This is a genomic window from Bradyrhizobium quebecense (assembly GCF_013373795.3).
GTDB classification, from domain to species: Bacteria; Pseudomonadota; Alphaproteobacteria; order Rhizobiales; family Xanthobacteraceae; genus Bradyrhizobium; species Bradyrhizobium quebecense.
The window spans coordinates 789,124-846,794 of record NZ_CP088022.1 but is presented as its reverse complement, the minus strand read 5'-3'; the positions used below and the strand labels follow the sequence as shown (position 1 = coordinate 846,794).

The following is a 57,671-nucleotide window of genomic DNA, read 5'->3' as shown; positions in this document are numbered from 1 at the left end:
TGGTCTTGCGACGTAGTCCGGATGCGACACGGTGGCACTTTCTTCATCCTCCCCTGGAGGGGGAGGATCGGTTCGCATGAAATGCGAACCGGGGTGGGGTGAACAGTCTCTCCATACAGATTCTGCCCGTGTGGAGAGATCACCCCACCCCGGCTCGCATCTCGCTTCGCTCGCTGCGATCCGACCCTCCCCCTCCAGGGCAGGGTAAGGTCACCGCAGCCTGCCGAGCAGCGCCATCAGGGTCTCGCGCTCCTTGGCGTCGAGCGGCGCCAGCGTCTCCCTGGAGATCACGAGCGCATTCGGCGCGGCCTTGTCGGCCATCTGCTGACCGGCGCGCGTCAGGCTCACCATCAGCCGGCGGCCGTCGTCGGGATCGGGCGAGGTCTCGGTCAGGCCGCGCGCAGTCAGGCGATCGATCACACCCTTGATGGTCGCAACGTCCATCGAGGTCAACCGCCCGAGCTGGTTCTGCGAGCAGGGGCCAACCTCCGACAGCTTCGACAGCGCGGCCCACTGCGTCGGCGTCAGGTTGATGCCGATCTCGCGGGCGAAGATCACCGCGTGGCGCTGCGACACCTGACGCAGGATGAAGCCGATCTGCTCGTCCAGCACGTAACCCGGCTTGGCGGCCTTGACGCTTCGCTTCTGTGCAGCACTCCTCGCCATCGTTTCACCCCACCCCTTACAGCGACAGATGCGCGTCGCGGACATCCGGACGCGCATCGAGCTCCGCCATGGTGCCGCCAAAACAGATTCGGCCGCGTTCGATGATGTAGGCGCGATCCGAGATCAGCCGGGCGAAATGCAGGTTCTGCTCGGAGACGACGATGCTGACGCCCTCTTTCTTCATCGCCAGGATCGCATCGACCATCTGCTCGACAATCTTGGGCGACAGGCCTTCCGAGGGCTCGTCGAGCAGCACGAGCGACGGATTGCCCATCAGCGTGCGCGCGATCGTCAGCATCTGCTGCTCACCGCCGCTCATGCGGCCGCCGGGCCGGCCGCGCATCTCGCCGAGGTTGGGAAACAGCTTGAACAGTTTGTCGCGGTCCCATTGCGGCGCGCCCGCCCGCTTGGGCTGGCGGCCGACCTCGAGATTCTCCTCGACCGTGAGATCAGTGAAGATCCGCCGTTCCTCGGGCACATAGCCGAGCCCGCCGCGCACGATCGCATGCGTCGGCAGCTCCGAGACGTCCCTGCCCTCGAACATGACGCGGCCGGAGCGGTTCTCGACCAGACCGACGATAGAGCGGAACGTGGTCGACTTGCCGGCGCCGTTGCGGCCGAGCAATGCGACCACTTCGCCCTCGCCGACCTCGAGCGCGATGTCGAACAGGATATGCGCCGGACCGTAGAAGCTGTTGAGATCCTTCACCGTGAGCTTCATGCCGATGCTCCCTCGCGGTGCCCGGCGTCATAGAGGAGGCCTTCGCCGAGATAGATCGCCCGCACCTGAGCATTGCCGCGCACTTCCTCGGGCGAACCTTCGGCGATCAGGCTGCCGCGGTTGAGCACCAGGATGCGGTCGGCGTGCTCGAACACCACGTCCATGTCGTGCTCGGTGAACAGCACGCCGATCGACTGCTCGCGCGCGATCCGCGCCGTCAGCCGCATCAGCTCGACGCGCTCGCGCGGCGCCATGCCGGCGGTCGGCTCATCCATCAGCAGCAACTTCGGCTGATTGGCGAGTGCGATCGCAAGTTCCAGCCGCTTGACGTCGCCATAGGCGAGCTCGCCGCAGGGCCGCTCCGCATAGGCGCCCATGCCGACCAGATCGAGCAGCCGCCCGGCCTCGTCACGCGCCTGACGCGCGGTCGAAGCCCACAGGTTGAACAATTGCCCGCCATGCGAAACCAGCGCGACCTGCACGTTCTCGCGCACCGTCATCGTCGGAAATGTCGCCGCGATCTGGAAAGTGCGGCCGACGCCCATGCGCCAGATCACGCGCGGCTTCTTGCCGGTGGTCTCCGCGCCGAGCACGCGGATGCGGCCCGAATCCGGAATGTTCTGGCCGTTGAGCATGTCGAAACAGGTGCTCTTACCCGCGCCGTTCGGTCCGATCAGCGCCAGGATCTCACCGGCGCGCAGTTCGAACGAGACGCCGCGCACGGCATGCACGCCGCCATAGGATTTGGTCAGCCCCTCGACCGACAGCAATGTGGGAACCATGCTCATTCGGCAGTCTCGATGCGGGAGGTGAGCAAAGGCGACGCCGTCGAGGCGGATTTGCGCCGGCGGTGCATGAGGGCTTCCAGCGTGCCGACGATGCCCTTCGGGAACGCGACCACGATCAGCACGACGAAGCCGCCGAGCACAAGCTTGGAGAGATCGGTCTGGCTGACCAGCCAGATGTTGAGCGCCTTGTAGACGATGGCTCCCACCACCGCGCCCGACACCGTCTCGACGCCGCCGAGCAGCACCATGACCAGCGCATCAACCGACAGCGAGATGCCCATATTGTCAGGAAAGACGCTGCCTTTGAGGTAGGCGAACAGCGCGCCCGCAAGGCCGGCGACCGTGCCCGCAATCACGAAGGCGGTCCACTGGATGCGCTTGCCGTTGACGCCGACCGCTTCGCTGCGCAGCGGAGAGTCGCGCGTGGCGCGCAGCGCAAAGCCGAACGGCGAGAACACGATGATCCGAAGGATCGCAACCGCGAGCGTGGCGATGCCGAGCGACAGCCAGTAGAAGTGAGACGGGCTCGCCGCCCATTTCTCCGGCCAGACGCCGAGGATGCCGTTGTCGCCGCCGGTGACCGACACCCACTGGAACGCGATCGACCAGACGATCTGGGCAAAGGCCAGCGTCAGCATCGCGAAATAAACCCCGGAGAGTTGTACCGCGAAGAAGCCGAACACCGCCGCGCCCATTAGCCCGAGCAGCGGTCCAAGCAGCAGGCAGGCGATCATCGGCAAGCCGGCCATCTTGGCGAGCAGCGCCACGCCATAGGCGCCGAGGCCGAAATAGGCCGCGTGGCCAAACGAGGCGAGCCCGCCGACCGACATCAGGAAGTGCAGGCTGACCGCGAAGATCACGAAGATCGCGATCTCCGAGCCGACGGTGAGCACGTAATTTCCGGCGACGAACGGCAGCGCCGCGGCGACCACGAGCACCGCGATCGCCGCAAGCCGCTCGTTCATCGTCAGCGGCCGCCACGGATTCACGGTGAGGCCAGGCGTGCGCCGCGCCGGCGCCTCCGGCTTGCCGAACAGCCCCCACGGACGGACGATCAGCACCACCGCCATCACCAGGAACACCAGGATGATGGAGATCTTCGGGAAGATCAGGATGCCGAAGGCGTTCAGCTCCGACACTAGCACCGCCGCGACGAAGGCGCCGATGATGCTGCCGAGGCCGCCGATCACGACCACGACGAAGACCTCGACGATGACGCGCAAATCCATCGCATGATTGACCGCGTCGCGCGGAATCTGCAGCGCTCCGCCGAGCGCCGCGAGGAAGACGCCGAGCGCGAACACGCTGGTGAACAGCCATTTCTGATTGACGCCGAGCGCTGCGACCATGTCGCGGTCCTGCGTCGCCGCGCGCACCAGGACGCCCCAGCGGGTGCGCTGGAACAACAGCCAGAGCACACCGAGCACGACCGGCCCAAGCACGATCAGGAACAGATCGTAGCTCGGAATATTCTGGCCGAAGAAGTCGATCGCGCCCTTGAAGCCCGGCGCGCGGCGGCCCACCAGATCGTCCGGCCCCCAGATCAACACCACGAGATCCTCGACCATCAGCGTCAGGCCGAAGGTGGCGAGCAACTGGAACAGCTCGGGCGAATGGTAGATCCGGCGCAGCAACACCATCTCGACCAGCACTCCGATCGCGGCAACCGCCAGCGCCGCGACGACGATGCCGCCCCAGAAACCGAACGCGCCGGCGAAGCGCTCGGTCAGGGTGAACGCGACGTAGGCGCCGAGCATGTAGAACGCGCCATGCGCGAAATTGACGATCCGCGTCACGCCGAAGATGATCGACAGACCAGAAGCGACCAGGAACAGCGATGCCGCGCTGGCAAGACCGGTCAGGAACTGGACGACATAGAAGGCCATGGGCGGTCCGCGTTGGAGATCACAAGCGTCACTTTCCTTCACCTCGCCCCGCTTGCGGGGAGAGGTCGAAATTCAAGCGCAGCTTGAATTTCGGGTGAGGGGAACTCTCCGCGAGCCCAACTCGTGGAGAAGGCCCCTCACCAGCGCCGATGCTTCGCATCGGCATTCCTTCTAGACGGCGGCCAGAGGCCGCCTACGCCCTCTCCCCGCAAGAGCGGGGCGAGGGAGTAGAAGCAGAGACCTCAATCCTTCGGCCGCAGCTTCTCGATTTCGGCATCGCTGGGCAGATAGTCCGAGCCCTTGCGATAGGCGGTATCGACCATGATGCCCTTGCCGTCCTTCAGCGCGGTCTTGCCGGTGAAGGCACCTAACGTCGACTGGTGATCGATCTTGCGGAAGGTGATCTCGCCGAACGGCGACGGCATCGAGATGCCTTCGGCCGCGGCGATCAGCTTCTCCGGATCGGTCGAACCGGCTTTCGCGAGGATCGCCGCTGCCGCCTTGATGGTCTGGTAGCCGACGATCGAGCCGAGCCGCGGATAGTCGTTGTACTTGGCCTGGTAGGCCTTCAGGAACGCGTCGTGCTCGGGCGTCTTGATCGAATACCAGGGATAGCCGGTGACGATCCAACCCTCGGGCGTCTCGTCCTTCAGCGGATCGAGATATTCCGGCTCGCCGGTCAGGAAGCTCACGACTGTGCGGCCCTTGAACAGGCCGCGGGTGTTGCCTTCGCGCACGAGCTTGACGAGGTCCGCACCGAAGGTGACGTTGAGGATCGCCTCGGGGTTCGCGGCGGCAGTCGCCTGCACTACCGGGCCGGCATCGATCTTGCCCTGCGGCGGCCATTGCTCGTCGACCCACTGGATATCGGGCCGCTTCTCCGACATCAGCTTCTTGAACACCGCGACCGCCGACTGGCCGTATTCATAGTTCGGCGCGATCGTCGCCCAGCGCTTGGCCGGTAGTTTTGCTGCTTCCTCCACCAGCATCGCCGCCTGCATGTAGTTGGAGGGACGAAGACGGAACGTGTAGCGGTTGCCCTTCGACCAGGTGATGGCGTCGGTCAAAGGCTCTGCCGCCAGGAAAAACACCTTCTTCTGGTTGGCAAAGTCGCTGACGGCGAGGCCGATATTGGAGAGGAAGGTGCCGGTGAGCATCGCGACGTTCTCGCTCGACACCAACTCGTTGGCCGCGGTTTGCGCATCCGCCGGCTTGCCGCCGTCGTCCTTGGAGATGACGACGAGCTTCTTGCCGTTGATGCCGCCGGCCGCATTGATCTCTTCCACCGCAAGCTGCCAGCCCTTGCGATAGGGCTCGGTGAACGCCGGCAGCAAGGAGTAAGAGTTGATCTCGCCGATCTTGATTTCACTCTGCGCCGACGCCTGTGTCGTCATGGCGCTCGTTGCCATGGTCGCGACCGCGATCGCCAATCCCGCCCCTACGAAATAACCACGCATCCCGTCCTCCAGTTTTTCTTCAAAGAGATTATCGCAATCCGTCTTCGCCCTTGACCTCATCAACCGTCAGCCCGCCGACGCGCGGCAACGGCCGTCCGCTGTCTGTGATCGCGACCGCGACCATGATCTCATTGGCCCGCGGCGCGTCGTTGATCTGCACCTCCATGCCGTCGAAATGGCTGCGCACGAAGGCGGCGTCCTTGTGCCCGAGCGGAATGTCCAGCGTCGTGCCGGGACCGGAGCGCTTCTTCGACGACGGGATCAGCGCCGCGCCTTTGGAAAGCACTTTGCGCACCGGCGCGCCCATCTTGGGATGCAAGATCGCGGCCGCGTGCTCGAGCTCGCCATTCTCGCCGACGGCAGCGGCCTTGCCGTAACTGTGCGCCTTGGCGCCGTCGATGCCGAGCGCGGCGACTGCCCGCTTGGAAAGCAATTCGCCAAGTTCCTCGCCGATCGCGATCAGCGGCGACAGATCCTCGACATAGCGGCCGGCAAAGGGGTTTTCGATCACGGCGATCGCAGCAGCGCGCCGGGTCGGCGGTGCGATGGTCTTGCCCATCTCCAGATGGGTCTCCTCGACCACGGTGACGATCTTGCGAATGACGGCGCTCATCTTGGCTCGCTCCCGGTCATGCCTGCAGCGTGTTGTCTATCGTTCTTGCCTGAAACGTGTGCGACACCAGTGTCCCGTTGCCAGTTGCACCGACAAGGCGCGTTTCGCCCAGTAGACGCAATGCCGCGCCTTCGATCAATCCCGACGTCAGGAGCATGCGCGCCCGCGTCGCCCCCGCCTCGAGCGCCTGCTCGATCTCATGTTCCGCCAGCGGCCCGACATCGCGGGTCACCAGCCGTGCGCCAAGGTCGCTGTCCGGCTGCAACTCGCTCGCCGGAACGCGCAGGATCGCAGGATGGTTGGGCAGATCGACCGCATTGGCGATCACGGTCGCCGCGGCATCGGCCTGCGACGCCGTCCGCGCCAGCACGGTGACGGCATCGGCAATGCCGAGCGAGAAGCTGCGGCCGTGGCGGCCGCTGGTCGCGAAGCCGCGGACCGGCATGTCGCTATCTACGGTCACGGTGCGCATCACGCCGTGACGATCCGGCCGGTCCATCAGGCCGACGGTGAATTGCTCGCCATCAAACAGATGCAGCGCGATGTCGCCGCCATTGTTGACATAGGCACGATCGAGCGTTGCTGCCTTCAGCATCGCGCCGAGGATTTCCTCGGCGACCGAGCCCGCAACCGCCGCCATCGGCGTGATGAAACAGCCGGCAGCAAACGGCGCGACCGCGGCATGCATGCGCCGCGCGACCACGCCCTTCAGCACGCAGCGCTGCGGATCGGCCGCGCTGCGCAGCTCGACAAGCTCCGCGCAGAGCTCGTCGAGCAATCCGGTGAAGTGCTCTGCCGCCGCCTGATAGGCGGCGCTGACGTCCGCGTCCCTGCCCTTGGCCTCGATGACCAGATCAATTGGGCCGTCCTGCAAATGCAGCCGCTTGCCGTCAGGAAGAAGCGCGATTTGCGGGAGCCTAGGGCCTTTTCCGTTCCGATGGAATCGGAACGGGGCTCTAGATTCTTGTTTTGACGCGTTTTCTTTGCACGAACCGGTATCCACTTCGCTGGAAAACGTTCTACTCATGCGCGCCGCCCGGGAAGATGAGGCATCGGCCGAACTTCGGCGCTGTCGCGCAGCGACGACAGCGGCCGGACAAAATCCATATGGCCGCCGAGCGCCGCGTAATCCGACAGCTTCATCGTGAATTCGATCGGCGCCACCAGCGCCGGGGTCGGCACAAAGCCGAAGGCGCCGGCCGGCATCTGCGTGACATCGACCATGAAGGTGATGCCGCCGCCCGGCCAGACATAGACCGGCGCGCCGCCGCTGGTCACCCGCGTCAGCGCGTCCTTCACCGAGCGGGTCAGCCGCACCGGGTTGTCGGTCACGCCGGCCCGGAGCGATCCGCCCGCCCCGCCCATGAACAGCACGGTGCACAGCGCCGGCTCACAATTCTCCTGGATGCGCTCGACCGAGAATTTGAGGTCCGCCGGCATCTCGGTCTCGATCGGCTTCAGCGCTTCGTCCAGCACGTAGTAGGAAGCATGCTCGCCGGTGGTCGAGACCATCAGCATGGTGAGCCCCGGCCGCGCTTCCTTCGCATTAAAGGGACCCAGGATCGACAGCGGATCGGAGATGTTGGTGCCGCCCCACCCGGTACCGGGATCGGCGACCTGGAAGTAGCGGCCGGGCGTCGAACGGCGACCTTTCATCTTGATACCGGTGTCGGCGATATCGAGCAGCTTGCCGGCCTGGTGCTCGCTGAGCACGCCGGTGATGTGGTCGTCGACCACCACGACCTCGTCGACCTTGCCGTGCCACTGCTTGGCGAACATGCCGATGGTCGCCGAGCCGCAGCCGACCCGCATGCGCTCTTCCGCCATGCCATTGACGATCGGCGGCTTGCCCGCCTGCACCACCACGGTCGCGCCGCCGTCGATGGTCAACTCCACCGCCTTGCAGTTGGAGAGATCCATCAGCGTGTCGCAGGTGACGCGGCCTTCCTTCTTGGAGCCGCCAGTCAGATGATGCACGCCGCCGAGCGACAGCATCTGCGAGCCATATTCGCTGGTCGTGACGTGGCCGACTGCCTCGCCGTCCGCGCGCACGATCGCGGTCTCCGGGCCGAGATAGCGGTCGGTGTCGATCTTCACCTTGACGCCGCAATAGGAGAAAATGCCTTCGGTCACCACGGTGACCATGTCGACGCCGTCGACCTCCGACGACACGATGAACGGCGCCGGCTTGTAGTCGGGATAGGTGGTTCCGGCGCCGATCGCGGTGACGAACAGTTCGGGCTGACGGACGATCTTGCCGTCCCAGTCGCCGCTCGCCTGGAACGGCACCAGCTTGCCGCCGTGCGAGACCGTGCGCTCCAGCACGACATGTGGATCGACGCGCACCAGCGTGCCGTCGTGATTGGCATAACGGTCGCACGCGCCGGCCGCGCCTGGCTTGATGTAGCACATCACCGGACAGGCATCGCAGCGGATCTTGTCGCCGGCGGCGACGGTCATTGTGTCAGCCATCGTGACCAAGCCTGGACTTGTGGTGGCGGTCGATCATACTGCGCTTCCGCCTCCCCTGCCTATATCGTTCGTATACGAATGATCCTGCGCGCGAGCCCAGGACCTGTCAAGCGGCCTTTGCAATCAAACGCTGCCATTCGCTTGCGCACCCTGTTCATAAAGCGTGCACGCGCTGCAGCGCGGCATGCCGCCGCTTGCACGTTTGTATACAAACGTTATCCTCGTCGGCGATCTGACGCTGACATTGCAGCGCAAACATCAGGGAGAACCGGGGCAATGCGCCTGACCGTGAATGGCAGGAATCATGATGTCGACGCCGCTCCCGACACCGCATTGCTTTACGTGCTGCGCAACGATCTCGCATTGAACGGACCTAAATATGGTTGCGGGCTCGGCGAGTGCGGCGCCTGCGCGGTGCTGATCGACGGCGTTGCCGCGCGCGCCTGCGTGATTCCGATCGAAGGTTGCGCGGGGCGCAACATCGTCACGCTCGAAGGTCTCGGCAGCCGCGAGCATCCCGATCCCGTGCAGGATGCCTTCATCCGCGAACAGGCCGCGCAGTGCGGCTATTGTCTCAACGGCATGATCATCACCACCAAGGCGCTGCTCACGCGCAATCCCCATCCGTCCGAGCATGAGGTGCTGGAAGCGCTGCGCTACAATCTTTGCCGCTGCGGCGCGCATATCGAGATCATCCGCGCGGCGATGCGTGCCGCCGGCCACGTGCTCGAGGCGCGCGATTGATGGCCGGTTCGGAGCAACGCATGCGCGGCTCGCTGTCGGTCGTCCGCCCTGCAGTGCTGGGTGCGGAAGGCGCGTTCGAGACCTTCATCACCATCACGGCCGACGGTTCGGTTAACGCCTATAATGGCCATGTCGATCTCGGCACCGGCATCCGCACCGCGCTCGGACAGATCGTTGCCGAAGAGCTCGACGTCTCCTTTGCCCGCGTCGTCGTGATCCTCGGCGACACCGCCGTGGTGCCGAACCAGGGCGCGACGATCGCAAGCGAGACCATCCAGATCACCGCCGTTCCCCTGCGCCAGGCCGCCGCGCAGGCGCGGCATTTTTTGCTCGCGCGTGCGGCTGAACGGCTCGAACTACCGGTCGAAGAGCTGACGATCGAGGACGGCCTCGTCCGCGGTCACGACAATCGCAGCGTCAGCTATGGTGAGCTCATCGCGGATGAGACCATCCGGCTCGATCTTGCCGACGACGTTCCGGTCAAGGCGGTGGACGCCTATTCCATCGTCGGCAAGTCGGTGCCGCGCGTCGACCTGCCGGCGAAAGCCACCGGCGAGCTTGTCTACGTCCACGATATGCGCGTGCCCGGCATGCTGCATGGCCGTGTCATCCGCCCGCCCTATGCCGGCGTCGATGCCGGACCGTTCGTCGGCACCAGCCTGATCGCGGTCGATGAAGCCTCGGTGCGGGATATTCCCGGCCTTGTCGCGGTGGTGCGGATCGGCGATTTCGTCGGCGTCGTCGCCGAGCGCGAGGAGAACGCAATCAAGGCCGCCGCGCAGCTCAAGGTGAGCTGGAAGCCGGGGCCGGCGCTGACCGACCTCTCCGACATCGAGCAGGCGCTGCGCGCCAATCCCGCGACGCCGCGCCAGCTGATCGACAAGGGCGATGTCGATGCCGCGATCAAGGCGGCCGCTACGCCGATGCAACGGACTTACGTCTGGCCCTACCAGATGCACGGCTCGATCGGCCCGTCTTGCGCGGTCGCCGATTGCAGCGAGGGTGCGATCCGGGTCTGGTCCGGCACGCAGAACCCGCACATCCTGCGCGGCGATCTGGCGCTCTTGATCCAGCGGCCGGAATCCGAGATCGACATTATCAGGATGGAGGCCGCCGGCTGCTACGGCCGCAACTGCGCCGACGACGTCTCGGCCGATGCGCTGCTGCTGTCGCGCGCGGTCGGCCGCCCGGTGCGCGTCCAGCTTACCCGCGAGCAGGAACATGCGTGGGAGCCGAAGGGCACCGCGCAGCTGATGGACGTCAACGGCGGCCTCAACGCCGACGGCAGCGTCGCCGGCTACGACTTCGTTACGCGCTATCCCTCCAACGGCGCGCCGACGCTGGCGCTGCTGCTCACCGGACGGATCGCACCTGAAGCCGCCGTGTTCGAGATGGGTGACCGCACCGCGATCCCGCCCTACGACTACGAGAATCTGCGCGTGGTCGCCAACGACATGCCGCCGATCGTGCGCGCCTCATGGCTTCGCGGCGTCTCGGCGCTGCCCAATACGTTCGCGCATGAATCCTACATCGACGAGCTTGCCGCCGAAGCCGAGGTCGATCCGATCGAATACCGGTTGCGCTACCTGAAGGACAAGCGCGCGATCGATCTCGTCAACGCGGTCGCCGAGCGCGCCGGCTGGACGCCGCGCCCGGTGCGCCAGGAGCCCGAGGCCGAAGGCGATATCGTCCGTGGCCGCGGCTTTGCCTATGCGCTCTACGTGCACAGCAAGTTTCCCGGCTACGGCGCGGCGTGGTCGGCCTGGATCGCCGATGTCGCCGTCAACAAGGCGACCGGCGATGTCAGCGTGACGCGCGTCGTCGCCGGCCAGGATTCCGGATTGATGATCAATCCGGAGGGCGTGCGGCACCAGATCGAAGGCAATGTCATCCAGTCGACCAGCCGCGCGCTGATGGAGCAGGTCTCGTTCGAGCGCGGCGCGGTGACGGCGCGCGAATGGGGCGCCTACCCCATCATCAAGTTCCCTGACCTGCCTGCGATCGACGTCCTGATGTTGCCGCGGCATGACCAGCCGCCGCTCGGCGTCGGCGAATCCGCCTCGGTGCCGAGCGCGGCTGCGATCGCCAATGCGATCTATGATGCGACCGGCGTGCGTTTTCGCGAGCCGCCGTTCACACCGGAGCGCATTTTGAAGGGACTGCGCGGCGAGCAACCCGTGGCGCCCACGGCGCTTGCACCGCCCACGCAGACGGCGGACGTCAGCAGATGGCAGAATCCGTTTGCGAAACGCGGCGGCGTGCTCGCCGGCATTGCCGCGCTCTGCGCCGCGGCGATCGGAATCGGCGCGGCCGTGCTGCCGTGGCGCGCCATCGCGCCGATCGCCCGGCCGGATGCCTCGGTCTATTCCGCCGCGACGATCGCGCGCGGCAAGGAGCTCGCGGCGCTTGGCGCTTGCGCCGTCTGCCATACGTCGGAGCACGGCGCCCTGAACACCGGCGGCCGGCCGCTCGAGACGCCGTTCGGCACGATCTACACGACCAACATCACGCCCGACGTCGACACCGGCATCGGCGCCTGGTCCTATCCCGCGTTCGAGCGCGCGATGCGCGAGGGCATTCATCGCGACGGCCGCCATCTCTATCCGGCATTTCCGTACACGCATTTTGCCAGGACCAGTGATGCCGACCTGCAGGCGCTCTATGCCTATCTGATGGCGCAAGCGCCGGTGCGCGCCGCGACGCGGCCGAACGCGCTGGCCTTTCCGTTCAACCTGCGGCCGCTGCTCGCCGGATGGAATGCGCTATTCCACCAGCCGCGCCCATTCCAGCCCGATCCATCGAAATCGGCGATCTGGAATCGCGGCGCTTACCTGATCGAGGGGCTCGGCCATTGCAGCGCCTGCCACTCGCCGCGCAATGCACTCGGCGCCGAACGGCAAGCGGCCTATCTCGCCGGCGGCGGCGCCGAGGGCTGGGAGGCGCCGGCGCTGACCACGCTGTCGAAGGCACCGATCCCCTGGAGCGAGGACGAGCTGTACGCCTATCTGCGCACCGGCGAGTCCCGTCTGCACGGCGTCGCCGCCGGGCCAATGGCGCCCGTCGTGCATGAGCTCGCCGCGCTGCCCGACCAGGACATCCGCGCGATGGCGGTCTACCTCGCCTCGTTCAACGAGCCCACCGATCGGCCCGCGCACGATGCCCTGGTTACCGAGCTCGAAGCCACCACCGCCGTCACCACTGCGGCCTCGGCGGGCGCACGGATCTATCAGGGCGCCTGCGCCGTCTGTCATGAGGTCGGCGGCCCGCCGCTGTTCGGCAGCCGACCGTCGCTGGCGCTGAACAGCAATCTGCACAGCGACGCGCCGGACAACCTGATCCAGGTGATCCTGCACGGCATCGCCAAGCCGGCGGTGACCGATCTCGGCTACATGCCGGCCTTCAAGGACAGCATGAGCGACGGCCAGGTCGCCGAGCTCGTCACGTTCCTCCGGCGGCAGTTTGCCCCGGACAAGCCGGCCTGGAGCGACGTCGCCGCCAAGGTCGGCCGTATACGGCAGACCATAGCGCGCTGACCTGCCATGTTCCGCCCGATACCCACTGGGCGGGCGGCGCCCGGCAGGCTAAGGTTCCCGCATGACCGTGACAGACATCGCGACCCGGACCTACAACCACGGCTGGCGGCTCGACCCGATCGTGCGCAGCCTGCTCGACACCGATTTCTACAAGCTGTTGATGCAGCAGATGATCCGGGAAAGCTATCCGGACACGCGCACGACCTTTTCGGTGATCAACCGCTCGACCCATATCCGTCTCGCCGAGGTCATCGACGAGGGCGAGCTGCGCGCCCAGCTCGACCACGCCCGCACCATCCGTTTCACCAAGAAGGAACTGATCTGGCTCGCCGGCAACACGTTCTACGGCAAGACCCAGATGTTCTCGCCCGATTTCATCAACTGGCTCTCGACCTTCCGCCTGCCCGAATACGAGCTGCACAAGGTCGACGGCCAGTATGAGCTGCATTTCCACGGGCCGTGGACCCACACCACGATGTGGGAGATCCCGGCGCTCGCGATCCTCAACGAGCTGCGCTCGCGCGCGGCGACCAAGACCTACGGCCGCTTCGCGCTCGACGTGCTCTACGCCCGCGCCAAGGCCAAGCTGTGGGCCAAGGTCGAGCGGCTGCGGAAGCTGGACGGATTGCGGCTGTCCGATTTCGGCACTCGCCGCCGCCACGGCTTCCTCTGGCAGCGCTGGTGCGTCGAGGCGGTGAAGGAAGGCCTCGGCCCGTCCTTCACCGGAACGTCGAACGTGCTGCTGGCGATGGACAACGACCTCGAGGCGATCGGCACCAACGCGCACGAGCTGCCGATGGTGGCCGCGGCGCTCGCCAACGACGACCAGGAGCTGCGCTGGGCGCCCTATCGCATCCTCGATCAATGGCGCCACGCCTATGGCGGCAACCTCCTGATCGCGCTGCCCGACGCCTTCGGCACCAAGCCGTTCCTGCGCGACGCGCCGGAATGGGTCGCCGACTGGACCGGCTTTCGTCCCGACAGCGCGCCGCCGATCACCGCCGGCGAAGAGATCATCAAATGGTGGAAGCAGAAGGGCCGCGACCCCAAGGAAAAGCTGCTGGTGTTCTCCGACGCGATGGATGTCGGCTCGATCGAGGAGACGTTCCATCACTTCAAGGGGCGCGTGCGCGTCAGCTTCGGCTGGGGCACCAACCTCACCAACGATTTCGTCGGCTGCGCCCCTGATGGCACCGCCGAGCTCGATCCGATCTCGATCGTGTGCAAGGTGACGTCGGTCGACGGACGACCGGCCGTCAAGCTCTCCGACAATCCGGAGAAGGCCACCGGCATCCCCTCAGAGGTCGAGCGCTATCTGCGCGTGTTCGGCAATGTCGGCCGCGTTCGCACCGCTGTTCACGTCTAACAAAGCGTTTTCAAGCGAAGTGGACACCGGTTCGCGTGAAGAAAACGCGTCAAACAAAAGACTCCGCACCAATCACCTTCATCGACTGACCTGACGAGCTTCGCATGCCAGCACCCAAGCCGCCTGCTTTCGAAACCCTGAGCCTGCACGCCGGCCAGCGCCCCGATCCCGCGACCGGGGCGCGCGCGGTGCCGATCTATCAGACCACGTCCTACGTGTTCCAGGACGCCGATCACGCCGCGGCGCTGTTCAACCTGGAACGCGCCGGCCACATCTACACCCGCATCTCCAATCCGACGACATCAGTACTGGAGGAGCGCATCGCCGCGCTCGAATGCGGCGTCGGCGCGATCTGCACCGCGAGCGGCATGGCGGCGATGCATCTGGCGATCGCGACGCTGCTCAATGCCGGCGACCACATCGTCGCCTCCGCCTCGCTCTATGGCGGCACCATCAACCTCTTGGCGCACACGCTGCCGCGCTTCGGCATCACCACGACCTTCGTGAAGCCGCGCGCGCTCGACGAGTTTCGCGCCGCGATCAGGCCGAACACGCGGCTCGTGATCGGCGAGACCATCGGCAATCCCGGCCTCGAGGTGCTCGACATCCCCGCAGTCGCGCAAATTGCGCATGACGCGAAGATTCCGCTGCTGATCGACAACACCTTCGCGACCCCTTACCTCAGCCAGCCGATCGAGCTCGGCGCCGACATCACGATGAATTCGGCGACCAAGTGGATGGGCGGCCACGGCATCGCGATCGGCGGCGTTATCGTCGACGGCGGCCGGTTCGACTGGCGCGCCTCCGGCAAATTCCCGCAGCTGACCGAGCCCTATGCCGGCTATCACGGCATCGTCTTCGACGAGCAGTTCGGCAAGGCCGCCTTCATCATGCGCGCCCGCACCGAGGGCCTGCGCGATTTCGGCGCCTGCCTGTCACCGACCAACGCCTTCCAGCTGCTGCAGGGCATCGAGACGCTCGGCGTCCGCATGGATCGCCATCTCAGCAACACCCATGCCGTGCTGGACGCCCTCGCCGCGAACAAGGCGGTCGACTGGGTGCTGCATCCGTCGCTGGAGACGCATCCGGACTACGCGCTGGCGAAGAAGCTGCTGCCGCGCGGCGCCGGCTCGATCGTAAGCTTCGGCATCAAGGGCGGCCGCGCCGCCGGCAAGAAGTTCATCGAGCAGCTGAAGCTGATCAGCCATCTCGCCAATGTCGGCGACGCCAAGACGCTGGTGATCCACCCCGCCAGCACCACGCACCAGCAGATGGATGCCGAGCAGCTGAAAGCTGCCGGCATCGGCGAGGAACTGGTGCGGCTCTCGGTCGGCATCGAGACCGCGCAGGACATCATCGATGATCTCGGCCAGGCGCTGCGCGCCTCGCAAAGGACTTAGGGCCATGCAGCTTTCCGTCAACGGGTCAGATACCTTCATCGCGACCGGCGGCAGGCCGTTCGATGCATCGCTGCCGGCTGTCGTGATGATCCACGGCGCCGGCTTCGATTCCACGACCTGGGCGCTGCACAGCCGCTGGTTCGCCCATCACGGCTATTGCGTGCTGGCGCCGGATCTGCCCGGCCATGGCCGCTCCGCCGGCAAGCCGCTGCCGACCATCGCCGAGATGGCCGACTGGATCGCGGCGCTAATCACCGCCGCCGGCGTGTCGAAGGCGCGGCTGATCGGTCATTCCATGGGCTCGCTGATCGCAATCGAGACGTCCGCACGGCACCCCGACAAGGTCTCCGGCCTCGCGCTGATCGGCACTGCCGCGACCATGACGGTCGGCCCTGATCTCCTGAAAGCCGCCGAGGCCAATGACGCCGCCGCGATCGACATGGTCTCGATCTGGGGCCTCGGCTTCAAGGCCGAGCTCGGCGGCAGCCTCGCGCCCGGCCTGTGGATGCACCAGGGCGCGCGGCGGGTGCTGCAGGAGGCGAAGCCCGGCGTGCTGTACAACGACCTCAACGCCTGCAACGCCTACCAGAACGCGCTCGCCGCCGCGGCCGCGGTCAAGGTGCCCGCGACCTTCATCCTCGGCGAGCGCGACATGATGACCCCCGCCAAGGCCGGCAAAGCGCTCGCCGCCGCGACACCGAATGCCCGCACCGTGGTGCTGCCAGGCGCCGGCCATATGATGATGGTCGAGCAGCCCGACGAGCTGCTGGCGGCGCTGCGGTAGCGGAGCTGCGGGCTCCTCTTCCCTTCCTGTGCGGAAGAAGGTGGCGCAGACGCAAGTCCGCGCCGGATGAGACCTCTGCGTCCGCGGATTCAGCCCCCTCAGCCGGCTCCGATGCCCTCGCATTCGAACTGCCCTTTGCCGCCACAACTGCTGGTGACGTTGGAGAACCTCCTTCGACGGCGAGCGCCACCAAAATATCGAAAACAACCCCATGCAAAGCAGCAGGGCGACCGCCGGCGCTTGGACAAGCAACTTGACGCGTCGGGCAAATCAGCGATATCTTCTATTATTCCGAAATCATGCAAACGCCCCGACGTCTCCGCAACAGCGTACGCGTCCGTCGCGATTGCGGTCCGAAAATTCTTACCCACCATGCCATTGCAAGGGCGACTTGGCGGGTAAGCACTCGATCCGTATCAATGACCAATGGCGGGGTCGTTGTTCCGGTGGATCGACGCGGGTCCGGAGGACGCGGAGACAATCGACCGTCACGAGCCAGGGCGTGTATTCATAGATCGAGGCGACTCGGCTCACGCGCGCTGGGCGTCTGCTATGGCCCGACAAGATCGCGAAAGCGGACATTGCCGTAAATCCGAGAACGGCCAATCGCGTCGTTTAATAAAGTCGGCCAGCTACTTCCGGTCTACCGTCAACTTCGGACATGTCGCTGCACTGCGCCAACCGACGCGATGGGCCAACTGCGGACCTCTGCTCAACACTAGAACTTTCCTTTGCGGCGGCCGATCATATCGGCGAGAACCAATTGCACCTTCAAGCCTTCAGGCTCTGTCAGAGACGGATAGAATGTTCGAACGTAGGCATTAATCTCTTGGGCAACTTCATAGGTGCGGCGACTGTCGTCCCCAAATGCAACATCTTCAAATCGCTTCAATAAGTCTGCGTTGGTTGCAACCTCCGCAGCAAGCGGAGCAAGCTCTTCCAAACTTCGTGTAACTACGCCACGCAACTGCAGGCTATTGCCCGTTACCGGTATTGCCTGCCTATCGGGAATTCCGGCTACATCACCCCGAAATCGCTTTCCTTCCTCGGTCCAACGGGCAAAGCGAGTATTCAGAGCCTCCATGAGCCCGAAGTCCGCGAGGGCTTCGAGGGCATGTTCGCCCGCGCTTTCGGAGATGCTGTCGACTTCGTCGCCGTGTCCGTCAAGATACCGACTTACCATCTTGACGAGTGCGATCAGGAGCTTCTGCTCTCGTTCGGTCATCGGCCGTTACCCCCCCACATCGCTCCTTCGCGCTGTACCCGTCGACTATGAGCGGCTTAAGCGTGATTAGGTTGTAAAAGGAGTTGCGGCAACCTTTACCGCACAGAATGCTCAATTTTGAATGAAACGGGCGCGACTTCCGCAACGGGTCACACTCGGAAGTCGGAGCGCGCGATCGCGACGTCCGCTTCACTACCGGCACCGGACCTTCAATAGCCAGCGCGGCACTTCCGAAAGGGGCCATGAACCGACAATGGCAGGCGACAAATGCTCTTCCTACCACACGACTAACCCGTGTATGCGCCACAAGCACCATCCAGATCCTGGCGCTGTCAGTGTGCACCGGATAGATTGTCCGCAATCGTGCCTTACAAAACGGAGTTGCGCCGTGCGGTTGCTGTTGCTGGTGGTTTTCCTTGCCGCGACGTCGCCAGCGCTCGGCAGGTGGGTGGGGGTGGAAGAGGAGCGGATCCCGGTCGCCAGGCTCATCGAAAACCTCGAGAAGATCGCTAAGGACGATCCTACCAGCGTCGAGGCGTTGCTGAACCTGGGTCGTGCGCATGGCATGGCTTACGCGCAGAAGTCCGACCCGCTGACGGTGCCGAAGGCCTACCATGGCATTCAACCGCCGGCGGTTCCTTTCGGTACGGTAACGACTGCCGCTGACTCCACTTTGAGTTCCGCTTCCCGGGCGCATCTGGAAGCCGCGTTGAAGGCGTACAAGCAGGCATTGGACCTGGACAAGGATAACCTTGTCATCCAGATCGGCCTCGCCTGGCTGACCGAGCAGGCCGGCAGGAAGGACGATGCGGTGAAGCAGTATCGAACGATCGCAACCGACGCCTGGGAAAAGGAAAAGAGCCTGACGATGGTTGGTCTCGGCGGGCGGACGCTGACCGGCGAAGTCGCCTCTTACCTCGTCCCGCTTCTCGACGCCGAGAAGGATAAGCGCGAGATCGAGACGCTGAAGGACCACGCCGCCACCATGGGAAAGCTGCCGTACCCGGTCACTCCCATCGCAGTGCCGCTGGCCGATGGGCTCACTACCACCGACCTCGAAGCGCCCGACGCGCGGGTGACGTTCGACGTGGACGGCAGCGGGTTGGGTCGCGAATGGAGCTGGATTACCCCCAAAGCTGCCTGGCTGGTTAGCGACCCGAAGCTCGATGGCAAAATCAACAGCGGCCGGCAATTGTTCGGCAACGTCACGTTCTGGATGTTTTGGAACAACGGATACGCGCCGCTGGCCGCACTCGATGACGACCGCGACGGCATTTTAACCGGCAAAGAACTGGCCGGCCTCGCCCTGTGGCGCGATGCCAACGGCAATGGCGTGGCAGACCCCGGAGAGGTCAAGCCGGTTTCGGCCTATGGTATCGTCGCTATATCGTACAAATGGCAGACGCTGAACAACAACCCGGACAAGATCGCCTTCAGCCCGAACGGCGTGGTGTTCAAGGACGGAAAGACGCGCCCCAGCTTCGACCTAGTCTTGAAGGCGCAGCTTGGCTTCCAAGCCACGTTTCGTGCGCCAACTGCGTCGGAGAACAACCCCTAAATTGCTTGAAAGACGGTTGTGTAGACGCGCAACGGTTTGCTGAGCCTGTGACAGCAGCGTCTCCGAATAGCTGACAAAGAGATCGCGTACGTGATCGCTATGGTTGAGCGGCAGGCTCAACTTCCGTTGTGGGTCAAACCGAGACCTCGAACCGGTGGGGCGGCACCTCCGGTCTTGGCTCCGATGCGGACATCGTCACGGTCGTTCGGCATGTCTCAGAAGGGCCACGTGCGGAACAACACGGCCTCTAGGGCGACCGCCGCAGGGGGCTTCCCACGACAAATATTCTCCAGCCTATGTCCACGTCGGTTTCTATATCAGTCTGTTCGAGTTGGTCATGGAGCAAATCGGCGGAGCAGGCCGAACAAAGAAACGACCAGAAGGAAGCAGATCGAGAGGCCAATGAGGACCGACATCACCTGGTTGGCGAAATGCCAGCTCATCGGCCTCAATAAGCGTGATTGGGGGCCGACCACCGCGACGATGATTTCTCGGCAAGCAGCCAGAGCAGCGAGACCTCCGGCGGCAATTAGAAAGACGTTCAAGCCAAGCTCGGCGAGAAATCCGACGGGATCGTTCGAGTAAGTAACAGCGTCGGGTCCGATCGACATTTTCCTGTGCACCACAAGGACGCCTGTCTCATACCACGCGCTTAAGCGGCCGGCTGACACGTAGGCTATCATGCCCATGAACATGCCAAACAGAAGTGACGTCGCCAATCTACGCATTTGATGGTTGTGCAGCAAACTCACTAACACATGGTGACTGTAAGGGCTCAAGCTCTATCGAGATTGGCAATCCGAAAATCACGACGCGCCCTTCGATGTCCGCTTCAGGGCAACTCGGAGGTCGGAACGGGGGATCGCGACGTCCGCTTCACTCCGGGCACCGGACCTTTAATAGCCAGCGCGGCACTTCCGAGAAGTGCCAACAGCGGAAGTCGCCGATCAGCCAAGATCACAAGATAAGGGATGACCCAGCCTAATCTTCGGCGAACGAATCCAAAAGCGAACGAAACCGCTTCCTTATCTCGTCGGCCTGGTAGACGTACTTGCGACTGAAACCCAATGTGAGAACGCCCCATCCGGCTCCAGTCAGATCCGCAATCGTGCAGTCAGGGCTCTTGATCGTGACCTTCTCGCAAGCAAAAACCAAAGGGCCTTCAGGCGTATCTTTCAAGAACAGATCAGAATCAGCCTCACATAATTGATACCCGGACTCGACCATAAGAAAAACGCCCGAGCCCTTCTCCTGGCACCGACGATTCCACAGAAGCCTCCGTTCCGACCAGTCCAGTTCCTTCTGCCCACCACGGATCCTCGCATTCACCTGATCTCCGTATCCGCCGTAGAACGGGCCCTTCGCGAACCTTGCAGCGTTATTGGCCGTTCTTGGCTCCAGATTGGGAAGCAGCACGTAAATTTCGAACGTAGTCTCTTTGGGATCGGCACTTGATCGATCCAGGTCCACCAAATAGTTGCGCGGAATCTTGTAGATCTTGTCGCCAAAAACGATGGGAATCGTCCTCTCATCGAGAGACGGATAATTTTGCCAGAGCTCCTCGCGAGAGGCATGCCTTTCCAACTTCTCCGCAAAGGACTCGTGCTTCAACAGCGGGTCGGCAGGCTGATAAAGCATCTTGTAGCTCAGGAAGGAGCCTGCGATCAGCGCAATCGCAACGGCGCCACAGACAAGCCACTTCATCCGGTCGGAAGTTTCTGCGCCGGAGGAGATGCTGGTCGTGTAATATTGCCTTCGTCCAAACTCAGCCATGTCCCCAGTCCGCTTGCCGATCCTGGCACCCTCTTTTGGGTTGCTGAATTTTCGGTGAACGGGAGCAACTTATCGGCTCGTTCCAAAAGAAAGACTTGCCGAGCAAATCTAACTTTATCAATTGCGATGTCGGTTCCGTAACTGGACGCGATGCTGACGACGTCGGCTATGGGTCAAACTGAGACCTCGCACCGACGGGTCGGCACTTCCGGTCTTCATTCGGAAGCGGACATCGTCACGGCCGTCCGGCATGTCTCAAGAGGGCCAACAACAGACTCATGCACTGCAGCAAGACGCTCTCGATTTTGGCTTCGCTTTATCGGCGATGGCCGCAGGCAGCGTGTAATGATCGGACTTCAGGCCCTCCCAAAGGATGAGCGGGAGGACTGTTGCCAATCTGCTCGCCAATGTGGCGCTCGATCCGCTTGGAAAGGTCCCCGAATTCAAGTTTTGCGCCATGCGCGTGAAGCCAGTGGCAATTAGGACGGCGGCGGCCGAGCAGGCGACGGCCGCGATCAATCGCCCGGGGCCGCTGTCAGTTGGCGAGAGGCGGCTGCGGCGCGATCTTGTTCTGCGCGATGATGGCTTCAGCCCGCGCGAGATTTTCCAGCAGGCGCTGGCTGGTCAAGACAAGGAAGTAATAGCCGAACTGCGGGTTTTGGAAGTAGATCTCGAGCAGCTTTTCGTAGCTGATAGTTAGAACGCGGCCATCCTCGATACATTCGATCGTCGCGGTCCGGCGGTTGTCGGGCGTGAGGAAACCAAGCTCGCCCATCAAACGCCCCGGCGGAAGTTCGACGTTGATTTCGACGACCCGGAATTTTCCGGTGACGGTCAGCAGCATTTCGTTGGCCGCGTCACCTTTCCTCATCAAGATATCGCCCTTGCGATACTTGCGGTCAGTCATGAACGGCTTGAGCCACTCCATCGACATGTCGCCCTGCGTTGCGGTGCGCGCCTTCTTCACGAGAGCGAGCATTTGACGGAGACGGTAGGCATTGATGGGAATCATCAGGAAATACAGAAGAAAGGTCGTGACGGCTCCGGTGAGCGCACCGAAGATGGCGAAGAACGCGCAACCGATCATGTTCGCGACCCGCAGCGGCACCATCGTGTGCGTCAGCAATGTGGCGACGAAGAAGATCGCGCCGATCAGGGCGAACATATTGGCAAGCGTGATGTTGTGCAGGAAGAGCTCCAGCAGGCGGTTGAAGATGGCGTCCCAGGTCACGTTGTTCGGATCGAGGCCCATTTGGACCAGAATCTTCGCGAACCTGAGGTTGTCGGTTGCTGCATCGAGGATGCGGTCCAGCATGATGGACATATCTCCTTTTGGAGCCGGTGAGGCCAGTTTACCGGAAGTTGATATTCGCAGCGCAGCAAACGTGACCACCCGACTTCCGAGATGGGTCAAACTCGGAAGTCGCGCGGCCTTCCGCCGAAGTCCGCTGGTCCCCGGTGAGCAGTCATCCGTGCGCCGCGCGATGAGGTCCGAAAGGGGCCAGATTCGGACATGCGCGGAATGACGGTTTCATGCCAAAGTAGCGGACCAGCAGCAAGTGCGGGGCGAGCAACCTGCGTGAAGCGTTTTGCTATTTGGGTTTTGGCGGCACTCGCCCTTATCGCGGCGACTCTCTCCGGCTTGTTTGTCTTTAGCCCGACCGCGCGTTTGGTCATGGCCATCGCCATCGCGGAGATTTTCAACTCCGGGCCACCGCCAATCGCGGAGGGTGTCATTACCAAAGAAGACTGGCCGCACTTTGCAGCAGCCAGCAAAAAGTTGACCGAGGTCTTGCAGTCAAAATTTCCAGTTGGGTCAATAGAGGGAAACTTGAAATCGATTTTGGTCGGCCAGGGGTTTCGTCCCCCCGATCCTATACCGTCCAATTGTGTTCCGCCTGGTCAGCAGGTGCCGGTTGGGGTGGCGTACTATTGGGGTGGCGTACTACCAGTGCTTAACTCCAGAGCAGGAAGAGAGGAGGAAGAGAGCTTTGGTCTATAAGTGGGGCGGCGGTGTTTGCATGGAATCCGTCTCAGTCATCTGGTCGAGCGATGCACATGGCGCTCTGACCCATATCGACGGCGGCTACTACGGAGCGTGCCTTTGAAAGAAGGCCATGTCCGTTCTGGGTCAAACTGAGACCTCGCGCCGGCGGGTCGGCACTTCCGGTCTTCGTTCGGAAGCGGACATCGTCACGGCCGTCCGGCATGTCTCAAGAGGGGCCAAGCGGTCATTCAAGCCCGTCGAGAGCGAATTAGCTTGCCTTGCTTTGAGTCCTTTTGCACTCTCAGGCAAGGAGGCCGATGCATGAAGATTATGACCGTCGTGTGCGCTCTCGGAGCGACCCTGGTGCTGTGTAACCTCGGGACGTCAGGTGCGGAAGCCCGGGCGCGGAAGGCACAAGTCGTTCATGAACCAAGGAGGATTGTTATCCCGGGGCCCGTGATAAGGCCAACTCCGTGGGATTATTATATTGTTCCACGATATCGCTATCGCCCTGAAGACGACCGGGTCGATCCGGACGGGCCGCCCGTGGTTTCGTCTTGGCGCCTCTATGAGGGGTGGCGGTGGCCATACTGGTGATGAACAGCGATCACGCCAAACAGATCGCGTTCCGGAGGAAGTGGTGATCGCTCCCTGACGGGCGCCGCGGTGGAGCGTAACGCCGGGACAAGATCGCGCATCGTGATGCTGCGTTGTGGCTGCGGATCGCTGTGGGTCAAATGCCGCCATTGGGGGTCCAACCGGGCGGCGTCCGCTCTATAGGCGGCTTCGGGCCAGAGGCGGACCTTCGGAGGGTAGAGATCATTTGTGCTTGAGTGGTGCTACGAATGCCGTAGCCAGTCGCGCCCCTCGTAAGTCAGCCAACGTGTTTCCGGCGTTGACGGCTTTGTTAACGACACCCACTTCCGCGTTATGCCGCGCAGCTACGCTGAAGTGCCGTCTCGAATGTGTGCGTAGCCATTCGACGAAACTCTCAACACTCCGCCACATCGGGTCGTCTGAAAATCGCTGTGGTGACCCAAAACTTCCGTCCTTGTTGGGCCGCTGATATGTGTCCGAGGGCAATTGGTCAAAAGCCGCCGATAGCGATCGAACCTCGGGACTTCCGCTTCACTCCGCAGAGCCGGCGTTCTCGATGGTCATCCGGACCGTCAGCTTTGGGGCCACAATCGGAAGTCCGCCAAATGTCATTTCTTGATCCTCATCGAGCAAAAAAGAAAGACCGCCTCGCAGCGGTCTCTCCGATTCTAACCGATGCTCGGTCAAGCAGCTCGCTTGAACGCTTCCCGCGCAGCCTCATTGGCGCGATCGAAAGCGGTTCGCGTTTCCGTCAAAGCCGCCATGAGTGCGGACCAAGACTGGGTCCCCGCCTGGCTCAACCTCTCGAGTTTTTTCTCCGCCTCGACTGCATCGGCGTTCATACGCTTAACGGCGGCGTCGATATCGCCCCGACGCTCAGAAGCGAATTTCTTGGCATCGCTGCCAAGCTTGTCGGCTGCTTCGCGCCACGCTTTCAATTGGGCATCGGCCTGAAGCTTGAATGTCGCCTGCTGGTGCTCGATTTGCTTGCCGAAGCCTTCGACATATTTCTTGACCTCGGCCTCGAACAAGCGCCAGTCAGCCTCTAGTTTTGGTTTTGCCTGGATCCAGGCCGCCTCGTTCGCTTCCGACTGCTTCTTCATGGTGTCGCGGAAGTCATCACGTTGCTTGCGCAGGTCAGCAAGAACCTTCTTGGCCTTTTCCCGGACATCGGCCTGCACCTCGGCAGCCTTGCCCTCAAGCGAGGTCACCGTTGCGTCCATTTCATCGAGACGTTCCTTGGCCCAATTTGTAAAGAAGTGGATATTGCTTTGCGTAACCATTTGCTCGTATCCATGATTGCCGAATAGCGCCGCCCCATGTTACTGATTAACGCGCCGCACCAAGCTAATTTTTGATGTGAGTCAATTTCAAACCTAAGAGTGGTGCGCGATCTGACCTGACTTCACCCAAGAAGTTGCGAGGTCCGAAATGGGTCAGAAGCAGAACAGCCTTGCGCGGCATGACACGTTTCAAAAGGGTGAATGACCTACCTGAATGGATCGTCCAATCACCAACGCAGCAAAGGCCGCAAACAACAACAGTCCGTAAATCACGAACCGCTTGATCTGACCGGGCGCGGCAAAGACCTTGCGGTGATCAGCCATCAATGCCATCCCCGTCCACGGTCTTCTGATAAAGGTTGAAAGCGGCAAGCCGGCCGCCTGTATGAACTTTGCCTGAGCGATAGTCGCACCGCACATCGCGCAAGCGGCTATCGCATAGAAGAAGATAACGGCTGCATCGATAAGGTAAGTCATTCGGCCGTCAAACCTGCGCGAGTATTTAACTTAGCGGTAGGTTGTAAAATCTGCTCCATCAACCAACATAGATCGGGGTGCTAAACGATGAATGACGCGGTTGCGACTTCTGCATTGGGTCACAAACCGCCCTTGGCGGCCGGACCTCAGGACTTCCGGTCCACTTCGCTTATGAGCACGACCGCGCAGGCGGTCCGAAACAATTTCCACGCGGCTGCTAGCGGCACGCGTCGCGCGGCGAAGGCGCAGTTTGGCGGACAATGCCGCTCGCAAGCCTTCGCCTCGATAGACTTGCTTTTGTTGCACCTCAGATGAACTCTTTTGCACATCCATTTTTCTTGTCGCTTGCAAACGCAGAACGCTCCCCGCCACACCTCTGCCCCTCGGGGGCTGGCAAGCTACCCTCTCCCACAGGGGAATGGGTCAGGAGTGTTCGTGGATCGCACCGCTGTCACTGCTTCGCCGGCTTCCGCTCGATCGGATGGATCTCGATCGCGCGCAGGCGGCCGAGGCGGAGCACGTCCATCGACAGGGTCCGGTCGATCCGGCTGTGATCGAGTGCGCGGATCAGATCGTCGACGCCGTGGATCTCGATGCCGTCGAGCCCGATCGCGACGTCGCCCGGCAACAGCCCCGCGCGCGCGGCCGGGCTGTCGGGCTCGATCTGCATCAAAAGCGCGCCCATCTTGTTCTCGACACCGGCCAGCACCGCATGGCGCCGCGGCACCGGCGCGGTTTGCCCGGCGACGCCGATATAGGCGCGGCGGACATAGCCGTGGCGGATGATCTCCGACAGCACGAACTGCGCGGTGTTGCTGGCGACCGCAAAGCAGATGCCCTGCGCCCCGTTGATGATCGCGGTGTTGATGCCGATCACCTCGCCCTGCGACGACACCAGCGGCCCGCCGGAATTGCCCGGATTGAGCGCGGCGTCGGTCTGGATCACGTCCTCGATGGTGCGCCCGCTGACCGAGCGGATCGAGCGGCCGAGCGCCGACACCACGCCGGCGGTGACCGTCGATTCGAAGCCGAGCGGATTGCCGATCGCGACCACGAGCTGGCCGCGCCGCAGCGTCTTCGAATTGCCGAGCGAGGCGTAGGGCAGATCGCGCGCGCCGTCGGCCCGCAGCAGCGCGAGGTCGGTGTCGGGATCGACGCCGAGCACATGGGCGTCGGTGACGAAGCCCTCGGTGTCGCGCAGCCGGATCTCCTTGGACGATCCGACCACATGGCTGTTGGTCAGCACGAACCCGTCGGGCGAGATCACGATGCCCGAACCGAGGCCGCCGCGCTCGCGCGCATTGCGCACCTTCGGCCCGGTCTCGACCCGGACCACGGCGGGGCCGACGCGGTCGGTGACGTCGATCACGGCATTGGAATAGGCATCCAGCAAAGCCCGGTCATCAACCTGGGCAGCATCGTCCACCCGCGGTGACGGCCTGTCACCGGCGGCATCTGAGGTAAAATCCAGCATGGCGAGAATCCTTTGGTCCCCTCAGATGGTGACCTGCTCCCACCGCTGCAAGTGGTTACGTCACGTACCTGCCCGGGTGGCTAGGGCAAGATGAGTTTGGATCGAAACGGCTCGGCCGCGCACTTGCTTCACCTCTCCCCGATGGGGAGAGGTGAAGCTTCGCTGTCGTTGCAGAACAGCCTGATCTCGTCAGGCCCTAGGTCGCCCGCCGCAGCGTGCCGCCGCGCGCTTTGACCGGATCGAGCAGCGACCAGTCGCCGTCCGGCAGCACGTGGCCCTTCGGGAACGGCGCGCGCAGCTCGAGCCCGAGCGAGCGCAGCACGCGATCGTCGCGGTAGTAGCATTGCAGCACCACGCGGACGAGCGTCGCTGCGGCAGCGCCGCCACGGCCACGAAACGCCTGCGCCACTGCATCGCGCCCGGCATCGTCGAGCTCGGCGAGCGGCTTGCCGGCGAGCTTTGCCAGATGATCGAGCGCCTGCGCGACCGGCGCGGTGTCGCGGCCGAGCGTTGCGAGCATGTCGGCCTGGATCGCGGGATCGTCGGCCCCCGGCACCTTGTACTCCGCACTTTCGGGAACGATCATCGCAGCAATGGTGCGGAGATCGGCGCGCTGGGCTGCGGTCAGTTGTTTGCTATCGGACATGTCGGTCTCTGTCGGTCTCAGTCGAACAGGTTGGCGAGGCGCTGCTTCATCTGGTCGGCGATGTAGAGCGCGAGGGCCTGGATGGTGGAGGTCGGGTTCACGCCACCCGAGGTGACGAAGATGCTGCCGTCGACGATGAAGAGGTTCTTCACGTCGTGCGAGCGGCCCCATTCGTTGACCACGGAGCGCGCCGGATCGGTCCCCATCCGCGCGGTGCCGAGCAGATGCCAGCCGCCCCACGGGATCGGATCGTTGATGCAGATGTCGGTGGCGCCGGCGACCTCGAGAATCTCGCGGCCGCGCGCCAGGCCATGGTCCATCATCTTCCGGCTGTTTGCGCTGATCGTGTAGTCGATCTTCGGCGCCGGAATGCCGTGGCCGTCCTTCAGGACCGGATCGAGCGTGACGCGGTTGTGCTCCTCCGGCAGATCCTCGCAGATCGCCGACACCGCGAGGCGATGACCGTTGAGCTTGCGGAACACGCGGTGATGATCCTTGCCCCAGGGCAAGATGCCCTTCTGCTCGCTCGCAACCGCCTCGAACACCGGCCCGGCGCCGCGGCCGAACTGGATGCCGTAGCCACGGACGAAGCCGCGCGACAGGTCCGTGTCGTAGAACTCCTTGCTCCACAGGCAGGTCGGCGGCGCGCGGTTGCTGTCGGTGGGCTCCTTCACGAAGCCGTAGACCTGCGCGTAGGGGTGAAACATCAGGTTCTTGCCGACCAGGCCCGACGAGTTGGCGAGGCCATTCGGGAATTTTCCCGACACCGAATTGAGCAACAGCCGCGGCGTGCCGACGCCGTTGCAGGCGACGATGACGACCTCGGCCGGCTGGAATTGCTCGACGCCATCCTTGTCGTAGTACACGACGCCGGAGGCCATGCCGTGCTCGTTGGTCAGGATCTCCCGGACCCGGCAATGGGTCTTGAGCTCGACCCCGGCGCGGATCGCGTGCGGCCAGTAGGTGATGTCGGTCGAGGCCTTGGCGCCCTGCGCGCAGGCCGGCGTGCAATGGCCGAGATTGATGCAGCGCGCCCTGCCCTCGTAATCCATCGTCGCAACCGTCGTGTCCGACGGCCACCAGTGCCAGCCGAGCTTGTTCATGGCCTTGCCGATCAGCGGGCCTGATAGCCCGAGCGGCTGCTGCGGCATCGGCGGATGGCTGAGCGGCGACAGCGGATCGCCCGACAGGCCCGAGACGCCCATCATGCGATCGTTCTCCTCGAAGAACGGCATGAGCGCGTCGTAATCGATCGGCCAGTCGTCGGCGACGCCGTCGAGCGTCTTCACCTTGAAGTCGGACGGATGCAGCCGCGGCCAGTGCGCGGTGTACATCACCGTCGAGCCGCCGACGGCGTTGAAGTTGACGACCTTGATCGGCGAATTGTCGTCATTGATCGGATAGTCCTCGGGCCGCTTGCGGACATTCGGGCTGGACGACCACTCGCCGTAGAATTTCGCCTCCCAGTCGCGGCCGGTGCTCGGATATTCGGCAGGGTTCATCCAGCCGCCCTGATCGAGGCAGAGGATATGCATCTTGGTGTCGGCGAGGCTCCACGCCACCGCGGCGCCGGAGGCGCCGGCGCCGATGATCAGGACGTCAACGGGATCGTTCTTCATTCTTGTTCCTTGGAGTTTCTTTTTCTGTCATTGCGAGCGAAGCGAAGCAATCCATTGTTTCCTCACGCGGCGAAATGGATTGCTTCGTCGCTTCGCTCCTCGCAATGACGGCCGGTGATGCGGCTCAATTCACGATTCTCACCGGCAAGCTTCGTATACCGCGGATGAAATTGGAATAGAGCCTTTGCGGCGGGCCCATCAGCTCAAAACGCAGATCGCGCGCCAGAACCTCCTCCCAGAGGATGCGCAATTGCTGCTCGGCGAGGCGGTCGCCGACGCAGCGGTGGACACCGGCGCCGAAGGCGAGATGCTGGCGCGGCTTGGCGCGGTCGATGATGAATTCGTCGGCACGCTCGATCTTGTCCTCGTCGCGGTTGCCGGAGATGTACCACATCACGACCTTGTCGCCTTTCTTGATCCGGCGGCCGGCCAGTTCGACGTCATTGCGCGCGGTGCGGCGCATGTGCAGCACCGGCGTGTGGTAGCGGATGGTCTCCGACACCAGGTTCGGGATCAGCTCCGGCCTCGCACGGACCAGCTCGAACTGCTCCGGATTCTCGCACAGCGCCATCAGCCCGGCCGACATCGAGTTGCGCGTGGTGTCGTTGCCGCCGACGATCAGGAGCCCGATGGTGCCGATGAACTCGCGCGGCTCCAGATTTCGAGTGGCCTCGGAATGCGCCAGCATCGAGATCAGGTCGAAGGTCGGCGGCGCGTCGACCCGCGCGTCCCATAGTTTTCGGAAATATTCTCCCATCTTGACCAGCTCGGCGGTGCGTTCAGCTTCCGAATGCACGACCGCGTCTGGGGACTCGGCGTTGGCGATCGCGACATCGGACCACCAGGTCAGCTTGGCGCGGTCCTCAGCGGGGAAATCGAACAGCGTCGCCAGCATCATGTTGGTGAGGTCGACCGAGACCCGCTCGGCCCAGTCGAAGGTCTCGTTGCGCGGCAGCGCATCGAGCACGGCTGAGGTGCGCTTGCGGATCAAGGCATCTAAATTGGCGAGGTTCGACGGCGCCACGATCGGCGCGACCGTGCGGCGTTGCGCAGTGTGGCCGGGCGGGTCCATGCGGATGAAGCTCGGCCGCTCCTGCCCCTTCGGTTGGTCGGCGACCTGGATACCGCCGAGCTCGGAGGCCGAGGAATAGTTCTGATGGTCCAGCTCGACCGCAAAGATGTCGTCGTAGCGCGTCACCGACCAGTACGGACCGTAGGCCGAGGCCTCGCAATAATGCACGGGATCGTCGCGGCGGAGCTGCGCGAACAGCGGCCGCCAGGTGTCATCCTGATAAAGCCGGGGGTTGCTGACGTCTGTCGACGTCGGCCTGCGCAGCGCTTCTCCCATCGCTTCACTCCCGCTGGTTCCGTCGCCGCTTGGCGGGCGATCGTCTTTGTCAGCCGACGATAGAGGAAATCCCGCGGCTGAGTAAAGCCGCGGGGCGGACCGTCCGCCGCGCGGAATGCGCGCGGGCCGGCGCTCCCGGCAAATCGCGATAGCTGCCCCGCTGTTCGACGTTTGTCGGCAGCTACGAGACCGGCTAGCCTTGCCGGCAATCAACCCATCAGGGAGCAACGACAGGTGGCCGCATTGCGCCAGGACAACAGCCAGCAGACGGCTGCGCTGGACTACGACGTCATCATCATCGGTGCCGGCCTGTCCGGCATGTACCAGCTCTACCGGCTGCGCGAGCTCGGCCTCTCGGCGCGCGTGTTCGAGGCCGGCACCGGCGTCGGCGGCACCTGGTACTGGAACCGCTATCCCGGCGCGCGCTTCGATTCCGAAAGCTATTCCTACGGCTACTCGTTTTCGAAGGAGCTGCTCGACGAATGGGAATGGTCCGAGCATTTCGCCGGCCAGCCCGAGACCTTGCGCTACTGCAACTATGTCGCCGACAAGTTCGATCTGCGCCGCGACATCCAGTTCGAAAGCCGCGTCACGTCCGCGATCTACCAGGACGATTCGCGAAGCTGGCAGGTCACGCTGGAGAACGGCGCGCGCCATAGCTGCCGATTCCTGATCACCGCGATCGGCCCGCTGTCGACGCCGACCCTGCCGCGCATCGAGGGCCGCGACGATTTCAAGGGCCAGTCGTTTCACACCGCGCGTTGGCCGAAAGCGAAGGTGGATTTCGCCGGCAAGCGCGTCGCCGTGATCGGCACCGGCGCGACCGGTATCCAGACCATCCAGACCATCGCCGGCGAGGTCGGCCACCTCACCGTGTTCCAGCGCACCGCCAACTGGGCGGCGCCGCTGCACAACGGCAAGATCGATGCGGAGACCCAAGCCAGGATCAAGGCCGGCTATCCCGAGATCTTTGCGCGCTGCAAGGAGACCTTCGCCTGCTTCGTCCATACGCCTGACCCGCGCGGCGCGTTCGAGGTCAGCGACACCGAGCGCGAGGCGTTCTACGAGAAACTTTATGGCGAACGCGGCTTCGGCATCTGGCAGGGCAACTTCAAGGACATCCTGATCGACCGCGAGGCGAATGCAACGATCAGCGATTTCGTCGCCCGCAAGATCCGCGAGCGTGTCACGGATCCCAGGGTCGCCGAGATGCTGATCCCGAAGAACCACGGCTTCGGCACGCGGCGGCTGCCGCTCGAGACCTACTATTACGAGGTCTACAACCGCGACAATGTCGAGCTTGTCGATCTGAAGCAGACGCCGATCGAGCGGATCACGCCCGAGGGTATCCGCACCAGCGACAAGGACTACGCCTTCGACATCATCATATACGCCACCGGCTTCGATGCCATCACCGGCAGCTTCGACAACATCGATCTCCGCGGCGCACACGGCGCACGGCTGAAAGAGAAGTGGACGCACGGCCCGGAAACCTATCTCGGGCTGATGGTCGACGGCTTCCCCAACATGATGATGCTGATGGGCCCGCACACCGCGCTCGGCAACATCCCGCGCAGCATCGAATACAGCGTCGACTGGGTCACCGGCCTGCTCCGCTTCGCACAAGAGAAAGGCCTGACCTTCCTCGACGCCACCCCCGAAGGCACCGCCGACTGGACCGATCATGTCAAGGCGCTCGGCGTCGGGCTCTTGTCCAACGAGGTCGATTCCTGGATGACCGGCATCAACCGCAACGTCGAAGGCAAGCAGACCCGCATCGTCGCCCGCTACAGCGGCAGCGCGCCGGCATATCGCGCAAGGTGTGATGAGGTGGCTGCGAAGGGGTATGCGGAGTTGAGGCTGGGGTAGGTCACGTATTGAAGGAGAACGTGGCCGCACACACTACCGTCGTCCCGGCGCAGGCCGGGACCCATACGCCGCGGCTTGTGTCGTGAAAGGGACTCGTCGTTCCAGCATCGCGCGATGGCTTGCCTCGGTGGTTGATGGTGTGGACGGCCCCCTACGGCATCAGTGTGCCAGAATGAGGTTGTTGTAAATCTCAGACAAGGAGACCGTCCGTGAGAGAGATTATCCGTATTGGGATGGATACGTCGAAGCATATTTTTGTGCTGCATGGAGTTGACGCGGCGGAACAGCCGGTGTTGCGCAAGAAGCTGTCGCGCAAGCAGGTGCTTGAGTTTTTTGCCAAGCTTCCGCCGACCGTGATCGGGATGGAGGCCTGCGGGGCGGCTCATTACTGGGGGCGCGAGCTTGGCAAGCTTGGCCATGAGGTGAAGCTGATAGCGCCGCAGTTGGTGAAGCCTTATGTGCTGCGGAACAAGAACGACGGGCGAGATGCGGATGGGGTGTGCGAAGCGATGGGCCGACCGCGGATGCGGTTTGTGCCGGTGAAGAGCGCCGAACAGCAGGCCGCGCTGATGCTTGCAGGTGTCCGCGATGGGCTGATCGGCCGCCGTACCCAGCTCAGCAATGCGATCCGCGGCTACGCGGCGGAGTTTGGCCTGATCGCGCCGAAGGGGTTGGACAAGATCGAGCCGCTGTTGGCCCGGATCACGCAGGACGAGAGCGTTCCCGCTATGGCGCGCGAGCTGTTCGCCATGCAGGGCCGTGACTATGCGCAGTTGCAGGGTGAGCTGAAGGCGGTCGAGGCCAGGCTGCTGGCCTGGCACCAGGCCAACGCCACAAGCCGTCGTCTGGCCCAGATCCCCTCGGTCGGTCCGATCATCGCGACCTCGCTTGTGATGAAGACGCCGGACCCGCACGCCTTCCGCTCCGGCCGCTTGTTCGCGGCCTGGCTCGGCCTGACGCCCAAGGACCATTCCACCGCCGGCAAAACCAGGCTCGGCAAGATCACCCGCGCTGGCGACGAGACCCTGCGTCGCCTGCTCGTGGCCGGGGCGACCGCGGTGATCCGGCAGGCAAGGCTCGGGCGCGGCCACCCCTCGCGCTGGCTCGTGGCGTTGCTCAGGCGCAAGCCGCCGAAGCTTGCGGCCGTGGCGCTCGCCAACAAGGTGGCCCGCATCGCCTGGAAGCTGATGGCGACCGGCGAGAGCTATGATGCCGCACGCATGAACGCTGTCACCTAACAGGTCGGCCGGCCGGACGTAGCGCTCGCCGGACGAACCGGAGCTGCAAGAGCAGATGGAATGATCGATCGATCCAGAACGCGAGACAAGCCGCGGGACCCATTGGCCTTCACAAGGTCGCCAGGTTGTTTGGCACTCGCGTCGCGGAAACCATCTTGGCCCAGCGATCAACACGATCGCATCAAACAGGCCGGACATATGGATGACAGCGATCCGACCAATCCCAGAAAGCTCTTGTGCCACGGGGGCCGTCCACATATGGGTCCCGGCCTGCGCCGGGACGACACCGAGTTTGATGCACGATCCGCTAACCCACCCTACGCAGCATCACCACGCATCGATACACGGCCGCTTGCGGTGCGTGCGCGGCTCTACCTTCGGCACCGAGCGCAGGCCGGCCATGATCCAATGCCTGGTGTCGGCGGGGTCGATCACCTCATCGATCTCGAGCACCGAAGCGATCGAGACCGCCTTGCCGTTGGCGTAGAGCTCGGCGACCTTGGTCTGGAAGTACTTCTCGCGCTCGAGGGGGTCCGCGATCGCCTCCATCTCCTTGCGGAAGCCGAGGCGGACATAGCCCTCCAGGCCCATGCCGCCGAATTCGCCGGTCGGCCACGCCACCGTGAAGAACGAGGCGTGGAAGCCGCCGCCGATCATCGATTGCGCGCCGAGACCATAGCCCTTGCGCAGCACGACGCCGAACAGCGGCACCGTGATGCTGGCGCCGGTGACGAACATCCGCGCGACATGGCGCACGATCGCGGTCTTCTCTGCCTCGGGACCGACCATGAAGCCCGGCGTGTCGCACAGTGAGACGATCGAGATGTCGAAGGCGTCGCACAGCTGCATGAAGCGCGCGGCCTTGTCGCCGGCCGCAGCGTCGATCGCGCCGCCGAGATGTTTCGGATTGTTGGCGATCAGGCCGAACGGCTTGCCCTCGATGCGGATGAAGGCCGTGATCATGCCGACGCCGAAATCGCGCCGGATCTCCAGCACCGAGCCTTCGTCGGCGATCAGGTCGATCACGTTGCGGATGTCGTAGACCCTTAGGCGATTTTCCGGGATCGCGCGGCGCAGCAGCCGCTGGTCCGGCGCGATCCAGTCCTGCACCGCGCCCTGGAAATAGGACAGGTATTTCTGCGCCACCGTCGTCGCCTCTGCCTCGTCCTCGACCAGGATGTCGATCACGCCGTTCGGGGACTGGAACGAGACAGGGCCGACCTCGGCCGGATGGTAGACGCCGAGGCCGCCGCCCTCGATCATCGCCGGACCGCCCATGCCGATCGAGGCGTTCTTGGTGGCGATGATGACGTCGCAGACGCCGAGCATCGCGGCATTGCCGGCGAAGCAATAGCCCGAGACCACGCCGATGACGGGCACGAGGCCGGAGAGCTTGGCGAACTGCACGAAGGACGGGCCGTCGAGGCCGGTCATGCCGAGCCGGTCGGTATCGCCGGGCCGGCCTCCGCCGCCCTCGGCATAGAACACCAGCGGCATGCGCCACTGCTCGGCGAGACCGAGCATGCGGTCGATCTTCTTGTGGTTCATATGGCCCTGGGTGCCGGCGAGCACGGTGTAGTCGTAGGAGATCACCATGCAGCGCGCGCCGTCGGCGCCGAAATCCCTGGCGTTGACGGTGGCAACGCCCGCGATCAGGCCGTCGGCCGGGGTGTTCTTGATGAGGTCCTCGACCTTGCGGCGGCGGCGTTGTGCCGCGATCGCGAGCGAGCCGTATTCGACGAACGAACCCTCATCGACCAGCTGCGCGATGTTCTCGCGCGCGGTGCGCTGGTTGGTCTTGCGGCGGCGCTCCACCGAGGCGGGGCGGTTCTCGTCCAGCGTGATCGCCTTGCGCGCGATCAGTTCGCCGAGATCAGGGCGGATGTGATCGAGATCGATCGCAGCCTCTTCCGCCGCATGATGGCCGTCGACCTCGGCAGGCTCCAGGAACAGGATCGGCTCGCCATGCATCAGGGTGACGCCGGGGCCACCGGCGATCTTCGTCACCCGGCCGCCATGCGGCGCGGCAACGAGATGCTCCATCTTCATCGATTCCAGCACCGCGATCTGCTGGCCGGGTCGGACCAGATCGCCCTCCGTGACCTCGATCGCCACGATCGTGCCCTGCAACGGCGCGGGCACCGGGAGCGATCCCTCCGGCGCCGCCTCGGTGGCGACGGACCTGGTCGCCGCCGCCTCGCTCACCTCGATCAAAGGTGTGGCGAGATCGCTGGCCGCGCCGACCAGCGCCGCCACATGCGTATCGATGAAATTGGTGCTGATCTTGTTCCGGGCAAAGCTCTGGTGCGCCAGGATCGCGCCGAGGAACGGGATGTTGGTGGCGACGCCGCCGATGCGGAATTCGCGCAAGGTGCGCGACGCCTTGTGCACCACGTCGGTCCATTTCGGGCTCGGCGAATGCACGATGACCTTTGCCAGCAGCGAGTCGAACGCGGCGCTGGTCCGGTAGCCGGAATAGCCGAACGTATCGACCCGGACGCCGGGTCCTGACGGCAGGTCGAAGACGGCCAGCGTGCCGCCGGTCGGCTTCGTCACGCCCTTCTCGTCCATCACCTCCATGTTGACGCGCAGCTGCATGGCATAGCCGCGCGGCAGCGGCACCGCTGATTGTGCGAGCCCGAGCGAAGTCAGCGCGGCGCCGGCGGCGACCGCAAGCTGCGCGCGGACCAGGTCGATGCCGAGCACCACCTCGGTGACGGTATGCTCGACCTGGAGCCGCGGATTGGCCTCGATGAAGGCGAAGGCGCCCTCGCCCTCACCGGCCTCGTCATCGACAAGGAATTCGAAGGTGCCGAGATTGTCGTAGCGGGCGGCGGCGGCGAGCTGCTTTGCGGCTTCGATGATGCGTGCGCGCAGGGCCTCGCTCAGCGACGGGCTCGGCGCCACCTCGATGAGTTTCTGGTTACGGCGCTGGATGGTGCATTCGCGTTCCCAGAGATGGCTGATCGCACCATGACGATCGCCGATGATCTGCACCTCGATGTGGCGGGCCTTGCGGATCAACCTCTCGACATAGACCGTATCGTTGCCGAACGCCGCCTTGGCCTCCGACTGGCAGCGCGCGTAGGCCTCCTCAAGTTTGGCCGCGTCCTCGACCACGCGCATGCCGCGCCCGCCGCCGCCGGCGATCGCCTTGACCATCACGGCAGCATTGGCGCCGAGCGAGGTGAAGAAGGCTTTTGCCTCGTCCAACGTCGTTGCGCCTGACGTGCCGGCGATGATCGGCACGCCGCATTTTTTCGCCAATGCCTTTGCCTTGGCCTTGTCGCCGAACAGATCGAGCGCCTCCGGCGACGGGCCGACGAAGGTGATCTTCTCCTCGGCGCAGCGCCGCGCCAGCTGCGTGTTCTCGCTGAGGAAGCCATAGCCCGGATGCAGCGCGTCGCAACCTGCAGCCTTGGCTGCCGCTATCACTGCCTCGATATCGAGATACGCCCGCGCGCCGCGCCCGGGGATCTCGTGGCTCGCGTCGGCGGATCGGACATGCAGCGAGGCGGCATCGTCGGCGGGATAGATCGCGACCGTCGCGATGCCGCTCTCGGCCGCGGCACGGGCAATGCGGATCGCGATCTCACCGCGGTTGGCAATCAGCAGTTTCTTGAACGACATAACGGTTCCACCTGAGATCAACGATCCTTCATGGTCGGATCGAGCACGACACGCAAGGATTCCCCCAGCGCATTGAACGCCAGGGAGACGACGAGAATGGCAAGGCCCGGCGCATACATCTGCTCCGGGGCGATTTCCATATATTGATAGGCGCGCGCCAGCATGGCGCCCCAGCTCGGGTCCGGCGGCTGGATGCCGAGGCCGAGGAACGACAGGCTGGCTTCGGCCAGGAGCGCCGCGGCGAGCAGCAGCGTCACCTGCACGATGACCGGCTGCAGCGTGTTCGGCAGCACGTGGCGCCACAGCACATGCCAGGTCGGCGCGCCAAAACCCCTCGACGCGTCGACATAGAGCTCCTGCCGCACGATCAGCGTGCGGGCGCGCACGATGCGCGCCAGCGCCGGAAACATCGTGATGCCGATCGCGATCATGCCGTTGGTAAGCCCAATGCCGAGCGCGCCGGTGACCGCGATCGCCAGCACGATCGCGGGAAACGACAGGAAGGTGTCGATGATCCGGCTGATGATGTCGTCGATCCAGCCGCCGAAATAGCCGGCGACGAGGCCGACCGGCAGCCCGATCAGGACCGCGACGCCGACCGCAAGCAGGCTGGCATAGACGGTGGCCGGCGCGCCGTAGATCAGGCGGGAGAAGATGTCGCGGCCGAGGTCATCGGTGCCGAGCAGATGTAATGGCCCCGGTGGCGCCAGCATGTTGTTCACGTCCTGCGCGGTCGGCGCGTAAGGCGCGATCCAGGGCGCGCCGATTGCCACGACAACGAGCCCCGATAGCACCAGGATCGACAGCGCAGCACGGAGATCCCCGGCGAGCCAGCGCAGGAAACGCCGAAGCCGGGTCGGCTTGGCCGGCATCTTGAGCGGAGCGAGCGCGGTGTCGGTCATTGCTCGATCCTCGGATCGACCGCCGCACAGAGCAGGTCGGTGATCAAATTCACTGCGATCACGACCACCACCATGGTGAAGACCACGCCTTGCACGATCGGGAAATCACGCTGGATCGCACCGCGCACGATCAGGCTGCCGAGGCCGGGAATGGCGAACACCGCCTCGATCACGACGGTCGCCGCCAGCATGCGGTTGACCAGCAGGCTGATGATGGTCAGCAGATTGACCCCGACATTCTTCAGGCCGTGCTGCCAGAGAATCCGCGACATCGACAGCCCCTTGGCGTGCAGGGTGCGGACATATTGCGAGGACAGCACCTCCAGCAAGGCGCCGCGCAGCTGGCGCGCGACCTCGGCCATGCCATAGGCCGCGATCGCGACGGCAGGCAGCAGCGCGTGCCGGATCGCATCGATCGGCGAGGCGCTGAAGGATTTTGCGCCGGTCGCCGGCAGCCAGTTCAGCTTGAGCGAGAACTCAGCCACCAGAATCATCGCAAGCCAGAAGCCGGGCACCGCGACGCCGAGCGAGGCGATCATGCTGATCAGCTTGTCGACCCAGCCGTTCGGTTTGATCGCGGCCATCACGCCCATCGGAATCCCCGTGACCAGCGCCAGCAGCAGCGCAATCACGACGATCAGCAGCGTGTTCGGGAACGCACGCCCGATCGAGACCGCGACCTTCTCGCCGGTCAGAAGCGATTGCGAGAGATCGCCCTGCGCGACATGGCCGAGCCAGGCGCCATATTGCACCAGAAACGGCCGGTCGAGGCCGTAGATTGCCCTGATCTCGGTGATCCGCGCGTCGGTCGCGTTGTCGCCCGCCAGCGTCACCGCGATGTCGCCGGGCACCAGCTTGAGCAGCGCAAACACCATGAAGGTCGCGAGCAGGATCACGGGCAGCGCCTGCACCAGGCGGCTGCCGATGACCTTGACTGGTGACCGTCGTGCCATGGTTCAGCCTTCGAGCCAGACGTCGTCGTATTTAGGTTTGCCAAGAAGATTGGGCCGATAACCCTGCACCTTCTTGTTCATGGCAACCAGCTCGAACTGGAACGCCAGCGGCGCCACAAAGGCGTTTTCCATGACCAGTCGCTGCACAATGGAGAACGCCTTGCGCCTGACCTCGATATCCTCAGACGCGCGCGATTCCTTGATCGCGGCCTCGAGTTCGGCCGGCACCGGCGCGCGACCGCCATTGTAATAGGCGTCCTTGGTGAACATCAAAGAATAGGTCAGGCTCGGGTCGGGCCGTCCGGTCCAGGCCGAGAGCAGCCCGGCCCCTTTCTTCTCCGGACCGAAGAACGCTGCAGAGGCCTCCGCGATCGGGGCATTGACGAACCGCACATTCATGCCGGCCTTGCGCAACTGCTCGATCAGGATCTCCTGACGCTGCACCGAATCCTGGTCCGGATAGCCGCCGAGCTCGATCGGGGTGCCCTCCTTTAAGCCAGCCTCGGCGAGGAGCTTGCGTGCCTTGTCGGGATCGTAGGGATAGAGTTTGGCGACCTCGGCATCATAGGCCCAATGCGCCTTCGGCAAGTTCATGTAGGCGGGCTCCGCGAGGCCGGCGAGCGCGGCCTTGACGAAGGACTCGCGGTCGATCGCGAAGTTGAGCGCCTGGCGAACCTTGACGTTGTCGAACGGCGGCTTGGCCCAGTTGAGGAAAATCTGGAGCACGTAGAGCGTCGGGCCGTGCACCACCTTGACGCTGGAGGCGCGCTCGATGATCGCTTTCTGCCGCGGCGGCAATTGATAGATCAGGTCGTTCTGCCCGGCGGTGACCGAGCGCGCGCCGGTGGTGAGTTCGGGAATGATCGAGAACTCGATGCCGTCCGGCCAAGGCCGGTCCGGCTTCCAGTATTTCTCGTTGCGCTTGACCACGATCTTCTCGCCGTCGGCCCAGCTCACGAAGGCGTAGGCGCCGGCGCCGACCGGCTTGCGCGTCACGACGCCGCCCTCGGCCGCCTTCAGCGCCGTCGGCGAGACCATCATGCCGGCGCGGTCGGAGAGAATGCCGGGCAGCGCGGTATCCGGCGTCTTCAGCTTCAAGGTCACCTGCTGCGGACCGGTGACCTCGACCGAGGCGACCGAGAGCAGATCGGCCTTGATGTTCGACTTCGCGTCGCTCCGGTTGCGATCGAGGTTGAACTTGACAGCTTCCGCATCGAGCGGCGTACCGTCATGGAAGGTGACGCCTGAGCGGATATTGAGCACCAGCGTATTGGGATCGGTGAACTTCCAGCTCTCCGCAAGACCCGGCTTCGGCTTCAGCGTCTCGAACTCCCATTCGGTCAGCGTGTCGTACATCGTGAACAGGAAGGCGTGGTCGGAGCCGGCGCCGCCGGTTGCCGGATCGAGGCTCGACGGATTGGCCAGCGCTGATATCCGCAAGGTGCCGCCCTTCTTCGGCGCGGCTTGCGCAAACGCGCTGCCGCCGAGCGCGGTGCTGGCGAGCGCCCCCGAGATCAGCGCCATGGCCTCGCGTCGTGTCGTCATCGTCATGGCGTTGTCTCCGGTTGTGAGTTCGGCGAAAAATTCGGGCGGTCGGCGAAATGGCAGGCCACCCAGTGATCGGGCTTCAACTCGCGCCACTCCGGCACACGCTCGGTGCAGAGCGGCTGCGCGTGCGGGCAACGGGTACGGAAGCGGCAGCCCGACGGCGGATCGATCGGGCTCGGCACCTCGCCCTGCAGCACGATCCGCTGCGCCTCGCGCATCGATGACGGCAGCGGTCGCGGCTCGGCCGACAGCAATGCGATGGTGTAGGGGTGCAGCGGCCGCTCGGCGACCTCTTCGGTCGGCCCGAGCTCGACGAACTGGCCGAGATACATGACAGCGACGCGCTCGCTGATATGCGAGACCACGGCAAGATCATGGGTGATGAAGACATAGGTCAGCCCGAGGTCGCGCTGCAGATCGGCAAACAGGTTGAGCACATCGCCGCGGATCGACATGTCGAGCGCGGCCACCACCTCGTCGCAGACGATCAGTTTCGGCTTCAAGGTCAGCGCGCGGGCGATCACGACGCGCTGCTTCTGGCCGCCGGACAGCTGGTGCGGATAGCGCTCGCCGAACTCCTGCGGCAGCCCCACGCGCTCCAGCGCCTCCCGCGCTAGCCGCTCCCGCTCGGCGCGGCTGCCGACGCGGGCAAGCTGCAGCGGCTCGAGCACGGAGGCCAGGATCGTCATGCGCGGATTCAGCGCCGCGTTCGGATCCTGGAAGATGATCTGATAGTCGCGGCGATGGCTCTGGAATTCTTGGCGCGGCAGCGCCAGCGGGTCGATGCCGTCATGCAGGATGGCGCCGGCGCTCGGCTTCAGCAGAAACACCAGCGCGCGGCCGATCGTGGTCTTGCCCGATCCGGATTCGCCGATGATGCCAAACGTCTCGCCGCGGCGGACGTCGAAATTGACGCCATCGACCGCCTTCACGGTGGCGCGACGGTCCGAGGTCTGGAAGCGGACCTGGAGGTCGCGCACCGAGATGATGGGCTCGCTGCGCTGTTCAGCGGATGCTGCGGTCATTGCGTCGCGACCTTCGCAGCAGCCGGCGTATCGGGCGGGTGCAGCGCGCCCGGCAAATTGAGCTCGGCAAAGCGCCAGCAGCGCACCTTGCGGCCGCCGCCGGCGTCCTGCAGCTTCTGCTCGGCCTCGCAGCCCTTGGCGGCATGCGCGCAGCGGGCGCGGAAGCGGCAGCCGGCCGGCATCTCCGCGATCGACGGCACCCGGCCCGGGATCGACGGCAGCCGACCGTGCCGCGGGCTCAAATGCGGCAGCGAGCGCAGGAGACCCGACGTGTAGGGATGCAGCGGCCGCACCAGCGCCTCGTCGACGGTGGCGTCCTCGATCACCTCGCCGGCATACATCGTGATCATCCGCGTGCAGGTCTCGGCGACGACGCCGAGATCATGGGTGATCAGCATCAGCGCGGTTTTCGAGGTCTCGCTGATGTCGCGCAGCAGTTCGAGGATCTGCGCCTGCACGGTGACGTCGAGCGCGGTGGTTGGCTCGTCCGCGATCAGGAGCTGCGGGCCGCAAATCAGGCTTGCCGCGATCATCACGCGCTGGCGCATGCCGCCGGAGAGCTGGTGCGGATAGTCGTCGATCCGCCGCTCCGGCGAGGCGATGCCGACGCGGCGGAGCATCTCCAGGGTTTTGGCGCGTGCTTCCTCGTAGCTGACATCGGTATGGACGCGTAGCGTCTCCGCGATCTGGTGGCCGACGGTGAAGACCGGATCGAGCGCGCTCATCGGCTCCTGGAAGATCATCGCGATCCGCTTGCCTCGGATCGCGCGCATCTGCCACGCGCTGCAGGAGGCGAGATCGGTGCCGTCGAACAGGATCTTGCCGTCGAGGCCGGCAAAATTGCCCGGCAAGAGGCGCAGGATCGACAGGCCGGTGATGGTCTTGCCGCAGCCGCTCTCGCCGACAATTCCGACCCGCTCGCCGGGCGCGATGTCGAAATCGATCCGGCGCGTCGCTTGCCAGACGCCCTGCGCGGTCCTGAAACGGATGCCGAGCCCGCGCACGGACAGCAGCGGCCGCGCGCCGTCGCGCGCGCCCTCCGCCCTGCGCTGTGCCGGCTGGCCTGCCTCCATCAACCCGCCGCCCGCTTCTTCTCTTTCACCAGCTGCTCCTCCATCAGCATCTCGGTGCCGATAATGCCCTCGCGGCTGAGCTCCTCAAGCTCGGCGTCGGAGAGGCCGAGCATGCCGGACAGGATCTCGCGATTGTGCTCGCCGAGCGTCGGCGGCACCGAGCGGATCGCGAACGGCGCCTCGCTTTCGCGGAACGGCATCGACGGCTGCGGATGCTTGCCGATGAAGGCGCGGTCGACCTGCTGGATGAAATCGCGGGCGTCGAGCTGCGGGTCCTGCAGCAGATCGATCGGCAGCCGCGCGACGCCGGATGCGATCCCTTCGGCCTGCAACGCAGCCATCACCGCGTCCGGATCGCGTGCCGAGGTCCAGGCCGTGATCGCAGCCTCGATCTCGGCCTCGATGGCGCGCCGGCCCGCGGCCGCCTTGAGCGTCTCGTCCGTCGCCCAGTCCTCGCGGCCGAGCAGCCGCGCGAGCCTGGGCCACATCGCGTCATCGGACACCGCGACCACGATCCAGTTGTCCTCGCCATCGCAGCGAAAGCAGCCGTGCGGCACGAAGTCAGGATGGCGGTTGCCATACTTCGTCGGCGGCTTGCCGCCGATCGAATGCGCCATGATCCAGGGTGCGGCGAACGGCATCATGCACTCGATCTGCGCGAGATCGATGAACTGCCCCTGCCCCGTCAGCCTGGCGTGGATCAGCGCCGTCAACACCGCGGCAGCGCCGTTGAGGCCGCCGACGGCATCGCCGAACGCGGTGTGACTCATCACAGGCGGGCCGCCGGGATCACCGACCACGCTTGGCAGGCCGGAGCCCTGCTCCAAGGTCGAACCGTAAGCGCGGCAATCGCGATGCATGCTGCCGGCACCGAACGCCGACATCGACATCATCACGAGCTTCGGATTGATCTCGCTCAGCACGTCGTAGCCGAGACCGAGCTTGGGCAGCACCTCGACCGAATAATTGTCGACCACGAGGTCGGCATCGGCGAGCAGGCGTTTGGCCAGTGCAAGCCCCTTCGGCCGGGTCAGATCGAGCGTGATGCCGCGCTTGTTGCGGTTCATGATGCAGTAGCGCACCGACTTCTCGTACATCTGCTCCAGCACATAGGCCGGGCGGCGGTCGACGCCGCGCCACCAGTCCGGATACTGGGTCGCCTCGATCTTGATGACGTCGGCGCCGAGATCGGCGAGCGTGCGGGTACAGATCGGCCCGGCCCATCCCATCGAGAAATCGACGACGCGGATGCCCTCGAGCGGCAGGCGATTGGTCGGAGCCGGCTTCGGTGCCGGCGCACGCGGCGCAGCCTCGGGCCTTACCTGCTGCTCGCCGAGATCGGGCACGCGGCCACCGCGCAGCGGCGGCGTTCCCGTCAATCGTTGCATCGTGCCGGCGGAAAAGCCGGTCTCGTTGCCGACCGTGATCGGGACGATGGCGCCGCGCGCACGCTTTTCTTCATCGGCGATGAGATCCGCGATCTCCGGCACCGGGACGATCGGGATCTTGCGCTTGAGCCCCTCGGCAAACCATTCCTGCGCGGTGCGCTGCTTCAGCTTCGGCAGGATCTTGCCTTCAATCTCGGCGACGCGTTGCAGCCGGTCGACGCCCATGACCAGCGTCGGATCGTCGCGCAGATCGGTGAGCCCCAGCATCTCGCAGAACGCGCGCCACTGCGCCGGGGTCACCGTGGTGACGCCGAGCCAGCCCTGCTTGGTCTCGTAGATGCCGACCGGAAAGGTCGGCCAGAACCGGTTGACGCCGATCCGCCGCATGATGTCACCGCGCTGGAACGCCTCGAACATGATGTATTCGGTGACGGCGATAGAGGCCTCGAACAGGCTGAGATGGCTGCTGCGCCCGCGCCCATCCTGCATGCGGCCGAGCACCGACGAGGCGGCCGCGATGAAGCCCCACAGCCCGCCGAGAATCCCGGTCTGGAAGTCCGGCGCGTGCATCGGCGGTCCCTGCTCGGGTCCGACCAGCTTCACAAGCCCGGTCAACGCGCGGATGGTGGAGTCGGTCGCCGCGAAATTGGCATAGGGACCGCGATCGCCGAACCAGGCGAGGTCGAGATGGATCAGGCCCGGATTGTTCCGCTTGATCGCATCGAGATCGACGCCGGGACAATTGGCCGCATCGATGCCGCGCCCATCGAGCAGGATGTCGCAGCCGGCAATCAGCTCACGCAGGCGCGACGTGGCGCTCACGTCGCTCCGGTCGAGCACGACACTCGACTTGTTGAAATTGAGAAACCCAAACCACGCGCTGTGCCCCCGCGGCGTCAGCGGCGCAGCGCGGCGAAGCGGATCGCCCGCGGGCGACTCGACCTTCTGCACATCGGCGCCGAAATCAGCGAACAGCCGCGCGCAATAGCTCGTCGCCGCCGCACTTCCGATCTCGACTATCCGCAGATGCGACAACGCGCCCATCACGCTTCCTCGCGACAAAATGACCAGCCGATGCCATCGGCTGATTCAGTTTCTTGTTGCCTGAACTTGAAGCCGCGCCGACTGTGTGATGCAAGTGGAATTTTCTTCCGCTTCACGGAATTCACTGGATTGCCGCAGCACTTTGCAACAAGCGTGCGCTGACGGTCTGCCGCCGTGCGGTTGACGCATTGCTCGATCCGCTATTGTGCTCTCTTCAACACCAACAAACGCCGGGCAGGAAACCATGAGCAAATCCACCACGATCAAAAGCGTCGAGACGCTCGCCTGCGATGCCGGCTGGCGGAATTATCATTTCGTCAAGGTGACGACGTCAGACGGGCTGGTCGGCTGGAGCGAATATGACGAGGGCTTTGGCGCCCCCGGCGTGACGGCTGCGATCGAGCGGCTGTCGGCGCGCGTGGTCGGCAAGAACGCATTCGAGCACGAGCGCATCCATGTCGAACTGTTCGCCGCGACGCGCCCCGCCGCCGGCGGCGTAGTGGCGCTGGCGCTCGGGGCGATCGAGAACGCGCTGCTCGACGTCAAGGCCAAGGCGCTCGGCGTGCCCTGCTACGATCTGCTCGGCGGCAAGATCCGCGACCGCGTGCGGGTCTATTGGTCGCATTGCGCGACCTGGCGCATCAATCATCCGGATTGGTACAAGCCTGCAATCACCGACCTCGACGGCGTCAAGGCGATCGGGGCCGAGGTGCGCGAGAAAAAATTCACGGCGATGAAGACCAACATCTTCGTCTATACCGATGGCAAGCCGCAAGGCTGGCGCCCCGGCTTCGGCTCGCCGTTCCAGCCCGAGATCAATGTCGACCGCAATGTGCTGCGCAATCTCTGCATGCATCTGGAAGCGATACGCGACGGCGCGGGGCCGGATGTCGATCTCTTGCTCGACCTCAACTTCAACGCCAAGACCGAGGGGTATCTGAAGATCCTGCGCGCCATCGAGAAGATGGATATGTTCTGGGTCGAGATCGACACCTTCAACCCGCAAGCGCTCGGCTATATCCGCCGCCAGAGCCCGCACCCGATCTCGTCCTGCGAGACGCTTTTGGGCCTGCGCGAATTCCTGCCCTACTTCACCGAGCAGGCGATGGACGTCGCGATCATCGACACGCCGTGGAACGGCGTCTGGCAGTCGATGAAGATCGCCGCTGCCGCCGAGCATTTCGAGGTCAACGTGGCACCGCATAATTTCTACGGCCATCTCTGCACCATGATGAACGCGCATTTCTGCGCGGCGGTGCCGAACCTGCGCATCATGGAGACCGACATCGATCGCCTGGCCTGGGACCACGAGCTGTTCACCCACGTGCCGGAGTTCGTCGACGGCCATCTCGTGATCCCGGATCGTCCGGGTTGGGGCACCGAGCCGAACGAGGAAGGCCTGCGCGCGCATCCGCCGCAGAACAAGGGCGGCCTGCTGAATTACGGGCTCAAGAAGTAGGTGGTTACTTAGGGAGCTGAGCGGCGGCACCGCCTAACCCGTCATCCTGAGGAGGCCGCGCAGCGGTCGTCTCGAAGGATGCACGGCCACAGTCGGGCCGTCGCCCCTTCGAGACGGCTGCTTTGCAGCCTCCTCAGGGTAACGGTGATGGAGTGACCACCGTGCTCAATTATCCTCGCGCACCGGCGTGAACGCGCTCTCGATCACGTCGCCGATCGGCTGCCAGGCATTGCCGTCGAACTGCACCAGCCGCATCTGCTTGATCGGGCGGAAATCCTTCGGTCCGGTGTTGATCACGATCCCGGGCAGCGCGATCGGGCTCTGGTAGTCCTTCAGCGAGGCGGCCTGCCGCATGATGTTCTCGCGCGACAGGTCGTCGCCGCACTGGCGCAGCACCTGCATCAGCGTGTCGGCGGCGGCATAGCCGAACACGGCGTAGATGTCGTCCTTGTCGCCGTCGGGATAGTACTTGTCCATGAAGGCGTCCCACGCCTTGATCTGCGGATCGTTCTTCCAGGAGGCGTCGCCGGCGTCCTTCAGGAACGAGGTCGAGATCACGCCGAGCGAATTCTGCAGGCCCGCCGGCCGCAACGCGCTGGCGATCGAGGCCGATGCATTGTCGAGGATGAACACCGGATGCCAGTCGAGGTCCGCCGCAGCGCGGATCGCGCGCGCCGCGATCGCCGGCGCACCGTCGAACACCAGGATATCGGCGCCGGAGCCTTTCAGGATCCCGATCTGGTTCTGGATCGCGGTCTCCGACGCGTCGAAAGCGAGATCGGCGACGATCATCCCCGCAGTGTCGCCGAGCCCTTCCTGCAATCCCCGGAACAGATCGCGGCCGAACTGGTCGTTCTGCCACAGCACCGCGATCTTGCGCGAGGGATAGGCGGCCTGGATGTAGTTGGCGTAGATCCGCCCCTCGGCGCGGAAGGTCGGCTGCCAGCCCATGGTCCAGGGAAAGGTTTTCGGATGCGCCCACTCCTCGTCGCCGGAGGCGACGAACAGCTGCGGGATATTCTTCTCGTTGAGGTATTTTCGCACGGCGAGGTTGCTCGGCGTGCCGAACGAGCCGAACATCAACAGCACGTCCTGACTCTCGACGAGATCGCGAGTCTGCTCGATCGCGGTCTTCGGACTGGAGCTGTCATCGACCGAGATGAACTTGACCTTGCGGCCATTGATGCCGCCATGCTCGTTGATCATGTCGAAATAGGCGGCTTCCGCCCGCCCGATGGTCGCGAACGCGGCGAGCGGTCCGGTATAGGGCATGACATTGCCGACGCGGATCTCGCTGTCCGTCTTCGCTTCGGGCGCCTGCTGCGCACGCAACGGCGACGCCGCGAGCATCGCTGCAAGGACCAGGGATATCGAAAGCGCAGTTTGTCTTTTTGTTTGCATCAACATCGCCACAACGCCGCCACCAGGCCGGCGCTCCCTCCCAGCGAGCGGAGCTTATCGCCCAAGCCGATGCCGGAAAAATGAAATGTTGATGGCGGAGGCGAGCCTCAGCGCAATGTTATGTCGAGCCAGCCCAGCGGGTTGACCGCGACGCGGTCGCCGCTGCCGACCAGAACCGTCGTGGTTTCGGCTTCAATGATCGCGGGACCGGCCAGCGCATGGCCCGGCTTGAGATCGTCGAGCGCGTAGACCGGCACCTCGCGCCAGGCGCCGAACCAGGCCTGCCGTTTGCCGCGTGGCGCGCAGGGTGCGGCCGACGCGGCCTCGCCGGCATCGCCGCTGCCGTGCGCCACCTTGCCGACCGCGGCGACACGGGCGTTGACGAACACCACCTCCTGCCCGCGCGAGGCATAGGTGTAGAGCTCCTCGTGGCGGCGATGGAAGCGCTCCTCGATCTCCGTGACGAGATCCGCGGCGCCGAGATCGAGGTCGCCGAGCGGCACGTCGATCTCGAACACCTGCTCGCCATAGCGCATCTCGGCCGAACGCTCGATCGCGATGTCGCCCTTGAACCAGTCGCGCAAACGGCCGGCCGCCTGCTCTTCCAGCGCGGCGAACAGCGCCCTCACCTCATCGGCCGAGATCCGTCCCGTGCCGTAATGGGTGCGGCTGACCTCATAGCGCAGATCGCTGGTCAGCATGCCCCAGGCCGACAGCACGGAAGCGACCGTCGGCACGATGATGCGCTTGATCTCGAGCTCGCGCGCGACTTCGGCAGCATGCATGCCGGCGGCCCCGCCGAAGCTGAGCAGCGCGAATTTGCGGGGATCGACGCCGCGGCGCAGCGTCATCAGGCGGATGCCGTCAGCCATCTTCAGATTGATCATCTTGTAGATGCCGGCGGCAGCCTCGATCCGGGACAGATCGAGCGCCTCCGCGATCCGATCGACCGCGGCTTCCGACGCCGCGCGATCGAGCGGCCGCGCGCCGCCCATGAAGGCGGCGGCATCGAGATAGCCGAGCACGACATTGGCATCGGTGACGGTGGCAGCCAGGCCGCCATTGCCGTAGCACGCCGGGCCCGGCACCGAGCCCGCGCTCTCCGGCCCGACCCGCAGCGTGCGGCTCCCGTCGACACCGGCAATCGAGCCGCCGCCCGCCGCAATGCTGGCGATGTCGAGGCTGCGCAGCGCGATGCGCTGGCCGGCCAGCATACCGTCGGCGGACAGCGAGGCTTCGCCGTCGGCAATCAGCGAGATGTCGGTCGAGGTGCCGCCCATGTCGAACGGCACGAGATCGGGAATCCCGAGCATCTCGGCGCAGCGGCGGCTGCCGGAGATGCCGCCGGCCGGGCCTGACAGCACGGTGCCCGCGGCGAGCCGCGAGGCTTCCTCCACCGGCGCCATGCCGCCATGCGACAGCACGACGAACAGCGAGCCCTTGAAGCCCGCCTCATGCAGGCTGCGCTCCAGATTGGTGAGATAGCGCCGCACCGTCGGCGCGACATAGGCGTTCACGATCGTGGTCGAGACGCGCTCATACTCCTTGATCTGCGGCAGCACGTCGCTCGAGCGCGACACGCTGACATCGGGCAGCTCTTTTGCCAGCCGCTCGACCGCGGCGAGCTCATGCGCGGGGTTGAGATAGGCGTGCAGGAAGCAGACCGCAACCGAATTCGCACCCGATCGTTTCACCTCGGCGATAACGTCGCCGAGCGCGGCGGCATCGAGCGCAACTGCAGCACTGCCGTCGGCCTTCAGCCGCTCGCGGACGCCAAACCGGCGCTCGCGCGGCACCAGCGGCTCGGGCGGCGGCGTGCGCAGATCGTAGCGATCCGGCTTCAGCCCCTCGCGCATCTCCACCACGTCGCGATGGCCCTCGGTGGTCAGCAGCGCGACTCTGGCGCCCTTGCGCTCGAGCAGCGCATTGGTCGCAACCGTCGTGCCGTGCACCAGACGATCGGTTGCCGCGAGCATCGCCGCGCGGGTGACGCCGAGGCGGCGCGCCAGTTCCTCAAGTCCCGCCATGACGCCGATCGACTGATCGGCCGGCGTGGACGGCGATTTCGCGAAAACGGTGCGCCCGGTTTGATCCGTCGCAACCAGGTCGGTGTAGGTGCCGCCGACGTCAACCCCAATCGTGTACATCGCTGCCCTATACCGCCTTCGAAACCAGACCTTGTGCGACGTCGCGCGCCCTCGCCTCCGCCGTTCGCTTCTCGGACGGACCCCAGCCGCCGCCGCCGGACGAGCGGATCTCGAGGCAGTCGCCGGGGCGCAGCTCGATGCCGACCTCCTTGGTCTTCAGCACGCGCGGCGCGCGGCCTTCTGACAACAGCCGGTAATGATGCGGCTCGCCGTCCTTGCCGCCGAGCATGCCGCACGGGCCATGGCGCGCGCCGTCGCCGGCGGTATTGCCTTTGGCGGGCTTTGCCGTCTCCAGCACCATGTCGAGCGCAACGCCGAGCCCGCCGCGATGCTGGCCGTCGCCGCCCGAATCCGGCCGGAACTCGTGCTGGCGGAAATGCAGCGGAAAGCGCACCTCGGCGACCTCGATGCTGCCGAATTTGAGCCCGCCGACCGAGTGCCACTCGCCGATCGAGGAATAGCCGTCGCCGCCCGGCGATGCGCCACCGCCCGGCCGCGCCTGAAACATGTGCCAGATGAAGTTGCGGCCGTTGCGCGGATCCTCGCCCTGGATCGCGATGCGGAAGCGGCGACCCCATCCGCCCATCACGCGATCCGGACAGGAGGCCGACATCGCCTTGATGATGGCTTCGACGATCTCATTCGAAGGGTGGCTGGTGCACAGCGTGACCGGGCGGCCGGGATCGGCCCACACGATGGTGCCCTGCTTCGCCACCACCTTTAGCGGCCGCAGCGCGCCGGTGTTCTTCGGGATATCGGCGTCGATCAGATAGGCAAAGGCCATCGCCACCGCCGCCTGCATGTTGGCGTGCGACGAGTTGACGAAACTCGTCGACTGCGGATCGGAGCCGGTGAGATCGACCTCGATATCGCTGCCCGTCTTGGTCACCTTGGCGGCGATCTTGATGTCGGTGCGGCCGTGGCCGTCATCGTCGAGCAGGGCTTCGCCATAGAACACGCCGTCCTTCCAGCTCGACACCACGGCGCGGGTCTGCTGCTCGGTGGCATCAAGAATGGCCTCGATCGCGGCCTCAACCGTCTCCGCGCCGAACTCGCTGAACAGTTTTGAGACGCGGCGCTCGCCGAGATGCGCCGCACCCAGCATCGCCGCGAGGTCGCCGCGGAATTCCCTGGGGTTGCGGATGTTCAAAGCCAGCAGGTCGAGCAGGTCCTCGCGCGGCTTGCCGGCCTCGTAGAGCTTGATCGGCGGAATCCGAATGCCTTCCTGATAGATCTCGGTCGCGGCCGGATTGTAGGCGCCATGCGTGGCGCCGCCGATGTCGCTCTGATGGGCGCGCACGATGGTCCACAGAAGCCGCTTGCCGCCGTCGAACACCGGCACGAAGGCGGTGAGATCAGGCAGATGGCTGCCGCCATGATAGGGATCGTTGAGCAGGATGACGTCGCCGGGCGCGACGTCCTTGAAGCGTTCCTCGACCGCGAGCGTCGCCCACGGCAAGGCGCCGACATGCACCGGGATGTGATCGGCCTGCGCGATCAGCCGCCCGCCGGTGTCGCAGATCGCCAGCGAAAAATCGCGGCTGGAATTGAGGATCTGCGAATAGGAGGTGCGAAGCATGGCTTCGCCCATCTCCTTCACGATCGACGACAGGCGGTGCTGGACCACGGAGCGGGTGATTGGATCGATCTTGGCGGACATCTTGGCCTTGTTGGCGCGTGCGATTGCGCAGCGAGGATCGAGGAACCGGCCGAGCGGAACCGGAATTCCCTCTTATAGCCAGTGGCTTGCCGATCGCAAATCGGCCGGTTCGGCCGGAACGGGGTATTCCATCGATCAGCAAGTCGTGATCGACAAGAATCGACCCGGCGACGGAATAGAACTCTCGCCACCGCGTCCCACCCATGCAAGCCGGCCCCAAAGGCCGAACCGCTCAGACTTCCCCGACAACTCCCAGGGTGACGCAATGCTTCCTCAATTCCTCAAACCCGGCCTCGCGCCGCTCGGCGCGGCCGTCCTGCTCGCTGTTGCCGCGGCTGCGTTCGCGCATGACGGCGATCATCCGGTCCAGACCGCGCAGACGGCTGACGAGAGCGCCTTCCTCGCCGAAAACGATGCCGCGATGACCAAGATGATGAATGACATGGCCGCCAAGCCGAGCGGCGATATCGATCGCGATTTCGTCGCGATGATGACGCCGCACCACCAGGGTGCGATCGACATGGCCGTGATCGAGCTTCGCTACGGCAAGAACGAGCGGCTGCGCCGGATCGCACAGGAGATCATCGTCGAGCAACGCCAGGAGATCGACGCCATGAAGCTCGCGCTCGGCGAACAGGTCACGGACACGACACCCGCGCCGACACAACAACCCGGCGCGAAACCCGGCCCGGCGGCGGCCACGCACGATCACATGAACATGCACCACGACATGATGAAGCAGGAGACCAAGTGATGACGAGCCCATTCGTGAAGGGCCTGTTGGCCACCAGCATGATCGTGCTGTCGACATCCGCGTTTGCCGGTCAGGCGCCGGGTGCCGTGTCCTCGCCCGACATTCCGATCAGCCATCACGACCGCGTCTACGCCGCCGAGCAGTTCTCGAACACGGTGTCGGTCACCGATCCCGTCGACAACAAGCTGCTCGGCGTGATCCGGCTCGGCGACCCGCAGCCCGGCAATTTCAGCCCGCTCTACAAGGGACAGGTATTGGTCCACGGCATGGGCTATTCGCCCGACCACCACACCCTCGCCATCGTCTCGATCGGCTCGAATTCGGTGACCTTCATCGACACGGCCACCAACGCGGTCAAGCACGTCACCTATGTCGGGCGCTCGCCGCACGAGGCCTTCTTCACGCCCGACGGCAAGGAAGTGTGGGTCACCGTGCGTGGCGAAAATTACATTTCGGTGATCGACGCGCAGAGCTTCAAGGAAACGATGCGCATCGAGGTGCCGGCGGGACCGGGCATGCAGATCTTCTCGCCCGACGGCAAGTACGGCTACATCTGCTCCTCGTTCAATCCGGAGACCGACGTGGTTTCGGTGGCCGACCATCAGATCGTGGCCAAGGTGAAGCAGGAGAGCCCGTTCTGCCCCAACATCGCAGCGACGCCGGACGGCGAGCAGGTGTGGTTCACGCTGAAGGATGTCGGCAGGACGCAGGTCTTCAACGCCAGGCCGCCGTTCAACCTGATCAAGACGATCGACACCGGCCCGATTACCAACCACGTCAATTTCGCGAAGACCGCCAAGGGGACGTTCGCCTATGTAACCATCGGCGGCACCAATGAGGTCAAGGTGTTTCGCACCGACGACTTCTCGGAGGTCGCTACCATTGCCGTCGGCAACCTCCCGCACGGCGTCTGGCCGTCCGGCGACGGCACGCGGGTCTATGTCGGTCTGGAAAATGCCGATGCGCTGGCCGCGATCGACACCGCGACCAACAAGGTGATCGCCACCATCCCGGTCGGTCAGGCGCCGCAGGCCATCGCCTACGTGCCGAACGCCGCGCCGAATCCTGACGATCGCCAGAACCTGCAGGCCCTCGGCGTCGCCGGCCAGGCCGCGCACCTCGCGCTCGTGCCGAAGCAGGACGCGAAAGGCGACAAGCCGCCGACCAGCGTCTCGCTGTTCGATCAGGGCCTGATCCAGGTGGTGCAGGCATCGGTCACCGGGCTCGAACCCAAGCAGCGCTACGTGCTAGGATTGGCTCAACATGCCGACGGGACGGGATCGGTAGAGCCTCTGGCAGCCTTCATGACCAATCCCGCCGGCTCTGCGATCGTCAACGCCGCCGGTCCGATCCGCCAGATCGTGCAGAGCGCGGCCAAGGCCGAACGGCGCTATCTCATCATCGCATCAGGCGAGCCGGCGAAACTCGGTGCGGTCATCCAGGTGCAAACGCCATGAACGACATGCTGCGCCTGGTCGAACCGCTGATACCCGCCTTGCGGCGGTATGCGCGGGCCCTCGTCCGCGACCACGCAGCGGCCGACGATTTGGTGCAGGACTGTCTGGAACGCGCCGTGATTCATTGGGAGCAGCGGCGGTCGGACAATCCGCGGCCGTGGCTGTTCGCAATCCTTCATAATCTCGCCATCAACCAGTTTCGCCGCGCAACGACGCGCGGCGTCCATGTCGCGATCGACGAAACCAACGAGGACGCATTCGGCCAGGAAGCGGCCCAGGAACAGAAGGTGATGTATCGCGACGTCATGGCGAAGCTCGCAAGGCTTCCGCATGACCAGCGTGCGGTCCTGCTGCTCGTCGGCGTCGAGGACTTGTCCTATGCCGACGCCGCAAAGGTGCTCGGTGTGCCCATCGGCACGGTGATGTCGCGCCTGGCGCGCGCTCGCGAAAGGCTGCATCAGGAACTGGAGGGGACCGCCGGCGACCTGAACAATAATATCGTGCAATTGCGGAACAGGACATGAGCAATCGACCCATTACCGAAGACGATCTGCATGCCTATGTGGATCGCGCGCTGGAGCCGGAGCGCGAGGCGGAAATCATTGCGTATCTGGAAAAGCATCCTGATATGGCCAAGCGCATCGCCGCCTACTCCGACGAGCGTAACCTTCTGCGATCGGTACTGCTGCCGATCACCGAAGAACCGCTGCCGCCGCAGCTCAACCTCGCCAGGATGATCGAGCGCCCGCGCCGCCGCCCCTCGTCGTTCCGCTGGGCGATCGCAGCGATGCTGATGCTCTCGATCGGCGGCCTCGGCGGATGGGTGATCCGTGGCGCGGCACAGGTGCCTGCCGGCGGGCTTGCAGCACTGGCTGAAGAAGCAAGCGATTCCTACAAGGTGTACGCCTCCGACCGCACGCGGCCGGTCGAACTGCGCGACAGCACCGAGCTTGTGCAATGGGTGTCCAACAGGTTGCGTCAGCCGGTCAAGCTGCCGGATCTGAGCAAGTCGGGATATCGTTTGATGGGCGGACGGGTGGTGCCGACGGCGCACGGTCCGGCGGCCATGTTCATGTACGATGATGATCACGGCGAGCGGCTTGTGGTCCTGACCCGTCCGATGACGTCGGATCAGAACGCGCCGATGGCCGCGCATTCGGGTGGCGACATCGCAGGTTTCTCGTGGGCGGACGGCGGCACGGGCTATAGCCTCGTCGGGCCGCGCGGGGTCGATTCCTTGCGGCCGCTTGCCAATGAAATTCGCAAGCAGGCGCAGACGATCTAAAGCGCGATGAGATTGGGTTCAATCGTCATCGCGCTTTAGGTCTCTTCTTTGAGCATGACCTTTTCGGAAAACCGCTTCGCACTTTTCCGGATCATGCTCTAGGCAGTGGCAGCCCTGGTGTAAATCAGGAACAGCACGATCCCGATCACCAGCGCGCCGGCGATGAACAGCAGCACCGCGGGCAGCCCGAACAGTGCCGCAACGCCGGCCGTGCTGAACTGCAGCAGCGCCGCGCCGAGGAAGAACGCAAGATTGACCGACGACAGCGCCTTGCCGGTGTTCTGGGCGTCGACGAGCTGCCGCGTCATGCCGTAGATCAGCGGCTGCGCCGAGGTCGCAAACCCGATCAGGATCAGCAGCACCAGATCATACCGCACCGGCATCACGGCGACGCCGAGCAGGTTCGAGACCAGGAAATGCGGCGCGCCGGCGGCCATCAGCACCAGCAGCAGCGCGGCGACGGCATGGGTCGACGCCACCATGGTGCGGCGATGCCCGAACCTGCGATCGATCGCGCCGATACAGGCCGGGCCAATGATCATCGCCAGCGTGAACAGGCCGAGCACATTGCCGGCCTCGATGCGGCTCAGACCCTTCATATCCATCAGCCACGGCCCGCCCCACAGGCCGCGCAGCACCAGCGAGGCGCCGAGCGACACCAGCGACAGCGCGATCAATCCGCGCAGGCCGCGCGACAGGCCGAGCCGCAGCACCTCGGCCATCTGCTGCAACGGCGAGGAATCATCCGCATGCGCCGCCGGCTGCCGCGGCACCAGCGCGAATACCGCGATCAGCACGACAATGCCGAAACCGGCCGAGCCCCAGAAGCCGGCGCGCCAGCCGAACTGATCGACCACGAAGGCCAGCGGGCTGGCCGACAGCAGCATGCCGATATTGCCGATCGACAGGATCAGGCCGGACCACAGGCCGAACTTCGCCGCCGACATCTGCTTGGCCGCCAGCGTCATCGGGCACATCAGCATGCCCGAGGTGGCGATGCCGAGCATGAGTTGCCCGAGCACGAAGCTCGCGGGCCCCGTGGCGAGCGCCGAAACCAGTGTCCCGACCACAGTACCTCCGAGAAGGCTCAGCGACACCGGCCGCACGCCGAAACGATCCATCGCAGCGCCGACCGGGATTTGCGAGGCGGCAAAGGAGAAGTGATAGATCGAGGTGAGGCTCGCCAGCGCCTGCGGCGAGGTGCCGAAATCCCGCGCCATCAGATCGAGGCTGATCGCGGGGATCGTGCGCAGCAGCGTCGACAGCATGTGGCCGCAGGCCAATGCCAGAAGCGCAAGAACCAGGGCGCGGAACCCGATCCCTGCTGCTTCCTTCGTCACCACGCCGTCCATGAATCGCCCCTTCCCCAAGCAGTTTGGGGGACGGGCGTAACATTATTGGGACAAGGGTGCCAAGTTTGGGGGCAGAGTGGATTCGTTCTGCCGTCCTTGCTCTCCCGCTTGCGGGGAGGCCGGAGCGCATCGTCAGATGCGGTCCGGGTGGGGATTCTCTCCACGATACGACTCGTGGAGAGAGCCCCCACCCCAACCCTCCCCCGCAAGCGGGAGAGGGAGCGCACCTGTTATGCCGTAACGTTCTTCGCCATCAATGCTTATGGAACACCAGCGTGCGGAGCTCGATGCTCTCGCGCGGCGCGGCATCTGCCGGCGTGGTCGGATCGACGAAGGCCGTGTGCGGTCCAAACCGCGTCCGGCCGTCGGTCGCCGAGTCGTAGCATTTCAGCAGGATCGCCTCGTCCGGCATCATCTCGGGAATGTAGAACCAGCGATGGTTCGGATTGTACTTCACCGAATAGGTCTCGCCGCTGCGGTTCGGGTAGATCAGGTCGGAGGCGATCAGATCCTCCGGCGCGACCGTGGTGCCGTCGGCCATCGCGAGCGGTGAATCGCGCAGGGGGCCGCGGATCGGGCGCCACAGATTGATCACCTGGACGCGGCCCTTGACGAGCTGCTCGGCCTCGTCAGGCAAATGCTCGAACACCCGATTGTGGCCGGACACGGCGGTCTGGTCGACATGGACGCGGGTCGCGGGCTGGCGCGGGCCGCCGCCACGAATGTCCGCTGCACCTTCGACGCGCTTGCGCACGGTGTGGTCGAAGATGAAGACGCGATCCGCCTTCAGCGTCGCCTTGAGGAAGGCCTCGACGGCGGGATAGTAGACATTGCGGACTTCGTTGTCGTCGTAATAGTCCTTCACGATGGTCGGATGCTTGACCAGCGCAAAGCCCTCGCGGTCGAGCGAGAAGCTGTCGGCGATCAGGCGCCCGTCAAAGACCGGGACATTGTGAGCTTCGGGCAGTGCGGTGGATTTGGGTTCGCCGGGCGGCGGATCGAAAGCGTAAGTCCGGGGCTTGCCCGGCGTCGGCGCGAGATAATTCAGTTCAGCGGTCACAAACGGCAG

At 64.5% G+C, this 57,671-nt stretch carries 45 protein-coding genes (2 of these 45 only partly in view); 15 read left to right on the top strand and 30 right to left on the bottom strand.

What is annotated here, in order from left to right:
- Positions 1–16 carry the 3' portion of a hypothetical protein gene (locus HU230_RS04090; protein ID WP_176532804.1) on the top strand. Its footprint begins 653 nt before the window's first position, so the window shows 16 of its 669 coding nt (coding positions 654–669); its start codon lies beyond the left edge, outside the window; it ends in the stop codon at positions 14–16.
- 194 nt (positions 17–210) lie between these two features.
- Here the strand turns inward: HU230_RS04090 and HU230_RS04085 are convergent, their stop codons facing one another.
- From HU230_RS04085 to HU230_RS04050, 8 genes are all read right to left on the bottom strand, one after another.
- Positions 211–666 carry a MarR family winged helix-turn-helix transcriptional regulator gene (locus tag HU230_RS04085; RefSeq protein ID WP_092124899.1) on the bottom strand — a complete coding sequence of 152 codons (456 nt, stop codon included), beginning with the start codon at positions 664–666 and terminating at the stop codon, positions 211–213.
- A 16-nt stretch (positions 667–682) separates the two neighbouring features.
- Positions 683–1,387 carry an ABC transporter ATP-binding protein gene (locus HU230_RS04080; protein ID WP_176532805.1) on the bottom strand — a complete coding sequence of 235 codons (705 nt, stop codon included), beginning with the start codon at positions 1,385–1,387 and terminating at the stop codon, positions 683–685.
- The gene (locus HU230_RS04075) at positions 1,384–2,175 is read right to left on the bottom strand and encodes an ABC transporter ATP-binding protein (protein WP_176532806.1); all 792 of its coding nucleotides are present in this window, start codon (positions 2,173–2,175) and stop codon (positions 1,384–1,386) included. The genes HU230_RS04080 and HU230_RS04075 overlap by 4 nt, the downstream gene beginning before the upstream one ends.
- Positions 2,172–4,061 carry an ABC transporter permease gene (locus tag HU230_RS04070; protein WP_176532807.1) on the bottom strand — a complete coding sequence of 630 codons (1,890 nt, stop codon included), beginning with the start codon at positions 4,059–4,061 and terminating at the stop codon, positions 2,172–2,174. Before HU230_RS04070 ends, HU230_RS04075 begins: the two co-directional genes overlap by 4 nt.
- 242 nt (positions 4,062–4,303) lie before the next feature.
- Positions 4,304–5,518: an ABC transporter substrate-binding protein gene (locus HU230_RS04065; RefSeq protein WP_176532808.1), complete on the bottom strand. Its 1,215-nt coding sequence runs from the start codon at positions 5,516–5,518 to the stop codon at positions 4,304–4,306.
- 28 nt (positions 5,519–5,546) lie between these two features.
- Entirely contained in the window at positions 5,547–6,131 is a 585-nt protein-coding gene (locus HU230_RS04060) for an amino acid synthesis family protein (RefSeq protein WP_176532809.1), read from the bottom strand.
- A 16-nt stretch (positions 6,132–6,147) separates the two neighbouring features.
- Entirely contained in the window at positions 6,148–7,158 is a 1,011-nt protein-coding gene (locus HU230_RS04055; protein ID WP_176532810.1) for a UPF0280 family protein, read from the bottom strand.
- Positions 7,155–8,603, bottom strand: coding sequence for a 6-hydroxynicotinate reductase (locus HU230_RS04050; RefSeq protein WP_176532811.1), 1,449 nt, complete (start codon positions 8,601–8,603; stop codon positions 7,155–7,157). The genes HU230_RS04055 and HU230_RS04050 overlap by 4 nt, the downstream gene beginning before the upstream one ends.
- A gap of 276 nt (positions 8,604–8,879) precedes the next feature.
- Here HU230_RS04050 and HU230_RS04045 point away from each other — a divergent pair, with 276 nt between their 5' ends.
- The 5 genes from HU230_RS04045 to HU230_RS04025 all read left to right on the top strand — a co-directional run bounded on the left by HU230_RS04045 (position 8,880) and on the right by HU230_RS04025 (position 16,430).
- Entirely contained in the window at positions 8,880–9,347 is a 468-nt protein-coding gene (locus HU230_RS04045; RefSeq protein WP_176532812.1) for a (2Fe-2S)-binding protein, read from the top strand.
- Between the two features lie 20 nt (positions 9,348–9,367).
- Positions 9,368–12,880 carry a molybdopterin cofactor-binding domain-containing protein gene (locus HU230_RS04040; protein ID WP_224942957.1) on the top strand — a complete coding sequence of 1,171 codons (3,513 nt, stop codon included), beginning with the start codon at positions 9,368–9,370 and terminating at the stop codon, positions 12,878–12,880.
- Between the two features lie 61 nt (positions 12,881–12,941).
- On the top strand, positions 12,942–14,246 hold the full coding sequence (pncB, locus tag HU230_RS04035) for a nicotinate phosphoribosyltransferase (protein WP_176532814.1): 1,305 nt from the start codon (positions 12,942–12,944) through the stop codon (positions 14,244–14,246).
- Between the two features lie 104 nt (positions 14,247–14,350).
- A complete protein-coding gene (locus tag HU230_RS04030) occupies positions 14,351–15,646 on the top strand; it encodes an O-acetylhomoserine aminocarboxypropyltransferase (protein WP_176532815.1) in 1,296 nt (431 codons plus the stop codon).
- Positions 15,647–15,650: 4 nt separating this feature from the next.
- Positions 15,651–16,430 (top strand): alpha/beta fold hydrolase, encoded by a 780-nt coding sequence (locus HU230_RS04025; RefSeq protein WP_173641506.1) that lies wholly within the window; start codon positions 15,651–15,653, stop codon positions 16,428–16,430.
- A 718-nt stretch (positions 16,431–17,148) separates the two neighbouring features.
- On the opposite strand, the gene HU230_RS04020 is transcribed toward HU230_RS04025, so the two are convergent.
- Entirely contained in the window at positions 17,149–17,655 is a 507-nt protein-coding gene (locus HU230_RS04020) for a hypothetical protein (RefSeq protein ID WP_176532816.1), read from the bottom strand.
- A gap of 388 nt (positions 17,656–18,043) precedes the next feature.
- Between HU230_RS04020 and HU230_RS04015 the strand changes: the two genes are divergently transcribed.
- Positions 18,044–19,213, top strand: coding sequence for a hypothetical protein (locus HU230_RS04015; protein ID WP_176532817.1), 1,170 nt, complete (start codon positions 18,044–18,046; stop codon positions 19,211–19,213).
- Between the two features lie 335 nt (positions 19,214–19,548).
- On the opposite strand, the gene HU230_RS04010 is transcribed toward HU230_RS04015, so the two are convergent.
- The 3 genes from HU230_RS04010 to HU230_RS04000 all read right to left on the bottom strand — a co-directional run bounded on the left by HU230_RS04010 (position 19,549) and on the right by HU230_RS04000 (position 22,310).
- Complete coding sequence (locus tag HU230_RS04010; RefSeq protein ID WP_176532818.1) at positions 19,549–19,824, bottom strand: hypothetical protein; 276 nt, start codon at positions 19,822–19,824, stop codon at positions 19,549–19,551.
- Between the two features lie 370 nt (positions 19,825–20,194).
- On the bottom strand, positions 20,195–20,986 hold the full coding sequence (locus HU230_RS04005; protein ID WP_176532819.1) for a hypothetical protein: 792 nt from the start codon (positions 20,984–20,986) through the stop codon (positions 20,195–20,197).
- Between the two features lie 535 nt (positions 20,987–21,521).
- Positions 21,522–22,310, bottom strand: a complete 789-nt coding sequence (locus HU230_RS04000; RefSeq protein WP_176535150.1) for a cyclic nucleotide-binding domain-containing protein — start codon at positions 22,308–22,310, stop codon at positions 21,522–21,524.
- Between the two features lie 255 nt (positions 22,311–22,565).
- Between HU230_RS04000 and HU230_RS03995 the strand changes: the two genes are divergently transcribed.
- The gene (locus HU230_RS03995; RefSeq protein ID WP_176532820.1) at positions 22,566–22,988 is read left to right on the top strand and encodes a hypothetical protein; all 423 of its coding nucleotides are present in this window, start codon (positions 22,566–22,568) and stop codon (positions 22,986–22,988) included.
- 1,265 nt (positions 22,989–24,253) lie between these two features.
- Here the strand turns inward: HU230_RS03995 and HU230_RS03990 are convergent.
- From HU230_RS03990 to HU230_RS03965, 6 genes are all read right to left on the bottom strand, one after another.
- Positions 24,254–24,853 carry a sll1863 family stress response protein gene (locus tag HU230_RS03990; protein WP_176532821.1) on the bottom strand — a complete coding sequence of 200 codons (600 nt, stop codon included), beginning with the start codon at positions 24,851–24,853 and terminating at the stop codon, positions 24,254–24,256.
- 189 nt (positions 24,854–25,042) lie between these two features.
- Entirely contained in the window at positions 25,043–25,330 is a 288-nt protein-coding gene (locus tag HU230_RS03985; protein WP_176532822.1) for a hypothetical protein, read from the bottom strand.
- 451 nt (positions 25,331–25,781) lie between these two features.
- A complete protein-coding gene (locus HU230_RS03980; RefSeq protein ID WP_176532823.1) occupies positions 25,782–26,804 on the bottom strand; it encodes a S1C family serine protease in 1,023 nt (340 codons plus the stop codon).
- Positions 26,805–27,000: 196 nt separating this feature from the next.
- Positions 27,001–27,450, bottom strand: coding sequence for a hypothetical protein (locus tag HU230_RS03975; protein WP_176532824.1), 450 nt, complete (start codon positions 27,448–27,450; stop codon positions 27,001–27,003).
- Positions 27,451–27,467: 17 nt separating this feature from the next.
- Positions 27,468–29,069, bottom strand: a complete 1,602-nt coding sequence (locus HU230_RS03970; RefSeq protein ID WP_176532825.1) for a GMC family oxidoreductase — start codon at positions 29,067–29,069, stop codon at positions 27,468–27,470.
- A gap of 124 nt (positions 29,070–29,193) precedes the next feature.
- On the bottom strand, positions 29,194–30,417 hold the full coding sequence (locus HU230_RS03965; RefSeq protein ID WP_176532826.1) for a cytochrome P450: 1,224 nt from the start codon (positions 30,415–30,417) through the stop codon (positions 29,194–29,196).
- Positions 30,418–30,651: 234 nt separating this feature from the next.
- Here HU230_RS03965 and HU230_RS03960 point away from each other — a divergent pair, with 234 nt between their 5' ends.
- Together HU230_RS03960 and HU230_RS03955 are read left to right on the top strand one after the other, a co-directional pair.
- Positions 30,652–32,286: a flavin-containing monooxygenase gene (locus tag HU230_RS03960; RefSeq protein ID WP_176532827.1), complete on the top strand. Its 1,635-nt coding sequence runs from the start codon at positions 30,652–30,654 to the stop codon at positions 32,284–32,286.
- A gap of 209 nt (positions 32,287–32,495) precedes the next feature.
- On the top strand, positions 32,496–33,524 hold the full coding sequence (locus HU230_RS03955) for an IS110 family RNA-guided transposase (protein WP_176528479.1): 1,029 nt from the start codon (positions 32,496–32,498) through the stop codon (positions 33,522–33,524).
- Between the two features lie 327 nt (positions 33,525–33,851).
- Here the strand turns inward: HU230_RS03955 and HU230_RS03950 are convergent, their stop codons facing one another.
- Genes HU230_RS03950 through HU230_RS03920 form a run of 7 tightly spaced genes read right to left on the bottom strand, consistent with a single transcriptional unit; the run spans position 33,852 to position 45,087 of the window.
- Complete coding sequence (locus HU230_RS03950; protein ID WP_176532828.1) at positions 33,852–37,154, bottom strand: carboxyl transferase domain-containing protein; 3,303 nt, start codon at positions 37,152–37,154, stop codon at positions 33,852–33,854.
- 17 nt (positions 37,155–37,171) lie between these two features.
- On the bottom strand, positions 37,172–38,056 hold the full coding sequence (locus HU230_RS03945; RefSeq protein WP_176532829.1) for an ABC transporter permease: 885 nt from the start codon (positions 38,054–38,056) through the stop codon (positions 37,172–37,174).
- On the bottom strand, positions 38,053–39,009 hold the full coding sequence (locus HU230_RS03940) for an ABC transporter permease (protein WP_176532830.1): 957 nt from the start codon (positions 39,007–39,009) through the stop codon (positions 38,053–38,055). Before HU230_RS03940 ends, HU230_RS03945 begins: the two co-directional genes overlap by 4 nt.
- Positions 39,010–39,012: 3 nt before the next feature.
- Positions 39,013–40,560 carry an ABC transporter substrate-binding protein gene (locus HU230_RS03935; protein ID WP_176532831.1) on the bottom strand — a complete coding sequence of 516 codons (1,548 nt, stop codon included), beginning with the start codon at positions 40,558–40,560 and terminating at the stop codon, positions 39,013–39,015.
- Positions 40,557–41,582: an ABC transporter ATP-binding protein gene (locus tag HU230_RS03930; protein WP_176532832.1), complete on the bottom strand. Its 1,026-nt coding sequence runs from the start codon at positions 41,580–41,582 to the stop codon at positions 40,557–40,559. Before HU230_RS03930 ends, HU230_RS03935 begins: the two co-directional genes overlap by 4 nt.
- The gene (locus tag HU230_RS03925; protein WP_176532833.1) at positions 41,579–42,655 is read right to left on the bottom strand and encodes an ABC transporter ATP-binding protein; all 1,077 of its coding nucleotides are present in this window, start codon (positions 42,653–42,655) and stop codon (positions 41,579–41,581) included. Before HU230_RS03925 ends, HU230_RS03930 begins: the two co-directional genes overlap by 4 nt.
- A complete protein-coding gene (locus HU230_RS03920) occupies positions 42,655–45,087 on the bottom strand; it encodes a CaiB/BaiF CoA transferase family protein (protein WP_176532834.1) in 2,433 nt (810 codons plus the stop codon). Before HU230_RS03920 ends, HU230_RS03925 begins: the two co-directional genes overlap by 1 nt.
- A gap of 244 nt (positions 45,088–45,331) precedes the next feature.
- On the opposite strand from HU230_RS03920, the gene HU230_RS03915 reads away from it, so the two are divergent.
- A complete protein-coding gene (locus HU230_RS03915) occupies positions 45,332–46,546 on the top strand; it encodes a mandelate racemase/muconate lactonizing enzyme family protein (protein ID WP_176532835.1) in 1,215 nt (404 codons plus the stop codon).
- 165 nt (positions 46,547–46,711) lie between these two features.
- Here the strand turns inward: HU230_RS03915 and HU230_RS03910 are convergent, their stop codons facing one another.
- The 3 genes from HU230_RS03910 to HU230_RS03900 all read right to left on the bottom strand — a co-directional run bounded on the left by HU230_RS03910 (position 46,712) and on the right by HU230_RS03900 (position 51,754).
- Complete coding sequence (locus tag HU230_RS03910; protein WP_176532836.1) at positions 46,712–47,947, bottom strand: ABC transporter substrate-binding protein; 1,236 nt, start codon at positions 47,945–47,947, stop codon at positions 46,712–46,714.
- A 107-nt stretch (positions 47,948–48,054) separates the two neighbouring features.
- Positions 48,055–50,094 (bottom strand): hydantoinase/oxoprolinase family protein, encoded by a 2,040-nt coding sequence (locus tag HU230_RS03905; protein ID WP_176532837.1) that lies wholly within the window; start codon positions 50,092–50,094, stop codon positions 48,055–48,057.
- Positions 50,095–50,101: 7 nt separating this feature from the next.
- Positions 50,102–51,754, bottom strand: a complete 1,653-nt coding sequence (locus HU230_RS03900) for a hydantoinase B/oxoprolinase family protein (protein ID WP_176532838.1) — start codon at positions 51,752–51,754, stop codon at positions 50,102–50,104.
- A gap of 265 nt (positions 51,755–52,019) precedes the next feature.
- On the opposite strand from HU230_RS03900, the gene HU230_RS03895 reads away from it, so the two are divergent.
- Genes HU230_RS03895 through HU230_RS03880 form a run of 4 tightly spaced genes read left to right on the top strand, consistent with a single transcriptional unit; the run spans position 52,020 to position 55,250 of the window.
- Positions 52,020–52,508, top strand: a complete 489-nt coding sequence (locus HU230_RS03895; RefSeq protein ID WP_176532839.1) for a DUF305 domain-containing protein — start codon at positions 52,020–52,022, stop codon at positions 52,506–52,508.
- The gene (locus tag HU230_RS03890) at positions 52,508–53,965 is read left to right on the top strand and encodes a YncE family protein (RefSeq protein WP_176532840.1); all 1,458 of its coding nucleotides are present in this window, start codon (positions 52,508–52,510) and stop codon (positions 53,963–53,965) included. Before HU230_RS03895 ends, HU230_RS03890 begins: the two co-directional genes overlap by 1 nt.
- Positions 53,962–54,489, top strand: coding sequence for an RNA polymerase sigma factor (locus tag HU230_RS03885; protein ID WP_176532841.1), 528 nt, complete (start codon positions 53,962–53,964; stop codon positions 54,487–54,489). The genes HU230_RS03890 and HU230_RS03885 overlap by 4 nt, the downstream gene beginning before the upstream one ends.
- Positions 54,486–55,250: an anti-sigma factor family protein gene (locus tag HU230_RS03880; RefSeq protein ID WP_176532842.1), complete on the top strand. Its 765-nt coding sequence runs from the start codon at positions 54,486–54,488 to the stop codon at positions 55,248–55,250. The genes HU230_RS03885 and HU230_RS03880 overlap by 4 nt, the downstream gene beginning before the upstream one ends.
- A 98-nt stretch (positions 55,251–55,348) precedes the next feature.
- Here HU230_RS03880 and HU230_RS03875 read toward each other — a convergent pair whose 3' ends face one another.
- A complete protein-coding gene (locus HU230_RS03875) occupies positions 55,349–56,602 on the bottom strand; it encodes an MFS transporter (RefSeq protein WP_176532843.1) in 1,254 nt (417 codons plus the stop codon).
- Between the two features lie 253 nt (positions 56,603–56,855).
- Positions 56,856–57,671: the 3' portion of a CmcJ/NvfI family oxidoreductase gene (locus tag HU230_RS03870; RefSeq protein ID WP_176532844.1), read on the bottom strand. The gene runs 30 nt beyond the window's last position; the window shows 816 of its 846 coding nt (coding positions 31–846); its start codon lies beyond the right edge, outside the window — the gene reads right to left on this strand; it ends in the stop codon at positions 56,856–56,858.

Excerpts from the sequence above, each read along its gene's own strand:
- HU230_RS04085 (WP_092124899.1), bottom strand. The coding sequence starts at position 666 with ATGGCGAGGAGTGCTGCACAGAAGCGAAGCGTCAAGGCCGCCAAGCCG.
- HU230_RS04080 (WP_176532805.1), bottom strand. The coding sequence starts at position 1,387 with ATGAAGCTCACGGTGAAGGATCTCAACAGCTTCTACGGTCCGGCGCAT.
- HU230_RS04075 (WP_176532806.1), bottom strand. The coding sequence starts at position 2,175 with ATGAGCATGGTTCCCACATTGCTGTCGGTCGAGGGGCTGACCAAATCC.
- HU230_RS04070 (WP_176532807.1), bottom strand. The coding sequence starts at position 4,061 with ATGGCCTTCTATGTCGTCCAGTTCCTGACCGGTCTTGCCAGCGCGGCA.
- HU230_RS04065 (WP_176532808.1), bottom strand. The coding sequence starts at position 5,518 with ATGCGTGGTTATTTCGTAGGGGCGGGATTGGCGATCGCGGTCGCGACC.
- HU230_RS04060 (WP_176532809.1), bottom strand. The coding sequence starts at position 6,131 with ATGAGCGCCGTCATTCGCAAGATCGTCACCGTGGTCGAGGAGACCCAT.
- HU230_RS04055 (WP_176532810.1), bottom strand. The coding sequence starts at position 7,158 with ATGAGTAGAACGTTTTCCAGCGAAGTGGATACCGGTTCGTGCAAAGAA.
- HU230_RS04050 (WP_176532811.1), bottom strand. The coding sequence starts at position 8,603 with ATGGCTGACACAATGACCGTCGCCGCCGGCGACAAGATCCGCTGCGAT.
- HU230_RS04045 (WP_176532812.1), top strand. The coding sequence starts at position 8,880 with ATGCGCCTGACCGTGAATGGCAGGAATCATGATGTCGACGCCGCTCCC.
- HU230_RS04040 (WP_224942957.1), top strand. The coding sequence starts at position 9,368 with ATGCGCGGCTCGCTGTCGGTCGTCCGCCCTGCAGTGCTGGGTGCGGAA.
- pncB (WP_176532814.1), top strand. The coding sequence starts at position 12,942 with ATGACCGTGACAGACATCGCGACCCGGACCTACAACCACGGCTGGCGG.
- HU230_RS04030 (WP_176532815.1), top strand. The coding sequence starts at position 14,351 with ATGCCAGCACCCAAGCCGCCTGCTTTCGAAACCCTGAGCCTGCACGCC.
- HU230_RS04025 (WP_173641506.1), top strand. The coding sequence starts at position 15,651 with ATGCAGCTTTCCGTCAACGGGTCAGATACCTTCATCGCGACCGGCGGC.
- HU230_RS04020 (WP_176532816.1), bottom strand. The coding sequence starts at position 17,655 with ATGACCGAACGAGAGCAGAAGCTCCTGATCGCACTCGTCAAGATGGTA.
- HU230_RS04010 (WP_176532818.1), bottom strand. The coding sequence starts at position 19,824 with ATGTCGATCGGACCCGACGCTGTTACTTACTCGAACGATCCCGTCGGA.
- HU230_RS04005 (WP_176532819.1), bottom strand. The coding sequence starts at position 20,986 with ATGGCTGAGTTTGGACGAAGGCAATATTACACGACCAGCATCTCCTCC.
- HU230_RS04000 (WP_176535150.1), bottom strand. The coding sequence starts at position 22,310 with ATGTCCATCATGCTGGACCGCATCCTCGATGCAGCAACCGACAACCTC.
- HU230_RS03990 (WP_176532821.1), bottom strand. The coding sequence starts at position 24,853 with ATGGTTACGCAAAGCAATATCCACTTCTTTACAAATTGGGCCAAGGAA.
- HU230_RS03985 (WP_176532822.1), bottom strand. The coding sequence starts at position 25,330 with ATGACTTACCTTATCGATGCAGCCGTTATCTTCTTCTATGCGATAGCC.
- HU230_RS03980 (WP_176532823.1), bottom strand. The coding sequence starts at position 26,804 with ATGCTGGATTTTACCTCAGATGCCGCCGGTGACAGGCCGTCACCGCGG.
- HU230_RS03975 (WP_176532824.1), bottom strand. The coding sequence starts at position 27,450 with ATGTCCGATAGCAAACAACTGACCGCAGCCCAGCGCGCCGATCTCCGC.
- HU230_RS03970 (WP_176532825.1), bottom strand. The coding sequence starts at position 29,069 with ATGAAGAACGATCCCGTTGACGTCCTGATCATCGGCGCCGGCGCCTCC.
- HU230_RS03965 (WP_176532826.1), bottom strand. The coding sequence starts at position 30,417 with ATGGGAGAAGCGCTGCGCAGGCCGACGTCGACAGACGTCAGCAACCCC.
- HU230_RS03950 (WP_176532828.1), bottom strand. The coding sequence starts at position 37,154 with ATGTCGTTCAAGAAACTGCTGATTGCCAACCGCGGTGAGATCGCGATC.
- HU230_RS03945 (WP_176532829.1), bottom strand. The coding sequence starts at position 38,056 with ATGACCGACACCGCGCTCGCTCCGCTCAAGATGCCGGCCAAGCCGACC.
- HU230_RS03940 (WP_176532830.1), bottom strand. The coding sequence starts at position 39,009 with ATGGCACGACGGTCACCAGTCAAGGTCATCGGCAGCCGCCTGGTGCAG.
- HU230_RS03935 (WP_176532831.1), bottom strand. The coding sequence starts at position 40,560 with ATGACGATGACGACACGACGCGAGGCCATGGCGCTGATCTCGGGGGCG.
- HU230_RS03930 (WP_176532832.1), bottom strand. The coding sequence starts at position 41,582 with ATGACCGCAGCATCCGCTGAACAGCGCAGCGAGCCCATCATCTCGGTG.
- HU230_RS03925 (WP_176532833.1), bottom strand. The coding sequence starts at position 42,655 with ATGGAGGCAGGCCAGCCGGCACAGCGCAGGGCGGAGGGCGCGCGCGAC.
- HU230_RS03920 (WP_176532834.1), bottom strand. The coding sequence starts at position 45,087 with ATGGGCGCGTTGTCGCATCTGCGGATAGTCGAGATCGGAAGTGCGGCG.
- HU230_RS03915 (WP_176532835.1), top strand. The coding sequence starts at position 45,332 with ATGAGCAAATCCACCACGATCAAAAGCGTCGAGACGCTCGCCTGCGAT.
- HU230_RS03910 (WP_176532836.1), bottom strand. The coding sequence starts at position 47,947 with ATGCAAACAAAAAGACAAACTGCGCTTTCGATATCCCTGGTCCTTGCA.
- HU230_RS03905 (WP_176532837.1), bottom strand. The coding sequence starts at position 50,094 with ATGTACACGATTGGGGTTGACGTCGGCGGCACCTACACCGACCTGGTT.
- HU230_RS03900 (WP_176532838.1), bottom strand. The coding sequence starts at position 51,754 with ATGTCCGCCAAGATCGATCCAATCACCCGCTCCGTGGTCCAGCACCGC.
- HU230_RS03895 (WP_176532839.1), top strand. The coding sequence starts at position 52,020 with ATGCTTCCTCAATTCCTCAAACCCGGCCTCGCGCCGCTCGGCGCGGCC.
- HU230_RS03890 (WP_176532840.1), top strand. The coding sequence starts at position 52,508 with ATGACGAGCCCATTCGTGAAGGGCCTGTTGGCCACCAGCATGATCGTG.
- HU230_RS03885 (WP_176532841.1), top strand. The coding sequence starts at position 53,962 with ATGAACGACATGCTGCGCCTGGTCGAACCGCTGATACCCGCCTTGCGG.
- HU230_RS03880 (WP_176532842.1), top strand. The coding sequence starts at position 54,486 with ATGAGCAATCGACCCATTACCGAAGACGATCTGCATGCCTATGTGGAT.
- HU230_RS03875 (WP_176532843.1), bottom strand. The coding sequence starts at position 56,602 with ATGGACGGCGTGGTGACGAAGGAAGCAGCAGGGATCGGGTTCCGCGCC.